Here is a 57,137-nt window from a genome sequence, read left to right on the forward strand (position 1 = left end):
GTCGGTTGTTGATGTCGCAATCCACACCGAAACCAGAGGCCCTCGCCTCGTTCAAGAACCACTCAAGGCGTGTCGCCCGTCACCAACGTCCCCGGACAGCACACCTAGGGGCTCTGTCCCGCCGGAGGATGCTCAAGGGCACAGCCGTCTCCGTCGGTATGGCCGCGACGGGGATCGGCGCCGCGCGGCCGGCCTACGCGGCGGAAGACCTGGCTGTCGCGGACGATTCGGTCAGCGCGACCGCCCGGATGGGCGGCAACGCCATCACCATGTCGGTGATGGACGGAGCGCTGCGGTGGTCCGCCCGGCACAACGGCACGACGGTGATCGACACATCCGTCCTCGGCCTGAGGCTGAGCGACGGGACCGTCCTCGGCAGCGACGTGACGGTGACCCGGAACCAGCACTGGACCACCCGCACCACCTGGACTCCGGTGTACGGGCGCAACGCCACCGTCACCGACCTCTACCAGGAGCAGCGCTGGAACCTGCGGGACGCCGCCTCGGGGATCCGCTTCAGCGTCCAGATGCGCGCCTACAAGACCGGTGTCGCGCTGCGCTACGTCCTGCTGGGCGAGGGCACCGCCACCGTGTCCGACGAGCTGACAACGTTTGCCTTCCCCGAGGCCACCACCGTCTACAGCGCCCGCGACGAGAACGCCTACCTCCCGGTGGCACCGGGCTCCATACCCGTCACCGGCACCTCCACCACGGACAACGGCCCCCTCACCGACCTGCCGCTGGCCGCCACCCTCGCCGACGGTCTCATCGCCTGCGTCTGCGAGTCCTCCCGGCTGAACTTCCCCCGCTTGATGCTCAGTTCGGTCGACGGGCAGCCCGACACCCTCTCCGCCTTCCTCATGGAGCACACCGCCCGCGGCACCGGCCCGGTCGCCACGGAAGCCACGGTCGCCACCCCCTTCGCCACACCGTGGCGCGCCGTGGTGATCGGCTCCACGCACGCCGAACTGGTCGACAACGCCGAACTCGTGCTCAACCTGGCCCCGCCCAGCGCCCTGTCCGACACCTCCTGGATCAGACCGGGCAAGGTCTTCCGCTGCGAGCTCACCACCGCCGCCGGCCTCGCGGGCGTCGACTTCTCCGTGGCCCGGGGTCTGCAGTACATCGAGTACGACGCCGGCTGGTACGGCCCCGAGTTCACCACTACCGACGCGACCAGGCCGATCGCCGCGATCGACCTGCCGTCGGTCATCTCGTACGCCGCGGACAACGACATCGGCGTCTTCCTCTACGTCAACCGGCTCGCCCTGACCGACGCCGACTCGCTCTTCGCCCTGTACAAGAGCTGGGGCGCCGCCGGCATCAAGCTCGGCTTCATCAACGACGGCACCCAGGCGATGACCGACCAGATCACCGACTGGGCGAAGGCGGCGGCCAAGTACGAGCTGCTGATCGACATGCACGACGACGTCCGGCCGTTCGGCTACGAGCGCACGTACCCGAACTACATCAGCCTGGAAGGCGTACGCGGCAACGAGCAGTTCCCGACCGCCACGCACAACGTGACGCTGCCCTTCGCCCGCAACATCGGCGGTCCGATGGACTACACGATCTGCTACGGCCAGTCGCGCAACAAGACCACCAACGCCCACCAGATGGCCATGGCCGCGGTGTACTACCAGCCCCTCAACTTCCTCTTCTGGTACGACAAGCCGTCCCAGTACGCCAACCCCGCCGGCTGGCCGGGACTGCCCTGGTTCAATGCCGTCCCCACGACCTGGGACGAGAGCCGCACCCTGGCCGGGTCGATCGGCGAGTACGTGGCGGTCGCCCGCCGCAGCGGCGACACCTGGTATCTCGGCGCGATGACCAACGAGGCATCCCGGACGCTGTCGGTCCCCCTGTCCTTCCTGGGCAGCGGAACCTACACGGCGACCGTCTACTCCGACGGCACCCCGGGCAGCGCACCGTTCCGCACCCCCGTCGTGGTCGACACCCGGACCGTCACCTCGGAGACCACGCTGGACGTGGCCATGGCCCCGGCAGGCGGCCAGGCCGTCATCCTGAAGCCGAGCTGACCCCGCAGCACCCCTGGGCGATGACATGGTCAGGGGTGCAAGGCCAACCGGCGGGGGTGGTGATCCTGTCGGCTTCAGCCCGCGCGACCCCTTTCCCGCTCAAGGCCGTCGTGCCATGCTCAGCGAAGAGACGTACACCTGAACTCCATTCACACATATGAACCTTTGAGACGTCCACTGTCCTGACATGGACATGACCTAGGGCGTTCTGCGTCTTCATCGGAAGGGAGTTGGCCATGAGCGCAAGGCCCCGCCTGGCTGCCCTGTTGGTGGCCATGGCCGCCTTCACCACGGGAGCCGTCCCCGTCGCCTCGGCGCGGACGGACGGTGAGCACGCACCTCGCGTCCCGCACACCGTCGTCCTGGACGGCGCCCGTCTGCAGCGGACGAAAGTCCGTCTGGATCGCGGCGATCCTCAACTCCGCCGAGCTGTCGCGGCGTTGAGGGCGCGTGCCGACCGATGGCTCGGGCAGGGGCCCTGGACCGTCGTGGACAAACCCAGGCCGGCCCCCGGCGGCGACGTCCACGACTACCTCAGCCAGGCCCCGTACTGGTGGCCTTCGCGAGCTCCGACCCCGGAGAACCCCTGGGGCTGCCCGTACGTGCAGCGGGACGGCGAGCGCAATCCCGAGGTCGACTCCGGCACCGACCGGCAGGACGTCGAGAAGACCTTCGACTCCTCCTACGACCTCTCCCTCGCCTGGTACTACACCGGCGACAAGCGGTACGCCGAGAAGGCCGGGCAGATACTGCGGACCTGGTTCCTCGATCCGGTCACAAGGATGAACCCGAACCTGAACCATGCGCAGTTCATCCCCTGCAAGTACGACGGCCGCGCCATCGGCATCATCGACTTCTCGCAGTCGTACACGAGCGTCCTCGACGCGCTCGCCCTCCTGGCCGCCGGCGCCCCGGGCTGGACCCCGAAGGACCGTGCCGGCATGGCGAAGTGGAACGCTGACTTCCTCGAGTGGTTGAGGAACAGCGACTTCGGCAAGCAGGAGGCCGCTGCCACCAACAACCACGGCACCTTCTACGACATGCAGCTGGCCGGTCTCGCCCTTGCGACCGGTGACGAGGGGCTGGCCCGCCGCACGGTCCTGGAGGCCCGGACCAAACGCATCGCGCCGCAGATCGCCGCCGACGGCAGCCAGCCCCAGGAGCTGACCAGGACCCGGAGCTGGCACTACTCGACGTTCGACCTGGTCGCCTACGCTCGCCTCGCCGCCATCGGCCGGCACGTCGGAGTGAATCTCTGGGCCTACCAAGGACCGGACGGGCAGAGCCTGTTCAAGGCGGTGCACTATCTCGTGCCCGCCGCGACGGGCGCCGCCCCCTGGCCGCATCCGGAGCTCGCGTTCCACCGGTACGCGGCGACCGACGTCGTCCACGCGGCAGCCGACGCCGGGGACAGGGAGGCGCAGCGCGCCGTTCCGTTGCTGGAGGAGCCGCCCGGCGGCGACCTGTGGGACCTGCGCCCGGCACCGGAACAGCTGGACTCCCTCACGGGCTGACCGGCCCTGTCCGCCGGGGCCCTCAGACCGCGGACAGGTCGATCGCCCGGTCGACGTCCTGCGGCTGCAGCACGCGCAGGATGCCTTCCAGCAGGTAGTAGTCGGCGTAGGGAAGCGAGATCTCGATGCCGTCCTCGGCCGGCCGGTTGCGGGTGCAGCGGGCCACGACCGCCTCCGCGCGGGCCGAGTTCCTCGTCAGGCAGGTTTCCGACAGCGCGGTGAGCAGCCGCAGTGCCACCTCGCGGTAGGCGTGCCTGCCGGTCGCCGCGGACAGGTCGAGCAGGCCGCACGCCATGATCGCGCCGGCCGAAGCGTCCTTGATGTCGTACGGCTGTTGCGGGGCACGGTAGTCCCATACGGGCACGTGGTCCGGGGTCAGGGCTCCCAGCGCGAAGTCGGCGAGCTTGCGCGCGGTGGCCAGGAACTCGGCGTTCTTGGTGCGTCGGTACATCGTGGTGAATCCGTACAGACCCCACGCCTGCCCGCGCGACCAGCACGACGTCGGGCTGTATCCCTGCACGGTGTCGGGGCCGATCGGCGTGCCGTCGGCCGGGTCGAAGTCGTACACGTGCGGAGTCGAGCCGTCCGGGCGCGGGAAGACCCGCTGAGCGGTCTTCGCGTGCTCCACAGCGATGTTCAGGTACGTGTCGTCGCCGGTCTGACCGCTCGCGAACGCCAGCAGGTCGAGGTTCATCATCGTGTCGATGATGACCCGGCCGGCGTTCCTCTCCTCGTTCAGCGCGCCCCAGGCTCTGATGAAGCGCCCGCGCGGGTTGTAGCGCCGGATCAGGGAGTCGGCCGCCCGTACGGCTCCGGTCCGCCATGCGTCGTCGCCCGTCAGCCGCCAGGCGGTGACCCATGACGGGTAGAAGAGGAAACCGAGGTCGTGCGTGGTGGTGTCGTGCTGACGAGGGGCCAGCTTCTCGGCCGATGCCAGGGCCCGCGTGCGGAACATGTCGTCCTTGCTGTAGAGCCATGCCATCCACAGCGTGCCCGGCCAGAACCCGCCGACCCAGTCGCCGTTCTGCGAGTAGACCCACTTCTCGAACTTCGTGCCGACGGGGAAGGCGGTCACGGTCGGTGCGACGGCGTGGAGCTTCTCGACGGCGTAGTCGGCCGCCGCACGGAGCTTGCGCAGGGTCGGTGCCGGTATGCGGTCTGCGGTCACATCCGCGGCCGCGGCCGGTGCCGACGACACATATGTCGCCGCGGCACCGGCCGCCGTGGCCAGCACAGTACGCCGGGAAACACTCATGCTGGTCCCTCCAACTGGTCCTCGGGAGAACGGAGTTGACCGAGCCTTGCACAGCACTGCACTGCTGTACACCCACGTGTGCAAGGTTCATGTACGTGAATGGCGGTGCTCAGCGGTGACAGGTAGTGATGTCCGGGCGCCAGGGGCAGGCGATCGCGGCGAAGCCGCCGTTGGCGACGACATCCACGCTGAGCTTGTCGCCGCCGCGCAGGGTCTGCCGGCTCTGGACGAGTCCGTCGGCGCCGTCCTGGATCGTCTCGACAAGCCACCGTCCGGGGCCGACGGTCAAGGGGATCTCGGCGGTGCGGGCGGCGCCGGCGTACACGCCGCCCAGGAACCAGCGGTCGCCGCTGCGGCGGGCGAGGACCGCTGCCCGGCCGGGCTGTCCGGCGAGCAGCCGGGTGTCGTCCCAGGCGGCGGGGACCTGGTCGAAGAAGGCGCGGGCGAGTGGGCGGGCGTCGTAGGACTCGGGCGTGCCCGCGAACATCTGCAGGCCCGACTCGTAGGCGACGGCGAGCCCGGCCTCGGCCGCGTCGGAGTTGGGGCGCAGGCCGACGCGCTGGAAGGCGCCGGGGGTGAAGTCCATCGAGCCGATGACGTTGCGGGTGAAGGGCAGGGTGGTGAGGTGGGCGGCGGTGTTGGTCCGCTTCTCCTCTCCTGCGACGCCCTCCAGCGTCATGACCTGCGGCCAGGTGCGCTGGATGCCCTTCGGGACCGTGGAGCCATGGAAGTCGATCATGAGGTGGTGGGCGGCGGTCTCCGCGAGGATGGTGTCGTACCACTGGAGCATGGGCTGCGCCTCGGAGTCCATGAAGTCGATCTTGACTCCCTTGACGCCCCACCGCTCGAGGGTGGGCAGCCACTGGGCGCGCTCCTCGGGTGTGTCGAGGTCGCGCTGGTGGATCCAGACGATGATGCCGACGCCCTTGGCACGTGCGTATTCGACGAGTTCGGGCATCCAGCTGTTCGTCTGCCAGTCCGGGTCGGTGGTGTCCCACTCGTCGGCCTTGAAGTACCAGCCCGCGTCGACGGCCTCGTACGGCCAGTTCCGCTCGGCGGCGTAGTCGACGTAGGCCTTCTGCGCCGCGAGGCTCCGGCCGGCCGGTCGGCCGCCGGCGAGCCAGGTCCACAGCACCGTGCCGGGCCGGATCCAGGACGTGTCCGCGACCTTGGAGGCGGGGGCGAGGTCGTCGGTGAAGGTGGAGCGGGTGACGGTGGCGAGGTCGCCGGTGATCATGGCCCGCCAAGGAGTGGCGAGGGGGCCGTCGCTCTTCACCCGGTCGTCGGCGAGCTTGATGCGGTAGGTGCCGGTGCCCCGGGTGTGGGCGAGGCGGGCGCCGGAGTACGCGCCGGTGAGGTCGGATTCGGCCAGGAGGGTGTAGCCGCCGTCGGTCGCGAAGAGCGCCTGGGCGGAGTACTCGCCGGTGGGTGCGGTCGCCGCCGTGTACTGGGCGAACCGGCCCTCGTTGTCGGCCCGGTAGGCGCCGAGCCACGCACTCGCGTCGGGCGGCAGGGTGAACGCGGAGGTCTCGCCGAGGACGTCGCCGTACGCGGCGGGCAGGACGTATCGGTAGGCGACGCCGTCGGCGGAGGCGCGGACGACGAGGTCGAGGCGGGCACCGGCCGCCGTGGCGAAGGACAGCCGGGTCTCGTTCATGCGGACCCGGCGGTCCAGCCGTTTGCCGGACTTCGTCCGGTACCGCTCGACGACGGTCCGCTCCTTGCGGTGCAGGAAGCGCAAGTCCTTGGACAGGTCGGCCCGTTCGGTGACGATGCCGACGGGCGACGGCTCGATGACCGTACGGCCGTTGCGGGACACCGCGAGGCTCAGGGTGCCCGTGGTGTCGTCCAGGGTCACCTGGGCGCGCGGTGCGTGTGCTCCCGCGGACACGGCCCAGTCCTGCTCGTGCTGCTCGGCCCGCGCGGGCGCGGTCGTGAGGAGTGCGGACACCAGCCCCGCGCAGAGCGCGGCGACCGTGGTTCTGATCGGAACAGCCATGACAACCCTCCGAAGTGTGTGGCCTTTACGGCAGGCCCCAGGCCGGCCCCGGTTCGCTGACGGCGACGGGCGCGATGGTCAGGTCCGGGCGGGAGCCGGAGTGGACGAGCACCTCGCGGCCCTTGGGCAGGTCGATGGCGAGGGTGCCCTCGCCCAGGTCGCGGGTGGGGGCCGGGGTGCCGTCGTCGAGAAGGGCGGTGAGTGTGCCGGTGAGGCCGTGGCGGAGTGTGAGCGGCTCGCCCGCCAGGCTCTTGATCCGGACGAAGCGGGTCTTGCCTGCCTTGCGGACGGCACTGACCAGGAAGGCGCCCTGGGTGCGGAAGTTGTGCAGGGTGACGTCCGCCCAGTCGGTGGGGACGGCCGGGAAGACGCGGATCACGCCGCCCCAGCTCTGGCAGAACATGTCGTGCAGGGACTGCGAGGCGGACAGCGGCGTCTCGATGACCGGGCCGGCCTCGGTGTAGTGGGTGTTGGCCCGGCAGGGGTAGCGGGTGGTGGGGTCGAAGAACTTGCGCAGGTAGGTGATCGCGGTGTCGCCGTCGCCGGTCATCGCGTACATCGAGGCGGCGCCTGTGTAGCTGTAGCCGCGGTGGGCGCCGGTCAGCGCGTGCCAGTGGGCCACGGACTTCGTGATCAGGTTGCGGTTGTCCGGCTGGTCCCAGTTGACCAGGTACAGCGGGTACACCATCAGCAGGTGCGAGTAGTGGCGGTGGGACTGTGCGTACGGGGTGCCGGCGCCGATCATGAAGCCGTTGTCGTCGACCGGGTACGGCGTGAGCCTGGCCAGGACCTCCTGCCAGCGCGGGATCGACTCGTCGTCGAGGCCGAGCCGTTCGGCGGAGTCGATGAGGGTCTGGCAGCCCCAGCGGATCAGGGCCAGGTCGTAGTTGGTGTCCTGCGGCGGCACGACGGGGTATTCGGGTGAGAGCGTGCTGGGCAGGTGAAGCTTGCCGTCGCTGCCCGGGGTGAGGAAGTGCAGGTAGTAGTTGATCGCGCGGCGCAGCACCGGGAAGAGCGTGTCGCGCAGCAGGGACTCGTCCATGGAGTGCCGGTAGGACAGCCACACGTTGTGCAGCGCCCAGGTGAGGTCACCGACCTCGGCGCCGGTGCCGGGCCGGCCCACGCTGCGGTTGGCGAACATGTCGGAGCTGCGGCCGACGCCGGAGCTGTCCGCACGGAAGGCGGCGGGCACGTTGGCGACGAGCTGTTCCTGGTTCTGGCGCAGGGTGGTGGCGAGCGCGTCGAGTTCCAGGTGGTTGGAGCCGTGGATGAGCCAGTACTCCAGCTGCACGTTGAGGTTCCACCAGACCGCCGGCCAGGGTGTGGGCTCCAGCCAGGGTCCGCACGTGGCCATGACGGGGCCGCCGGCGCGACCGGCGGAGGCGACCTTGTAGAGCTGGATCCAGTGGAAGCTCTGCAGCCGCTGGTCGGGGAACGAGACGAAGCTCTTGCGGTAGAAGTCGTGCCACCAGCGGGTGTGGCGTCGCCGGAGGGCGCTGTACGAGGTGGCGTGGCGCAGGTTGCGCAGGGAGTCCGCCTCGGCGGCGGTGTCGGAGGGGAAGCTGTGTCCGACACTGATCATCAGTTCGTCGCCGGTGCGGCGGTGGGCGGTGGCCGTCTGGCCGCCGCCGGCGAGAGGTTGGAGGACCTGTTCGGTGCCGTCCGGGGTGGTGCGGGTCGTCCACGGCGGGTTGGCGGTGTAGCCGGAGGGCGGGGCTTCGCTGATCTTCCGGGGGCTGATGGCCTCCTCGGGGTGAAAGGTCCAGGTGGCCTGTTCGCCGGCGGTGGCCGACACGCGTACGGCCAGCACCTCGTCGTGGATGAGGGCGGCGAGGGTGAGGGTGCCCGCGGTGGTGGTCACGGTGCCGGTGAGTTCGGCGTTCCAGAGGCTCAGCCGCCAGTCGACGGCTGTGATGGTGCCGACCGGTTCGAGCGTCAAGTGCCCTACCGGCAGGCGGCAGGTGCCCCAGCCGCTGCCGAACTGCGGGCGGTGGTCCTGGACGCGGCCGTGCTGGACGGTGAAGCGGATCCGGTTCACGCCCGGCTCCTGGTAGATCATGCTGCCGAGCAGCCCGTCGCCGAGGAACGGGCCCTCGTACCAGCGGGTGGGCAGCCTGGTCCAGAGCAGGTCCTGGCCGTGCAGGAAGGACGCCCAGGCACCGTCGGTGGCCATGGTGTCGCGGAGTCTCCACGGGCGTCTGCGGGCGCCGTCCACTGGATCATCGGCCGCGGACGGCACCGCCCGTAAGGACTCCTCGGCGTGGGCCGTCCCGGGCAGCGCCGCCGCTGCCACGCCGCCCAGCGCGGTGCCGAGTGCGGCTCTGCGGGGTATCGGCAGGCGTTTCTCCGGCTGTGAGGTCATCGTGGCCCTCCAGACCTGACGGGTCCTCAATACATCGGGTGTATTGCGGAACGTAGGCACCTTGCGTGCACCTGTCAACGCACCGAGACCTGATCCATCCGATGTATCGAGGGTCCCCACACCTACTGCTCGGCCCAGTCCCGCGCCCACAGGCCGAGCAACGCCTCCGTCTCCTGCGGATCCGGCAGGGGCCCGTGGTCTCCCGTGACGCGGAGGGCGGAGGCGGCGGTGATGTGGCCGAGCCGCAGGGCACGTGTCGTGGTCGCGCCTCGCAGCAGGCCCGCGAGGAAACCGGCCGCGAAGGCGTCACCGGCACCCACGGCCTCCACCACGGTCGTACGGGGCGCCGGCACCATGTGGCTGCCCTCGCCGGTGAACGCGGTCGCGGCATTCGGGCCGTCCTTGACGACGAGGATGCGGGGACGCGGGAGCAGCGCCCGGATGCCGCCGGGCGTCAACTGCTCGCCCCACAGCGCCTGCGCCTCGTCCAGGCCGACGAACACGAGGTCGGCACGGTCGGCCAGCTCGCGCAGCACAGCGGGGGCCGACCCGTCCGGCCACAGGGCGGCGCGGTGGTTGACGTCGAAGCTCACGGCGTACGGCCGTGTGCCGGGCTCGGCGGCGAGAGCCTGGGTCACGAGGTCACGACACGGCTCCGACAGGGCCGGGGTGATGCCGGTCAGGTGCAGCAGCGAGGCCGTACGCAGAGGCGGGTCGCGCAGGACGTCGGGGCCGAGGGCGGAGGCGGCCGAGCCGCGCCGGTAGTAGTGCACACGCGTCCCGGCGGGGCCCGGGTCCTTCACGAGCAGACCGGTCCGGCGGTGCGGGTCGGTGCGCACATGCGACACGTCGACGCCTGCTGCGGCCACGGTGGCGCGGACCCGGTGCCCCAGAGGGTCGTCGCCCAGCGCCGAGAGCCAGGCGACGGGGATGCCGTGGTCGGCCAGGTACATGGCGACGTTCGACTCGGCTCCCGCCACCGACAGGCGCAGCCGCGCCGCGTCCAGCAGAGGGCTCGGCGGGTCGGGGGCGAGGGCCGCCATCGTCTCGCCGATGCACACGACCGGACCGGGGGCAGGGCGCCACTCCGCGATCACCGCGTCGCCTCTGCCACGACGGTACGGAACAGGCGGGCGCGTTCCCTGAGGGCGGTGATGCCGCCGCCGTCGGCGGCGTCGCCGACGAGCGGGGAACCGACGCCGACAGCGACGGCACCGGCCGCCAGGCAGGCGCGGGCGGCGGCCTCGTCGACCCCGCCCACCGGGACGAACGGCACGTCGGGGAACGGGCCGCGCAGGGCTTTCAGACAGGCCGCTCCCCCGGCCTGGGCGATCGGGAAGATCTTCAGCGCCGCCGCTCCGAGGGCGCGGGCTGCGATGATCTCGGTCGGGGTCAGTACGCCGGCGAGGACCGGCATGCCCAGCTGCTGTGCCGTGCGGACGCCGTCGCCGAGCCCCGGGGTGACCGCGAAGTCGGCTCCCGCGCGGTGCGCGGCGCGGGCGTCCTCGGCGGTCAGCACGGTGCCGGCGCCGAGTGGACGGGCCGGGCCGAGGGCCTGGCGGGCGCGTTCGATGACGGAGAGGGCGTCCTTGCCGGTGAGTGAGACCTCGATGAGCTCGATGCCCTCCTCGGCCAGGGTCAGCACGGTGCGCAGGGCTGCATCGGGGTCGTCGCCCCGCACTATCGCGACCAGGCGGTGAGCGGCAAGGGCGGCTGGCAGGTCCACGAACGGAGCTCTTTCTGTGCGGGGTTGCGGGGCAGCGGCAAGCCGCGGTGAGCGTGAGCCGCCGGCGGACATCTTCGGATGCCGGTACGGGCTCGGCGTCGTCGGGGGCCGATCCACGGGGTACGTCCACCCGTCGGTGACCCAAGGTGTGCCTGAGGCCAAGGCCTCGCTCAGGAACGGAACGGCTTCGGGGAACAGACGGGTGGCCAGGCCAGGTCCGGCAACGTTCACCCCCGTTGTCCGCCGACGGTGTTCAGCTCGCGCTGAGTGGCGCGGTCGTCTCGGCGTCGAGCTGGTGGTCGGCCCACACGTAGCTTTCGGGCAGCAGGTCGGTGATGAGGACGGTCCGGAGGCGATCGCCCGCGCCGACGACGACCTTGAGGGTGGGGAAATAGTCGAGAAGGACCTGACGGCAGCGTCCGCACGGCGGAACGACCCCCCGGTCGCGGTCGCCCACGGCGACGACGGTGTCCAGCTCGTAGGCGCCCTGGGCGGCCGCCGCGCCGACGAGGACCAACTCGGCGCAGGGTCCTCCGGTGAAGTGGTAGGCGTTCACCGCGGTGACGATGCGGCCGTCCCGGGCGCGGGCGGCGGCCGCCATGGTGTGGTTGTCGCCCCGGCAGCGAGTGCGTGCGACGTGCGCTGCGGCTTCGATGAGTTCGTGGTCGACGGGGTGGGTCTGCGTGGTCATCTTCTCTGCCTTCCTCGGATCTCAGGGGACGTTGGCCTGCCTGGCGATGGCGTGCAAGCGAATATCGGCGGTGTGCGGCGGCTGGTTCCGCCGCCAGTTCAGGCGCGTATTGGTATGGACCTGACACACCGGCACGGCTAAGCTCTGCCCGACCCTGAATGAGAGCGCTCTCACATTGCGGTTGTTCCACCCCACCTTGCTGGAACGACGAAGGGCAACTCCCTTGAGACGCATCAGACTCAAGCACGCAGGCCTCGCCGTACTCCTCGTGCTCGGCGGCTGGACCGCGAGCGGAACCGGGCCCGCCGCGGCCAGCGACTCCGGCGCGACGACCGGCCCCGAACCGGCCTCCGCCGGGCTGCTCCAGGCGATGGAGCGGGACCTCGGCCTGTCGAAGCAGCAGGCCGAGGCGCGGCTGGCCGCGGAACGCACGGCCATGGGCATCACGGCGAAGGCGAGCAAGGCCGCCGGATCCGCCTACGGCGGCTCGTGGTTCGACGCGGAGAGCGAGCGGCTGACCGTGGCCGTCACGCCGGACGCCCCGCCCGCGACCGTACGGAAGGTCCGAGCCACCGGAGCGGCGGTGCGCACGGTCGCGTACAGCGCACGCGAGCTCGACGCGGCCAAGGCCCGCGTCGACCGTATCTCCGCGCCTTCGGGCGTGAGCAGTTGGCACGTCGATCCGGCGGCCAACGCGGTCGTCGTGAACGTCGTCCGCGACAAGCAGGCTGACAACGATGTCCGGCGCTTCGTCTCCCGCGCCCGGGCGGCCGGGCCCGTCACCGTCGCGACGGTCTCCGCCGCCCCGCGCACCTTCGCGGCGGGAACGGTCGGCGGCGACCCCTACTACACCGGCAACGTCCGCTGCTCCATAGGCTTCTCGGTGCACGGCGGATTCGTCACCGCAGGTCACTGCGGTCAGCCGGGGGCCGGTGTCCGGGGCTGGGACGGCAGCTATGTCGGCGCCTTCCAGGGCTCCTCGTTCCCGGGCAACGACTACGCCTGGGTGAGTGTCGGCAGCGGCTGGTGGACCGTTCCGGTGGTCCTCGGCTGGGGCACGGTCCCGGACCGGCTCGTGCGCGGCTCGGCGGAGGCGCCCGTCGGTACCTCCGTCTGCCGCTCCGGCTCCACGACGCACTGGCACTGCGGGACCGTGCTGGCCAAGAACGAGACGGTCAACTACAGCCAGGGCGCGGTGCACCAGATGACCAAGACCAGCGTGTGCGCCGAACCCGGGGACTCCGGAGGCTCCTTCATCAGCGGTGACCAGGCACAAGGAGTCACCTCGGGAGGCTGGGGCAACTGCTCGGGCGGCGGGGAGACCTGGTTCCAGCCCGTCAACGAGATCCTCAACCGCTACGGGCTGACCCTGCACACTGCCTGATCACGACCGCGCCCGGCGACGGCGCTCCCGGCGACGGGGGCGCCGGTCGCCGCGGACCCCGCCCGGTGACAGCCGAGTCGCTGTAGGGCGGCCGGTCGTCGTGCGGCAGGATGAGGGCCATGAGCGTAGTCAAGATCAACGTACTGACCGTCCCCGCCGAGCAGCGCGAGACGCTCGAGAAGCGGTTCGCCTCCCGTGCGCATGCCGTGGAGAACTCCGACGGGTTCGAGTGGTTCGAGCTTCTGCGGCCGGTCGAGGGCACCGACACCTACCTCGTCTACACGCGGTGGCGGGACGAGGAGTCCTTCCAGGCCTGGATGGAGGGCCCCATGAAGACGGCCCACCAGGGCGGCGGCGCGGAGAGCGGCGAACGCCCCAAGCCGGCGGCCAGCGGGTCCACGCTGTGGTCCTTCGAGGTCGTGCAGCAGGCGGGGCCCACGAGCAAGTGAGCAGGGGTGACCGGCCGGGGTCCTCCCCGGCCGGTCACAGCTCGTGTCCGGCACCGGCGCGGTCCCGTTGCCGCGGACGGGTCACCGCGACCAGGACGACCGTGACGCTGATCAACAGGGACCAGGCGCCGAACTTGTCCACGCCTACGGGCTCCCAGCCGTGCAGCTGGTAGGGATAGCGCCAGGCGCCCAGGTAGGTGGCGAGGTTCTCCGCGATCCAGAGGAAGAACCCGATCAGGACGAACGACAACGCCAGCGGCATCCGGCGGCGCACGCCGCGGACCGTGAAGTGGGCCCGACTGCCCGCGGTGACGGCCAGGAGGAGGCCGGCCAGGAGCCAGCGCACGTCGGGCAGCCAGTGGTGGCTGAAGAAGTTGATGTAGATGCCCGCGGCCACGACCGCGGTCGCACGGGGCCGGTAGCGGACCAGCTCCAGGTCGAACAGGTGCCAGGCACGGCAGACGTAGCTGCCGACCGCCGCGTAGAGGAACCCGCCGTACAGCGGGACGCCCGCGAACTTCAGCACGGCCGGCTCCGGGTAGCTCCACGAACCGAGGGACACCTTCACCACCTCGAAGGCCAGACCGATGACGTGGCACACGCCGATGACGGCGATGTCCCGGCCGTTCTCCCAGCCCCGCAGCCAGAACAGCAGGGTGAGCAGCACGCCGTAGGCGACGAGCAGGTCGTAGCGTGCCACGGGCAGGCCGGGCAGCAGCGTGGACGCGGCCACGCCGGACATGAGGGCGATGGCGAACGCACAGGACCGGGTCTGTGTCCAGGCGAAGTCGAGCAGCTGACGGAGCGATGAGGCCATGGGGCCGGTGTTGGTTGTGGTGAGCATGATGTTCTGAAGGACGTGCCCGTGGCCTGCTTGGTTCGTCAGCACCTGGCGGAATTGCATTGCCCCTGGGGCTCCCCCTGTACGCGCGGCACGGTATGGCCGTCCATTACGCCGTCGACGTGACCGCCGGGCTCAGCCGTCTGTACGCGTGCGCTGCCGCTCGTGGCGCAGAGCCGCACCCGTGGCCAGTGCGCCGAGTCCTTCCCACAGGCCCACGCCGAGGAAGCCGGACGGGGCACGGCCGCCGATCACCGCGAGGGTGAAGACCGTGCAGGTCAGCAGGCGGAAGGGGACGGTCCAGCGGAAGAACGCCTTCCAGTCGGAGAGGGCGGCCAGGACGTAGTACACGCCCATGTTGAGCGCCGCCGTGGAGGAAGCCGTCACAAAGGCCGGCGTGTGGTCTCCCTCCGCGCGCCGCGAGTCCCCCACCCGGGTGAACCCCATCAGGGTGAGGAGGGCGTCCGGGGCTATGAGCCCGACCACGCCCATGGCGGCGGCGAGAACGCCGAACACGGCCATGGTCCAGCCGGACGGGGAGCGGGGCAGGAGTGGCACGAAGTCCTCCGCGGGCCTGGGGAGTTGGGGCTGTGGTGTCCCTGCATACCGTGCGGGGCCGGTGCGGTGGAGGCAGGGGCGCGGGAACGGCGACCGGGACCGTGCCGACCCGCTCCCCGGGCCGTTTTCCCGGCCGGAAAACACTTGGACTGCGCGGTCGCCGTCGCGGGACACTTCCGCACTCGAACCCGAACTCACACGGCCGTCGCCGGCGATGCCCCCTGCCCGCGGTGACGCGTGGCAGGCTGCCGCAGAACAGACACAGGGTTGGGATGGAAACGCCTCAATCACGCAAGGTTCAACCGGGCAAACGCTCGGTTCTTCTCGCACTTCGTTACTACGGACGGGAGTTGGCCCGCCTCCGGTGGCTGACGGTACCCGCGATGCTGCTCCTGGCGGTGGGCAACATCGGAATCAACTACATCGCACCGCTGATCGTCGCCAAGCTGGTCGGTGACATCGCCGACGACAAGGACGTCACCGTCGGCTCGGCACTGCCGTACGTCATCGGCTTCGTCGGTGTCCTGCTGCTGGCGGAGACGCTGTGGCGGATCGCCCTGCACTGCCTGAACCGTCTCGACGCCCTCGGCATCGAGCACCTGTACGTGATCGGGATGGACGAGCTGTTCGCCAAGGACGCCGCGTTCTTCCACGACAACTTCGCCGGGTCGCTGACCAAGCGCGTCCTGAGCTTCGCCACCCGTTTCGAGCAGTTCGTCGACACGCTGGCCTTCCAGATCGTGGGCAGCTTCGTGCCGCTGGCGTTCGGGACGGTGGTGCTGTGGCGCTACGAACCGCTGTTCGTGGTGGGGCTGCTGGTGATGATCGCCGTGACGGCGGTGTGCGTGGTGCCCCTCATCCGGCGCCGCCAGGCCCTCGTCGACGAGCGTGAGGAGGCGATCGCCCGGGTGTCGGGGCATGTCGCCGACAGCCTGATGAACATGGACACGGTGCGGGCGTTCGCCGCCGAGGGGCGCGAGGCCGCCGAGCACCGCTCCCGGGTCGCGGCCTCACGACGGCTCATGCTGCGGTCGTGGGACTACGGCAATCTGCGCATCGACACCCTGGTCGCGCCGATGTCGGTGCTGACCAACGCGCTGGGGCTGATGCTCGCGGTCACGCTCGGCGGGGGCGCGCACGGCGTGGAGGCGATCGTGGTGGCCTTCACCTACTACACCAACGCGACGCGGATCATGTTCGAGTTCAACCAGATCTACCGCCGGCTGGAGAACTCGATGACGGAGGCCGCGCAGTTCACCGAACTGCTGTTGACGCCGCCGACCGTGGTCGATCCGCCGGCGCCGGAGCCGCTGGTGCCCGGGGCCGCCGACGTCCGCTTCGAACAGGTGGTCTTCGCCCACGCCGGTGGCCGGCCGCTGTTCGAGGGCCTCGACCTGCATGTGCCCGCCGGGTCCAGGATCGGCCTCGTGGGCCGGTCCGGCGGGGGCAAGACCACCCTCACCCGGCTGTTGCTGCGGATGACGGACGTCGACGCCGGCCGGATCCTGATCGGCGGTCAGGACATCAGCCGGCTGCGCCAGGCCGACCTGCGCAGTCTGCTCGCCTATGTGCCGCAGGACCCGGCGATGTTCCACCGCACGCTGCGGGACAACATCGCGTTCGCCCGGCCCGACGCCACCGACGCCGAGATCCGGCGCGCGGCCGAGGCGGCACACGTCACGGAGTTCGCCGACGCGCTGCCGTACGGCTTCGACACCATGGTGGGTGAGCGCGGCGTCAAGCTGTCCGGCGGTCAGCGCCAGCGAGTCGCCCTCGCCCGGGCGATCCTGCGGGACGCGCCGATCCTGCTGCTCGACGAGGCGACCAGCGCGCTGGACTCCGAGAGCGAGATCCTCGTCCAGGAGGCGCTGTGGCGGCTGATGGAGGGGCGGACGGCCCTCGTGGTGGCGCACCGGCTGAGCACGGTCGCCGGCATGGACCGGCTCGTCGTCCTGGACCGCGGGCGGATCGTCGAGCAGGGCACCCATGACGAACTGCTCGCGGCGGAGGGCGCCTACGCGAAGCTGTGGCAGCACCAGTCGGGCGGTTTCCTGGACGACAGCCCCGCGCAGGCCGAGTTGGCCTGAAGCGGGCTCCCCCGGGCAGGCGGGTGGCGGACGTGTTCCGCCGCCCGCCTGCCCGAAGGTCCGTCTGTCAGGGGGAGAGTCCCGCCCGGGCGCAGGCCGGCCGGAGCTTGCCGGGGCAGATCTGCTCGATGGTGTACACGCCGTCCTTGACGAGTGTCCCCTCGATGTCGCCGACCTTCACCGTTCTCGGAGTGAGCAGTACGGCCGGGATGTCCTCGGTGGTGGCGCTGTCGATCGTCGTCGTGGCCGTCGTGTCCCGGACGTCCTCGCCACGCCCCAGGGCGACGGCCATGTCGGCGGCAGCGGCGGCTTCCGCCGTGAACGGTTTGTACACCGTCATGTACTGCTCGCCCGTGACGATGCGCTGGACAGCGTCGAGGTCGGCGTCCTGACCGGTGACGGGGGGCAGCTTCCTGACACCGGCCTTCTTGAGAGCGGAAATGGCTCCGGCGGCGATGGAGTCGTTGGCCGCCAGGACGCCGTCGATCCGGTCCGCGCCCAGGGCCGCGATGGCGGCGGACATGTTGGCGTGGGCGTCGTCGGCGCTCCAGGCCACGGTGTCGTACGACCTGACGATCTTCAGTTTGCCCGCGATGACGGACAGCGCGCCCCGGCGGAACCATGCCGCGTTGGCGCTGGTCGGGTCGCCGTTCATCATGACGATGTCCCCGCGGCCCGCCATGGCCTCCAGGAGCGCCTCGCCCTGGAGCCTGCCGACCTGCGCGCCGTCGAAACTGACATAGCCCGAGATCGGTCCTTCGGCGAGCCGGTCATAGGCGACGACCGAAGCACCCGCTCTGCGTGCCTCCTGGACCGAGGAGCGCATCGCCTTGCTGTCGGCGGGGTCGAGGATCAGCACCCTGACCCCCTTGGTGATCATGGAGACCATCTGCTGCCGCTGCCTCGCCGCGTCGCCCTCCGCGTTGGCGTACTCCACGGTGCAGCCGGGACACAGCTCCTTCAGCCGCTGCTCGATCAGCGGCTTGTCCCACTTCTCCCAGCGAGGAGTCACCCGGTTCGGGAGCAGCAGGCCGATGGTGAAACTGTCCGTGCCCGCCTCGTCGTCTCCGCCGCAGGCAGTCAGGGACACCGTCATGAGTCCCGCGACGAGCCCCGCGACGACGTGCCTCAACCGGGTTCGGGCCCCCCTCATGACGGGCCCTCGCCGTCCGTCCGGGGCGCCGATTCCGCGGCGACCGGCTCGCGGCGCGGCACGCGGATCTCGCTCCACACCTGCTTGCCGCCGGCCACCGGCACGGAACCGAAGGTCTCCGACATGGCCTCGACCAGCAGCAGGCCCCGCCCGCCGGTCGACTCCCAGTCGACGATCACCGGCTTGGCGGGCGCCCGTGGAGAGGCGTCGCTCACGCTGACGCGCACGCGGTCCCCGCGCAGGATCAGGTCGAGGCGGACCGGGCCCTGCGTGTGGACCAGGGCGTTGGTGACCAGTTCGGACACGACGAGCAGTACCGCGTCGGCGGCCTCCCCGACCTTCCACCGGCGCAGCGTGCGCGAGGTGAACCGGCGGGCGTGCATGACGGCGTCGGGCAGCCGCCACACCACCCAGCCGGACCGGATCGGACGGGCCGTCATACCGTCGTAGCGCAGCAGCAGCAGCGCGACGTCGTCCTCGCGACGGCCGGCGTCGCCGAGCAGTTCGTCGGCCATCCGCCCGGGGTCGGACGGCTCGGCCGTGGCGAGCGCGGTGCGGGTCCGGTCCATGCCCTCGTCCAGGGGCAGGTCGGCGGCCTCGACCAGGCCGTCGGTGACCAGGGCGAGCACCGTGCCGGGGGTCAGCGCCACCGCGGTCATGGGGAACTCGGCCTCGGCGAGCACGCCCAGCGGGAGCCCTCCCTCGACCTGAATCTCCTCGGTGGTGCCGTCGGGGTGGCGGACCAGCGGGGCGAGGTGCCCCGCCCGGACGAACAGGGCGTTGCCCTCCTCCATGTCCAGTTCGACATAGCAGCAGGTGGCGAACAGATCGGTCTCCATGCCGACGAGCAGCCGGTTGGCGTGGGAGACGACCACGTCCGGCGGGTGGCCCTCCACCGCGTAGGCCCGGACCGCGGTGCGCATCTGGCCCATGATCGTCGCGGCTCCCGCGCTGTGCCCCTGCACGTCACCGATGACCAGGGCCACCCGGTCCTCGGAGATGACGATGACGTCGTACCAGTCGCCGCCGACCTGGAGCCCGCGCCGGGCGGGCAGATAGCGGGCGACGGCCGTCCCGCCGGGCAGTTCGGGCAGGCGCCGGGGCAGCAGGCTGCGCTGGAGCATCGTCGCGAGCTCCTGCTCGGCGTCGTACGCGTGCGCACGCTCCAGCGCCTGCCCGATCAGCGCCGCGGTCGCGGTCAGCACGGACCGCTCCTCGGTGGCGAACTCGTGCGGCTGGTCCCAGCCGACCAGGCACACGCCGACGACCCCGCCCTTGGCGGGCAGCGGCAGGATGGCCAGGCCGCCGGCGCCGATGCCCGCGAGTCCGGGTTCGAGGGCCGTGCCGGCGGGCCACAGATCCATACGGCCGTCCCGCAGCGCCAGTTGGAGGGTGGGCAGGGCGCGGACGGGGGCGTCGGGCCACTCCGACCGCCACTCGGAACGCCAGGTCTGCGGCCAGGCGGCGGGCTGCGGCGGGTCCAGCACGATGACCACCAGCCGGTCCTCGCGCAGTTCGGCGAGCGCCACGCGGTCGGCGTCCAGCGGTTCGCGCAGCGCGGTGACCACCACGCGGCCGACGTCGTCGACCGTCGCGGCGTCGTCGAGTGCGGCGGTCAGCCACTGGATGCGGGACACGTCGTCGGAGCTGCGGCGCTGCACCGAGGTCGCCGTCACCACGCCCAGCACCTGCTGCGGCCGGTCGTCGGAGCTCGCCGCCACCCGGCACGTCAGACTCAGCCAGCGCACCTCACCCGTGGGATGGCGGACCCGGAACTCCAGCTCCCGGCGTGCGAACGCGGGAGTGGACGGCTCCAGGACCGACATCAGCGCGTGCATGTCCTCCGGGAGGGCGTTCGCGAGCAGGGTGTCCGCCTTGCCGTCGAAGTCGTCCGGTGTGATGCCGACCAGCTCGAGCAGCATCTCGTCCGCGTCGATCACACCGGTGTCCGGCACCAGGACGAAGGAGCCGACGCGCAGCGCGCGCAGGGCGAGACCCAGCAGCGACGACGGTGCGGGGCGGTCGGTCCCGGCCCGCAGGAGGTCGGCGACCGCGTCGGCGTACCGCTCCAGGAAGCGCTGCTGGCCGGCCTCGAACCCGTCGGCGGAGACTCCCACCACGACGAGGCAGCCCAGCCGTCTGCCCTCCGCCCTGAGGGGCAGCGCACCGAGGGACGTCTGTGCCGCCGGCGGTGTCGGCCCGTCTTCGAAGGAGGCGAGGGCCGCGGGGTTCAGCCACAACGGCCGGTCGGTGCGGAAGGCCTGTGCGGCGGGTGAACTGCCGGACAGGGGCAGCTGCTCCGGCAGGCCGTGCCGGGAAACGGCGGGCCCAGCCGTCTCCACCAGCCGCAGCTCCTCATCCCCGGCGCCGGGCACATAGACAGCCGCCAACGCCGCTCCGGCGAACGCCAGGGCCCGCTCCCCCGGTGCGTCCTCTCGCGCCGGAGGCGGTGAACCGGTGCTCGCCGCCCCGGCCTCCGAGGCCGGGAGCTGCGAGACGCCGGCCCGGGCACGGCCGTCATGACGCATGTCCGCACCTTCCTCCTGCCCGGGCCACAGGTGCCGACAGACTGAGATCGGGGGGCTCAGCTACCAGCGTCTCATATGCGGGCAAAGCAGACAGATCAGCACTGTTTCGGCTTCAGCGGGACCCCCTGTCGGCCGAGTTCGCAGTCGACCGCGGCCGGTGTCACACTTACGACATAGTCGTCTTGCCGCATTTCTTGCAGTATGTCCCGGGTGGATGCCCGGCGCCGACATCGCGGCTGGAGGTCCCTCGCATGAAGGCCTGCGTACGGGGGGCGGTCGCCGCTGTGACCGCGGCCGCCACGGCCGCTGCGCTCGCTGCCTGCGGGGAGGACGGCGGGAGCGACTCCGGCGGGGGCAACGAGATCAAGATCGGTGTGCTGCTGCCCGACTCCACCACGGCCCGCTGGGAGACGAACGACAGGCCGCTGCTCGACCGGCAGATCAGGAAGCTGTGCCGGGACTGCGAGGTCGAGCACGCCAACGCCAAGAACGATGTGGCCATCCAGCAGGCCCAGATGGACTCCATGATCGCCGAGGGCGTCGACGCCGTTCTGCTCGTCGCCGTCAACGCCAGGTCAGTGCGCCCCACGGTCGCGAAGGCGGCGGAGGCGGGCATCCCCGTCATCGCCTACGACCGCCTCGCCGAGGGCCCCATCTCGGGTTACGCCTCCTTCGACGGCGAGGAGGTCGGCAGGCTCCAGGGCAGCGCGCTGCTGACGGCCATGGGCGCCGGGGCGGCCGGCGCCCGGATCGTGATGATGAACGGCGACCCCACGGACCCCAACGCGGTGGCGTTCAAGAAGGGCGCCCTGGCCGAGCTCGAGGGCAAGGTGGACATCGCCAAGGAGTACGACACCCGTCAGTGGAGAACGGAGATCGCCAACATGAACATGTCCGGCGCCATCTCCGCCCTCGGCGCCGACAGCATCGACGGGGTCTACGCCGCCAACGACGGACTCGCGGCCGGCAGCATCTCCGCCCTCAAGGCCAACAAGGTCGACCCGCTGCCCCCCGTCACCGGGCAGGACGCCGAGCTCGGGGCCGTCCAGCGCATCCTGGCCGGCGAGCAGTACATGACCGTCTACAAGCCGTTCGCGCCCGAAGCCTCCGCCGGAGCCGCGCTGGCCGTGGCCGCGGCCCGCGGCGAAAGCCTCGAGAAGGTCGCCACGGACCAGGTGAGGACCAGCTCGGGGAGCACCGTTCCGGCCGTCCTGCTCACGCCGGTGTCCGTGACCGTCGGCACCGTCGAGGACACCGTGGTGAAGGACGGTGTGTACACGGTCGAGCAGATCTGCACTCCGCAACTCGACGCCGCCTGTGCCAGGGCCGGACTCACCTGACCGACCGGTTCGGGGCGCCGGACCGGTCGTGGGAAGGAGATGGTCTTCGTGCCGAGTCCCCCCTTGCTGACGCTGCGCGGCGTGTGCAAGCGCTTCGGGGTCGTCGAGGTCCTCACCGACATCGAGCTGGAGGTCCGCGCGGGCCAGGTCGTGGCGCTGCTGGGCGACAACGGGGCCGGCAAGTCCACTCTGGTCAAGGTGATCTCCGGAGTCACCCCGGCGGACAAGGGCGTCATCGAGTGGGAGGGCCGCCCGGTCCAGATCCGGCGCCCGCACGACGCCCGGGACCTCGGCATCGCCACCGTCTACCAGGACCTGGCGCTGTGCGGAAACCTCGACGTCGTGGGCAATCTCTTCCTCGGCCGGGAGATCCGCAGGTTCGGGTTCCTCGACGAGGTCGAGATGGAACGCCGCACCAGTCACCTGCTGGAGCGTCTGACCAGGGGGGTCCCCGATCTGCGCGCCCCCGTCGTCTCCCTGTCCAGCGGCCAGCGGCAGACGGTCGCCATCGCCCGCTCGCTCCTCGGCGACCCGCGCGTCCTCCTGCTGGACGAACCGACCGCGGCGCTGGGATTCGAGCAGACCAGCGAGGTCCTGGACCTCGTGGACCAGCTGCGCGACCGAGGTCTGGGAGTGCTCCTCATCAGCCACAACATGGGCGATGTGAAGGCTCTCGCGGACCGCGCCGCCGTACTGCGCCTCGGCCGCAACAACGGCTTCTTCGACGTGAACACCGCGTCGCAGGAACAGATCATCGCCTCCATCACCGGCGCCACGGAGAACGTGCCCCGCCGGATGGCCCACCGGGAGGCAGGGTGGTGAAAGGCATGCACAGCGAGGCGGACAGCTCACGGGCCGCGCCCACCGCGCCCACCGCCGAGGCCCGCCGGCCGCCCCGCGCGGCGGCCCTCGCCCAGGTCGTGGAGAGCGGGGTCGCCGTCCTGCGGCGCAAACTGAGCGCCGGCGAACTGGGCTCGCTCCCGGTCGTCCTGGTCCTCGCCGCCGTCTGGATCACCTTCCAGTCCCTCAACGACAGCTTCCTGTCACCGAGGAACCTGTCCAACCTCAGCGTGGACATCGTGGGCACGGGCCTGATCGCGGTCGGCATCGTCTTCGTCCTGCTGATCGGTGAGCTGGACCTGTCGGTCGGCTCGATCAGCGGCCTCGCCGCCGCTGTCTTCGCGGTGCTGAACGTGAACAACGGCGTGCCGGAATGGCTCGCCCTGATCATCGCGGTGCTCGCCGGCACCGTGGCGGGAACCGTCCAGGGCTATTCCGTGGCCAAGACCCGCGTGCCCGCCTTCGTCGTCACCCTGGCGGGGCTGCTGACCTGGAACGGCCTGATGCTCTACATCCTCGGCACCAGTGGCACCGTCAACCTCGACGAGACCGGGCTGGTCGCCAAGCTGACGAGCCACTACTTCTCCCACGATGCCGCCGCCTACGCCCTGGCGGCGGTCGGCACGGGCGTGGTCTTCGTCGTGACCTACCAGGACAGGCTGCGGCGCAAGGCCGTGGGCATGCCGCACCGCACGCTCCGGGGCATCATCGTGCGAACGGCTGCCCTCGCGGCGGTCGCGTTCACCGCCGCATACCTGCTGAACCGGTTCCAGGGCCTGCCCCTCGCCCTGCTGATCTTCCTCGTGGTGGTGGCCGGCCTCGACATCGTGCTGCGCCGCACGCACTACGGGCGGCAGGTCTACGCGCTCGGCGGCAGCATCGAGGCGGCCCGGCGCGCCAGCCTCAGCGTGACGAAGGTGCAGACCGCGGTCCTCGCCGTCTCCGGCACCATGGCCGCGCTCGGCGGCCTCTTCCTCGCCTCGCGCATCACCTCGGTGAGTCAGGGGGCGGGCTCGGGCCTGCTGCTCCTGAACGCCATCGCGGCGGCCGTCATCGGTGGCACCAGCCTGTTCGGCGGACGCGGCACCACGTGGTCCGCGGTGCTGGGCATGCTGGTCATCCAGTCGATCGCCTCGGGCATGGTGATCACGGACACCCCCACCGCCGTCCAGTTCATGATCACGGGCGGGGTGCTCTTCGCCGCCGTGGTCATCGACGCACTGGCGCGACGCTCACAGGAGGCGCACGGGCGGGCGTGACGGGGGGCGCCGAGTCTGCGCGCGCGTCCACGTCCCGAGGACCACCCGGCCGCCCCCTCACTCGGCGCAGCAACCGTCCCCGTCGGCGGCCGCTCGGACGGTGTCGAGCCGGCAGAAGCAGGAGGCCTCGATCGGTACGTCCGCCAGCGCGGCGGCGAGCCTCAGCTGCTGGGCCACCAGCTGCGCCTCCCCGGTCCGGCCCAGGCGCATCAGGCACTCGTGGAGGCCGTGCAGTGACCAGACGTTGCCGGGATGCTGCAGGGGGCGCGGGAGCGAGCCGTCGAGGCCGAGGTCGGCGCGGTAGACCGCCTCGGCCTCCTCGACACGCCCCTGTTCGAGCAGCAGGGCGCCATAGGCGTGCCGCGTGGGCTGCATCCAGCCCCAGGGTTCGTCGTAGGGGAGGTTGTCGTCCAGCTCGATGGAGCGTTCCAGGGCGGCGAAGGCGGCGTCGTGGTCGCCCTTGCGGTACTCCAGTTCGCCGTCGAGCATCGCCGAGGCGATCGCGAGGATGTCGGCGCAGGTGTTGTTGAAGAGCATGCGGGTCTCGGGGACCCGGGCGACCGCCTCGCGGAAGAGCCGGCGTTCCGCCTCCGCCTCCCGGACGCGACGGGTCGCGGACAGTGCCACGCCGCGGGCGTAGTGCAGCATCGCGGTCGTCATGCAGTACAGCTCGGGGTCGGCGGGCAGGGGCAGCTGGAGGATGTCGTCCCAGCGGCCGAAGCGGATCAGGACGTGGACCCGCATGGCGAGAAAGGCCTCCAGCCAGTCGGCCATGGGCGGGCTCGGTACCCGCAGCAGGTCCTCCGGGATGGACGCCTCCAGCTGCGCCGCGGTCTCCAGGGCGACCTGGGACTGGCCGAGGAACATCGCGCCGTAGATCTTGAAGTGGTAGTTGTGCGAGCGGTACAGGGTGTAGAAGTTCATCGCCCCCGCCCGGGCGTGGTACTTCTCGTCCGCCTCGATCGCCCGGGTGTTGTCGGAGACCACCCGCCGGTAGTCGCCGCACAGCACCTCCAGGTGCGAGGGCATGTGGTGCAGGTGCCCGGCGTCCGGCACCAGGCCGCGCAGACGGTCCGCGACGGGCAGGGCCGCCTCGGGCGTCGGGGACATCTCCATCAGGTGGATGTACATGTGGACCACCCCGAGGTGGCCGCGTCCCGCGTCGGTGGCGAGGGCGCGGTCGAGGACGGCCTTGGCCTCCACCGTGCGCGCGCCCTCGGCCGGTTCGCCGCTCCTGAGGTCCCACAGCTGCCAGGGAGTGAGGTTCATCAGGGCGTCGGCGTACAGCGTGGCGATGTCCGGGTCGTCGGGGGCGAGCTCGTAGACCGCGCGCATGCTGTCGGCGTACGGGGCGTTCCAGACCGAGCAGTCCTCCACGGCCTTCGCCTGCGGGTAGCGGGCGCGTAGTGCGGCGATCAGCGCCTGTTCGACGGGGGTGGCGGTCTGCGCCTTCCGGTGCGCCAGCTCCACGGCCGCGTGGGTGCGGTCGACGGTGCGGGCCAGGTCCCGTTCGTCGAAGAACTCCCAGGGTTTGTTGTAGTTCGGGCCGAGGGCGTAGGCGATGCCCCAGTGGGCCATGGCGCAGTCGGGGTCCGCCGCGGCGGCGGCCTCGAAGCAGGCGACGGCCTCCTCGTGGTGGAAGGCGTACGTCCACGTCAGCCCGCGGTCGAACCAGAGCTGCGCCTGGGCGGAGGACGTGCTCACCGGGCGGGTGTGCGTGCCGAGGTCGTAGTACTCCATGTGTCCTCCTGGGCTCGGGCCTTGTACCGACAACGGGCAGGACCGCTGCACGGTTTCGGGTTCGGGCAGGTGCGAGGGCGCAGAAGCGGCAGGGCCCGCCCCCTGGTCGAGCCGCCCCAGGTGCGGGCAAGGTACGTCGTGGCGCATTCTTGCTGTGTCGCACGCGTGATGGCGTACGGACGAGGTAGGGCCGATGACTGGGAGCGCCGAAGGCGCAGAGCGGACGCCCGGCAGGCTGGCGGCGCTGCTGATCGATGCCTCGGCGGAGGCGATCAGCGCGGCGGGTGGCTACGCGGGAGGTGTCTACCTGCGCTCACGCACGCCCGGGCTGTTGCGGCTGGCCGTGCTGGAGGGGTTGCCGGGGCCGCTGTTCCGGCCGTGGTGGCGGATGCACGTGGACCGGCCGTTCCCCGTCGCGGACGCCTATCGGCTCGGCGTCGAGGTGGTGCTGCCCAACGCGACGGAGACGATGCGCCGCTATCCGCAGTTCGCGGCCGGCCTGCCCTTCCAGTTCGGGTCCGTGCACGTCCCCGTCGCGGCCGGCTCGACCGTGTTCGGCGTGCTGAGCGTGCTGCGGCCCTCGGCGGCGGACTCCACCGAGCTGTTGTCCGCGCGCGAACGCATGGCGCGGCTGGCCGAGGAGCTGGGCGCGGCGCTGGAGAAGCTCGCGGACGAGGACGCCTCGGCGGTGTCCTGGGAGGGTGGGCCGGAGTGTGTCCGGCCGCCCGCCGGCCGCCCTCCCTCGGGGCGCCTCGGACGGTTCTCCTGGGATCCGGCGACGGGTGCCGTGACGGCGGACGAGCGGCTGAACCTCGTCCTGGGCCGCGCCGCGGAGGAAGCCGACGGCACGGTGGAGGGCTTCGCGCAGGCCCTCGCCCCCGGTGACGCGGAGCCGATCCTGGCGGCGCTGCGCGAGGCGGCCAAGGGCCGGTCACCGGCGCTGCCGCTGTACGCGCACGGCGCGGACGGTGCGCTGCGACTGGTCGAGGTCTGGGGGCCGTACGACGACCCGGCGCGCTCCGGGGCGGCGACCGTACGCGGTGTCGTCCTCGATCCGGGGCCGAGCACAGTGGCTGACGCGGCGGCCGATCTGCTGCCGGACGGTGTGTTCTGCCTGGACCGGCTGGGTGCGGTCGTCTACGCGAATCCGCGGGCGGCTGCGCTGCTGCGCCGGCCCCGCACCGAGCTGCTGGGCCGACCGCTGTGGGAGGGCGTGCCGTGGCTGGACCAGCCCTCGGTCGAGGATCATCTGCGCGGGGCGCTGCTGTCCCCGGATCCGGTGCACTTCCATGTCCGCAGACCGTCCGCCCATGGGCGTGAGCCCGCCGACGCCCGCCCGTTCGGGGGCGACTGGCTGGCCCTGTCCGTGTATCCCGGTCCGGACTTTCTGACCTGCACCCTCCGCCCGGGACACCGGGTGACCGACAGCCCGTCCGGGCTCCCGGACGCGCAGGCCTCGCCGGAGCCGGTCGGCGCGCCGTCGCTGTCTCCCCTGTACCGCCCCATCGTCCTCGCCATCGCGCTGACGGAGGCGGTCACGGCACGTCAGGTGTCCGCCGTGGTGATGCGGGAGCTGCTGCCCGCGTTCGGCGGCCGCCGGCTGGCCATCTACCTGCTGCAGGAGCGGCATCTTTATCTGGCCTGGGAGACCGGTTTCCCCAAGGGGTTCCTCGCCCCGTTCGAGGGCGTGGGGCTGGATGCCCGGCTGCCCGGCGTCGAGACGCTGACGAGCGGGCGCCCGCTGTTCTTCGACTCGATGCAGCAGCTCGCCGACGCCTATCCGGGCATCGCGCTGGACGCGACGGAGGGCGCCCGGGCCTTCCTGCCGCTGATCGCCTCCGGGCGTCCCGTCGGCTCCTGCATCCTCGGCTTCGACCGGCCGCGCAGTTTCAGCACCGAGGAACGGACGGTGCTGACCGCCATGGCGGGGCTGATCGCGCACGCCATGGAGAAGGCGCGGCGCTACGAGAGCGAGGCCGCGCTGGCCCGGGGCCTGCAGCAGGCACTGCTCCCGCGGCGGCTGTCGCAGCATCCGCTGATGGAGACCGCCGGACGCTATCTGCCCGGCACCCAGGGCATGGAGGTGGGCGGCGACTGGTACGACGTCGTCACCGCCGGGGACGGGATCGCCCTGGTGATCGGCGACGTGCAGGGGCACGGGGTGCAGGCGGCGGCGACCATGGGCCAGCTGCGCACCGCCGTCCGCGCCTTCGCCGTCGGCGACCGGCCGCCCGACGAGGTCATGAGCGGCACCAATCGCCTGCTCATCGACCTCGACTCGGGCCTGTTCGCGAGCTGCTGCTACATCCGGCTGGATCCGGCGACCGGTGTCGCGCGGGCGGCCGTGGCCGGGCACCTGCCGCCGCTGCTGCGCCGCCCGGACGGCCGTACGCAGGTCGTCGACCTGCCCGGCGATGTGGTGCTCGGCGTGGACCCCGAGGCCCGTTATCCGGTGGCGGAGCTGCGGATGGAGCCCGGCGCCGTCCTGGCTCTGTACACGGACGGGCTGGTCGAGCGCCCCGGTGCCGACATCGACGACGGCATCAGCGCGTTGCGGGTGGCGCTGGCCCGGACCGGTGCCCCTGCCGCCCGCGCGGGCGGGCGGTCGCTGGCGGGCGTGGCCGACCGGCTCACCGCGAAGGCCCGGCACACCCCGGACCGCCCCGACGACATCGCCCTGCTGCTCGCCACGCGGCGTGCCGCGCCGCTGCGCCGGAAGTGAGGGTGCCCGGGTCGCGCGGGAGCCCTGCTCGGGCGGCGCAGCCCTCGCCGTAACCCCGCCGCGGGTACGGGAGTTGCCGGAAGTCGCCGTACCCGTTCTGTGATCGTCGTGTGGGAGAAGGAGCGGGTCCTGTCACGGTCTGTGACGTCTCTCGCCTCCTGAGGCGCGGCAGTGTAGACATGGGCACATGGTCCGACTCGTGGGTCGATCCGGGGCCCGGTCGGCCCGTCGTCCCAGCGGTCTGCGCGCACGGTCTGCGCCAGACCGCTTCCGTGGCGTGTCCGAAGGGAGGACACCGTCCGCCGCGCTGGCCGAGAGCCGGCGTAGGGGCCGGTTCTCCAGGCTGCGGTCGGCGGTGGGCGGGCGCAGCGTCGCCGGGCAGGTGTTCCTGCTGCAGGTGGTGATCGTGCTGCTGCTGGTCGTCGCCGCCGTAGTGGCGCTGGTGCTGCAGGTGCGGTACGACACCACGCAGGAGGCCCGCAACCGTTCGGTGGCCGTCGCCGAGGCGTTCGCCAACGCGCCGGGCACCCGGGAGGCGCTCGACAGCCCGGATCCCAGTGCGGTGCTGCAACCGCGGGCCGAGGCGGCGCGCGAGGCGACGGACGTGGACTTCATCGTCGTCATGAACACCGAGGGGATCCGCTACACCCATCCCAAGCCGGACCGCATCGGGAAGAAGTTCGTCGGGACGATCGCGCCCGCGCTGGCGGGGCGTGTCGTGACCGAGGAGATCACCGGCACCATCGGGCCGCTGGTGCAGGCCGTGGTGCCCGTCAAGGCACCCGACGGACGGGTCGTCGGGCTGGTGTCGGCCGGGGTGACGAAGGCGACCGTGGGCGGTACGGCGGATCGGCAGCTGCCGCTCCTGCTGACCGCCGCGGCGGTGGCGCTCGCCCTGTCCACGGGGGGCACGGCGCTGGTCAGCGGGCGGCTGCTGCGGCAGACGCACGGCCTGGGCCCGGACGAGATGACCCGCATGTACGAGCACCACGACGCCGTGCTGCACGCCGTACGGGAGGGCGTGATCATCGTCGGCGACGAGGGGCGACTGCTGCTCGCCAACGACGAGGCACACCGCCTGCTCGACCTGCCGGAGGACGCCGAGGGGCGCCGGGTGCGCGACCTCGGCCTCTCCCCCGACACCGCCGAACTGCTGGACTCCGGCCGGACGGCCACCGACGAGGTGCACCTGGTGGGGGACCGGCTGCTGGCGGTCAACCAGCGCCCCACCCACCTCAGGGGCAAGCCGTCCGGCAGCGTCGCCACGCTCCGCGACTCGACGGAGCTGCGGGCCCTGTCCGGCCGGGCCGAGGAGGCCCGCGAGCGGCTGAACATGCTGTACGACGCCGGGGTGGGGATCGGCACCAGCCTTGACGTCACCCGCACTTCCGAGGAACTGGCGGAGCTGGCGGTGCCGCGGTTCGCGGACTACGCCACGGTCGACCTGTTCGACGCGGTGCTGGCGGGCGGGCAGCCGGAGGCGGCGACCCGGCTGCGGCGCACGGCGTGCAGCGGGATACGCAAGGACGCGCCGCTGTATCCGGTGGGCGAGCAGATCCGGTTCGTCGACTCCTCGCCGCAGGGCCGCGCGCTCGACGACGGGCACGCCGTGATCGAGCCGCGGCTGGCGGCGGCCCCGGGCTGGCGTGCCCAGGATCTGGAACGGTCGGCGCAGGTCGTGGACTTCGGCATCCACTCACTGATCGCGGTGCCGCTCAGGGCGGGATCCCTGGTGCTGGGCGTGGTCAGCTTCTGGCGGTCGCAGAAGGCCGAACCGTTCGACGCCGACGAGGTCGCGCTCGCCGAGGAGCTGGTCGCCCGGGCCGCGGTCTCCATCGACAACGCCCGCCGGTACACCCGCGAGCACAGCATGGCGGTGACCCTGCAGCGCAGCCTGCTGCCTCGCAGCCTGCCGGAGCAGAACGCCCTGGACATCGCCTACCGGTATCTGCCGGCGCAGGCCGGCGTGGGCGGCGACTGGTTCGACGTGCTGCCGCTGTCCGGCGCCCGCGTCGCGCTGGTGGTGGGCGACGTCGTCGGCCACGGGCTGCACGCGGCGGCCACCATGGGCCGGTTGCGTACGGCCGTGCACAACTTCTCCGCCCTGGACCTGCCGCCGGACGAACTGCTCGCGCTCCTCGACGAGCTGGTCGCCCGTATCGACCAGGACGAGGCGCAGGAGGGCGACAGCGCTCCGGTGACCGGCGCGACCTGTCTGTACGCGATCTACGACCCGGTGGCCCGGCGGTGCACCATCGCCCGCGCCGGCCATCCGCCGCCGGCGCTCATCCGGCCGGACGGCAGCGTCGAGTTCCCCGACGTGCCCGCCGGTCCACCGCTGGGCCTGGGCGGGCTGCCGTTCGAGACGGCCGAGCTGGAGCTGGCCGAGGACAGCCGGCTCGTGCTCTACACGGACGGGCTCGTGGAGGACCGCGAGCACGACATCGACGAGGGTCTGGAGCTGCTGCGTGCCGCGCTGGCCCGGGCCGGCCGGACCCCGGAGGAGACCTGCCAGGCCGTCCTGGACGCCCGGCTGCCGGACCGGCCGAGCGACGACATCGCGCTGATCGTGGCCCGCACCCAGGCGCTCGGGCCCGACCGGATCGCCGAGTGGCAGGTGCCCTCCGACCCGGCGGCCGTCGCTCAGATACGCTCCGCCGTGACCAGGACGCTTCAGGAGTGGGGGCTGCAGGAGCTGGAGTTCACGACGGAGCTGATCCTCAGCGAGCTGGTCACCAACGCGATCCGGTACGGCGGTGACAACATCCGCGTCCGCATGCTGCGCGACCGCAGCCTGATCTGCGAGGTCTTCGACAGCAGCAGCACCTCGCCGCATCTGCGCTACGCGACCATGACGGACGAGGGCGGCCGCGGTCTGTTCCTGGTCGCGCAGCTCGCCGACCGCTGGGGCACCCGGTACCTGCCCGCGGGCAAGGTGATCTGGGCCGAACAGCCGGTGCCCTGAGGCCACTTGGGCTGCGATGCCCCCGCAGACTCTGCTCATAGATCACGTTTATGAGCTCATAGGCCGGACCCGCGTACCGACTTAGGCTTGCCTTAGTTTAGGCTTCCCGTCGAGTCGATCTATCGCCGCTCGAAGGGAACCTGATCATGCCCCGCCCCCTGCGGGTAGCCATCGTCGGAGCCGGCCCCGCCGGGATCTACGCCGCCGACGCCCTGCTCAAGTCCGAGGTGGCCGCCGAACCCGGTGTGTCCATCGACCTCTTCGAGCGCATGCCGGCGCCGTTCGGACTGATCCGTTACGGCGTCGCTCCCGACCACCCCCGCATCAAGGGCATCATCACGGCCCTCCACCAGGTGCTCGACAAGCCGCAGATCCGCCTCTTCGGCAACGTCGACTACCCGAACGACATCAGCCTGGACGACCTGCGCGCGTTCTACGACGCCGTGATCTTCTCGACCGGCGCGACGGCCGACCGCGAGCTGCGCATACCCGGCATCGACCTCGACGGGTCGTACGGTGCCGCCGACTTCGTCTCCTGGTACGACGGCCACCCGGACGTGCCGCGCACCTGGCCCCTCGAGGCGGAGAAGGTCGCCGTGCTGGGCGTCGGCAACGTCGCGCTCGACGTGGCCCGCATCCTGGCCAAGACGGCGGACGAGCTGCTGCCGACGGAGATCCCGCCGAACGTCTACGAGGGCCTGAAGGCCAACAAGGCGCTGGAGGTCCACGTCTTCGGCCGCCGCGGCCCGGCGCAGGCGAAGTTCTCCCCGATGGAGCTGCGCGAGCTCGACCACTCCCCCAACATCGAGGTCATCGTCGACCCCGAGGACATCGACTACGACGAGGGTTCGATCGAGACCCGGCGCGGCAACAAGCAGGCCGACATGGTCGCCAAGACCCTGGAGAACTGGGCGATCCGCGACATCGGCGACCGCCCGCACAAGCTGTTCCTGCACTTCTTCGAGTCGCCGTCGGAGATCCTCGGCGAGGACGGCAAGGTCGTCGGCCTGCGCACCGAGCGCACCGCCCTCGACGGAACCGGCAACGTCAAGGGCACCGGCGAGTTCAAGGACTGGGACGTCACCGCGGTCTACCGCGCGGTCGGCTACCTGTCCGACAAACTCCCCAAACTGCCCTGGGACATCGAGACGGGCACAGTCCCGGACGCGGGCGGCCGGGTCATCCAGGAATCCGGCGAGCACCTGCAGTCGACGTACGTCACCGGCTGGATCCGGCGCGGCCCGGTCGGCCTCATCGGCCACACCAAGGGCGACGCCAACGAGACGGTGGCGAACCTGCTGGACGACTTCGCGAACGGCCGTCTGCAGACTCCGGGTTCGCCGGAGCCGGAGGCCGTGGAGGCGTTCCTCGCCGAGCGCGAGATCCGCTTCACCACCTGGGAGGGCTGGTACAAGCTGGACGCCGCCGAGAAGGCGCTGGGCGAGCCCCAGGGCCGTGAGCGCGTGAAGATCGTCGAACACGAGGACATGCTCCGGGAGAGCGGCGCGTAAGCACACAGGCGAGCACAGGCAAGCACCGAGAGGGCCGGGGATTCATCCCCGGCCCTCTCATGTGTCGGCGCACACAGGCGGACGGACCGCGCATCGCCAGAACCCCGTCCGGCCCCGCCCTCGCCCGCCTGACGCCGGCCCGCCCGCTCGCCCTCACTTCCAGGCGCGGTCCAGGAAGTCGGCGATCAGCGGGGCGATCTCCGGCAGATGGGTCTCGAGCGCGAAGTGACCGGTGACGAGGAGGTGGAGTTCGGCGTCGGGCAGGTCACGCAGATAGGAGCGTGCCCCGGCCTCGGTGAAGAAGGGGTCGCCGGTCCCCCAGGTGATGAGGGTGGGCGGGGTGTGCCGGCGCAGCCACGCCTGCCAGCCGGCGTAGCGCTCGACGTTGGAGCGGTAGTCGAAGAGGAGCGCCTGCTGAGCCTCCTTGCGGCCCGGCAGGTCGAGGAAGTGCTGATCGAGAGTCCAGCCGTCCGGGGCGACGAGGTCGGGGCTGGTGACGCCGGTCTCGTACTGGCTGCGGGTGCCGTCGAGAGTGAGCAGGCCCTGGACGGCGTCCTGGGCGCCAGGGGTGTCGGGGGTCAGGCCGATGAGTCCGCGGGCGGCGTCCGAGAGGCCCTCCTCGTAGGCGTTGGCGTTCTGCACGACCAGCCCGGCGATCCACTCGGGGTGGCGCTCGGCGATGCGGAAGCCGACGGGTGCGCCGAAGTCGAAGACGTACATCACGAACTTCTCGAGTCCGATGTGCCGGACGAACCCTTCGGTGATGTCGGCGAGTTCGTCGAAGGAGTAGGTGAAGCCGTCCGGGACGTGGGTGTGCCCGAAGCCGGGGTAGTCCGGGGCGATCAGCCGGTAGTGCGAGCCGAGCACGTCGATGAGGCTGCGGAACTGGTGGGAACCGGACGGAAAGCCGTGCAGGAGCAGCAGTACGGGGGCGTCGGCCCGTTCGGGGAGGGACTCCCGGTAGAAGACGCGGACGCCGTCGACCTCGACGTGGCGGTGGAGGGCGCGGGTGGTCGGCACAAGCATGACTAATCCTTTGATTGCCGATTGATGCATTAGATATAGCCCCCGCCGATCTAACGCGTCAAGGAGCCGATGTAGCGTTAGTTCCATGAGTGATCTCGTACCGCTGACCGGAGAACCGCTGGCGCTGGACCTGGTCAACACCCGTTCTGCCGTCGGCGACGCGCTCGCGACGCCGCGCGACCTGCGGGCCTGGTGGGCCCTGCAGGCCGACCGCCTCCCGGACGAGGTGCCGCAGGAGGTCACCGCGGCGGACCTGACCGCCGTGCAGGCCGTACGGGAGCACACCGCCCGCGCTCTCGACCGCGTACGCCGGGGCGACGAGCCCTTGGCCACCGACCTGGAGGCGCTCAACCGGACGCAGCGTGCCGCGCCGGCGATCGACGAACTCGCGTGGGACGGGTCGGGGGTGACCGCGACGCGCCGACGCGACGGCTCACCGGGCCGACGACTGGCCGCCTGCCTCGCGGAGGCCGCCGCCGGACTGCTGGCCGACCCGGCCGTGACCAAGATCCGCAAGTGCGAGGCCGACGACTGCGTGATGCTCTTCCTGCCCACCCATCCGCGCCGCCGCTGGTGCTCGGCCGCCCGCTGCGGCAACCGAGTGCGCGTCGCCCGCCACTACCAGCGCCACAAGGCCGGATGACCTGCCGAGCCGTCACTGTGCCGACGGGCGAAAAATCGCATGCCGGGCCGCAGGACCGGCGGTTAACATCGGTTCCATGATCACGCCTTCGCCTCAGCACCGGATGATGCCCCGCTCACGGGGCTGCTGAGCATGGACGCGTGACCGATCCGAGGCCCCGGGGACGGGGCCTCGACGTGGCTGTACGAACCGGGCCCTGTCTCCCTGACAGGAGGTTCCCGATGACCGCACCCCGCCACTACGTCACCACGACGATCCCGTACGTCAACGCACGTCCGCATCTGGGCTTCGCCCTGGAACTCGTCCAGGCCGACACGCTGGCCCGCCACCACCGCCGACGCGGCGGCGACGTGCGGCTGTTGAGCGGCACCGACGACAATTCCCTCAAGAACGTCCTGGCTGCCGAGGCCGAGGGCATCGACGTACAGGCGCTGGTCGATCGCAACGCCGAGGCGTTCGCCGCCCTGCGCGGCCCCCTGGCGCTGTCGCTCGACGACTTCATCCGCACCAGCAGCGACCCGCGCCACCGCATCGGTGTGGAGCGCCTGTGGCGGCAGTGCGCCGCCGCGGGCGACCTCTACCGCGAGGAGTACGAGGGCCTGTACTGCGTCGGTTGCGAACAGTTCTATACCGGGGACGAGTTGACCGACGGCCGCTGCGCCGAGCACGGCACGGAACCTGAACTCGTCACGGAGGAGAACTGGTTCTTCCGGCTGTCCCGCTACGCCGACCGGCTCCACGACCTGATCGCCGGCGGCGCCCTGCGCATCGAGCCCGCCGCCCGCCGCAACGAAGTCCTCGCCCTGATCGGGAGCGGACTGCACGACTTCTCCGTCTCCCGTTCCCACACCCGCGCCCGCGGCTGGGGCATCCCCGTGCCCGACGACCCCTCCCAGGTCGTCTACGTGTGGTGGGACGCACTGGCCAACTACGTCACCAGCCTCGGCTACGGTACCGGCGACCCCCTGTACGAGCAGTGGTGGGTGAGCAGCGAACGCCGCATCCACCTGGCCGGCAAAGGCGTGGTGCGCTTCCATGCGGTGTACTGGCCCGCCATCCTGCTGTCGGCCGGACTGCCGCTGCCCACCGACATCCTGGTCCACGACTACCTCACCGTCGGCGGCCGCAAGATCAGCAAGTCCGGCGGGACCACGGTCGACCCGGCCGCCCTGGCCGACGCCTACGGCACCGACGCGGTGCGCTGGTGGCTGCTGCGCGACGTCCCCCGCGTCGGGGACGCCGACTTCACAGCCGACCGTCTCATCGCCCGCGCCGACGCGGACTTCGCCGGGGGGCTGGGCAATCTCGTCCACCGCATCGTGACGATGGTCCACCGCTACCGCAGCGGGACCGTGCCCGCTCCCGGCACCGATCTGTTCGCCGTGGCGCCGCTGCTGGACGTGTGCGGGAAGGCGCCCGCCGGGATCGATGCCGCGCTGGCCGGCTTCGACTTCCGCCGTGCCGCGGGCGCCGCGTGGAGCATCGTGGAAGAGGCCAACCGCTGCATCGACACCACCCGCCCCTGGGAACTGGCCCGAGCGGAACGGCAGGGCAACGCCAATGCAGCCGAACGCCTCGACGCCGTCCTCGCCACGCTGGTCACCGCATGCCGCGTCCTGGCCGACGAGCTGCAGCCCTTCATCCCCGACGCCGCCACGCGGATCGCCGGGCAAGTCACGCCCGTCGAGGGAACTCTGCCGCCCGCGCACCCGCTCTTCCCCCGCCTCCAGGAAGCCGGGCCGCGAGGGGACCATGCCTGACACTCACCCCCCGGATCGGCTCGCTGCCGGTCAGAGGTCGGTCACGAGCAGCCGGTAACCGACGTCCATGGTGTCGAGTGTGCACAGCTCGGCATAACGCCTGTGCCAGCGGCCGGTCTTCAGGTCGTCCGCGAGCCGGGTCAGCCCCGGCGTGAGCGCGTCGTCTCCGGTCTGGGCCAGCATGGAGATCCCGGCGCGCACGGACGGGTCGAGGTAGGCGTGCGGACGGCGCCAGTACGCGGCGCCGAAGCCGTCGACGCAGTCGTGGGGGACGTGGACCGGTTCCTGGCGTCCGCCGCCGAGCAGGTCAAGCAGCTGGTCCGTGGGAACGGCGCGGGTGTCGTCGTGCGCGGCTGCCTCGGGGAGGTAGTCGCGTACGAGCCAGAACCGCTCGCGGAAGATGTGCTGGTCCCACGTCAGGATGACGATGCGGCGGCGGGCGACCCTGCGCAGTTCTCCGATTCCGGCCCTCAGGTCGGCCCAGTGGTGGACGGTCAGCAGGGCCATCACGGCATCGGCGGCGTCGTCGCGCAGCGGGAGATGTTCTGCGACGGCCTCCACCGCTGGAGCGGCACCCGGCGGACGCTGGGTGATCATGACCCGGCTGGGTTCGACCGCGAGGACCGTCTGCGGTGGTTCGTACGAGCCACTGCCCGCTCCGACGTTGACCACGTGTTCGGCGTCCCCGAGTGCAGCGTGGATCTGCGCGGCGATCCGCGGATCGGGCTGTCGGGTCCGGGCATACGTCACACCGAGCGCGTCATAGGTGGCCACGACAGCAAGTATGCGAGGCGGGCGCGATCACCACCTCACTGTTCGGCGAAGTCCGCGACGCGAGCGGTGGGGAGCGGTGATCGCCACCTGTTAGCGTCCCCCGGTGTTCTCACTTCTGGAGCCCCCGTTCTTCACCCGGCTGCGCGCTGCGCGGCGGGTCCTCGTCGCCGGTGCGGGCGGCGGTTTCGACGTGTACGCCGGTGTCCCGCTGGGCCTCGCGCTGCGCGCGGCCGGCAAGGACGTCCAGCTGGCCAATCTGTCCTTCTCGGACCTGTACGGGCTCGGACTCGACGTGTGGGTGGACCCCGACGTCGCCGCGATACGCCCGGACACCGCGGCCGGCGGCGACTACTTCCCCGAGCGCACCCTCGCGCAGTGGCTCGGCCGACAGGGCCTGCCGGACACGGTGTACGCGTTCCCGCTCACCGGCGTCCGACCGCTCAGGGCCGCCTACCGTGCGCTTCTGGAGCATCTGGGCGGGGTGGACGCCGTCGTGCTGGTCGACGGCGGGACCGACATCCTGATGCGCGGTGACGAGAACGGCCTCGGCACACCGGAGGAGGACATGGCCAGTCTGGCCGCCGTGGCCGGGCTCGACGAGGTTCCCGTGCGGCTGGTGGCGTGTCTCGGCTTCGGAGTGGACGCCTATCACGGGGTCAACCACTCCCTGGCGCTGGAGAACCTTGCCGCGCTGGACCGCGAGGGCGGCTACCTCGGCGCCTTCTCGCTGCCGCGCGACAGCCGCGAGGGGCGCCTGTATCTCGACGCCGTGGAGCACGCCCAGCGAAGCACGCCGGACCACCCGAGCATCGTGCAGGGCTGCGTCGCCGCCGCCGTACGGGGCGAATTCGGCGACGTGCGGTTCACCGAGCGGACCAAGGACAGCGAGCTGTTCGTCAACCCCCTCATGGCGCAGTACTTCTGCGTCGACGCGCCCGCCCTCGCCCGGCGCAATCTCTATCTCGACCGGCTCGAGCACACCACGCTCATGCGCCAGATCAGCTCGGTCATCGCGGAGTTCCGCGACGAGCTGACCGATCAGCGACCACCGAGGGCTTACCCCCACTGACCCGCCCGCGTCTCACATTTCGGTGAAGTCGCCCCAGCACGCGCGTGCGATGCCTACACTCCTGATCTTCACAGAAGCTCCACACAGGGGGGATGTTTCTCCATGCGCATACGTCATTTCGCCACAACCGCCGTCGCGGCCGGCGCGTTCGCCGCGCTGTCCGCCGTGCCGGCCCAGGCCACCGAGTACTCGTCCGCGCTGAAGATCAAGGGCATCCAGTACGACGCCCCCGGCCGCGACTCCAACAACTGCTCCACCGGCAACACCGACGAGGAATACCTGACGATCAAGAACTACTCGTCGAGCACAACCGTGAACCTCAAGGGTTACGTCGTGCGGGACGCCAGCAGCACCAACAAGTTCGTCTTCACCGCGAACCACTATCTCCAGCCCGGTGACTACGTGAAGCTCCGGGGCGGCCACGGCACCGACTCCGACAGCGGGAACGTCGTGTACCGCGACAACTGCAACTTCCTGTGGAACAACGACAAGGACACCATCAAGCTCTACAAGCCCTCGGGCGCCGGCGCCGACCTGCACTCGTACACCAAGAGCGGCAGCGACCCGGACGGGAACGGCTACATCACCTACCACGGCTGACCGTTCGCAGCCGCGCGTGAGCAGGACCCGCCCCAATGCGGATGGTGGGCGGGTCCTGCTCACCGAGTCATTGTCATGACCTGAGGTGGTCCGGGCCACGAGTGAGCGGCAGTTGAGCTGTGCGGACCGCGCACACCCCGTGTGCGGACCCCGCCTGATCGACATCCACCGGCGGCGACGATACTGGTACGCGCACGTGCCCCCGCCCACAGATGGACCGATGCCCAGCTCCCCCAGCGCCCGCCCCACGACCCCGCCCTCGGTGTGGTTGGCCCGTGGCCGCCACCTCGGACCCGCCGCGGAGGACATACTCCGGCTCAGTCTGCGGCAGCTCAAGGACGACGGGGTCATCGACGACTTCCTGGACGACTCCGTGGAGGTGCCCGAGGCCGAGGGCGCCCGGCGGCAGCTCTTCGAGGCCCGGTGGCGGGTCGCCGGGTCGGTGACCGTGCGGGCCCGGCTGACCCTCGAGCCGGGGTCCGGCGACGGGCAGGAGTGGGTGCTGGCCGCGGAGGCGGAGACCCCGTGGGACCCGCGGTGGCCGTCGCCGGCCGCCATGTTCTGGCCGCAGGAGCCGGACGCGGCCTGGGACCACGAGGCGGTCACGGGCCTGCGCCTGCGGGACATCAACCCGCTCCCGTCGGACGACAAGGCCGTACGGCGCGTGTTGCGGGACGCCGCCCGCGACGGCTGGAGCATCCACGTCGTCGTCCACGAGGCCATGACCCCGGACCGGCGCGGTCGCGTGCCCCTGGCCGGGATGCTGCCGCCGAGCCTGCGGCACCGCGTGGTCGAGCACCGGGCCGCGCCGAGTCAGCTGCGTGTCGTGAACTGGGCCCTGCGGGACTTCGACGTGCAGGTGCCGCGCGGAGGCGCCGTGGTCTTGCCCGGGGCTCCCGTGCCGTCGGACTACGACGCGGACGACTTCGCCGTACGCACCGTCTTCCTCGACGGCTCGGAGCCGGTCGACCTCATCCATGCCGTGACGCGCTTCGCCGCGCTGCAGCGGCCCCTGCCGGACGGCGGCGAGGAGGCTGTCACCGCCCTTCGGGAGGACTGGCGGCTGCTGACGCCGGCGGAGGAGCTCGCCCGCGAGCGCAAGCTGGTGGCGATGTACGCCGAGGCGCTCGAGGCGATGACGAAGTCCCGCGACCTGTACCGGGAGGCGGCCGAGCAGGCGCACGCGGCGCTGGCCGCCTACCGGGAGTCCGCCGACACCGTGAGCGGGGCGTCGCCCCGACCACTGGCGGCCCCGCCGACCTCCCCCCTTCAGCAGCTGACCCGGACCTTCGAGCGCCTGAAGAGCACCGCCCGGCCGCGCAAGGCCGCCTCCGGCGGGGACGGTGCACAGGAAGGCAAGGCCGTCGAGAAGCCGGCGGAGACGCCGGACCGCTAGCGGCGGCGGGAGAAGCACGGGCACCCGTGTGCGGGCCCGTGCGCCGCGTGCGTACGGCGGCTGCGCAGGACTCCTACAGGGCGCGTACTGCGTCGAGTGTGTTCACTCCAGTGCCGGGGTGGACGGTTCACGCACCTGGCCAGGCAGGTGGCCGGGCCGATGCCGCGTCTTCCGTCCTGACGGGTGACGGGATGCGTCGGGTGACCGCTGTCATGCAATGCGTTCGCCGCAAGGGGGAATCCGACCAGCAGTGCGTGTGGTGCGCACCCCCGCAGAAGGAGGGTCCGTGAAGTCGACCACCACACTGATCGTCGCCGCCGTGGCCCTCGCGGCCGTCCTGCTCGCCGTGGCCGTCGGGGTGTTCGTGCGGCTCGTGCGCACACGGCGCATGATGCGGCGCGCGGGACTGCCGACCGGACCGCGCTGGGTGTTCTGGGGTGCCCTGCTGTATTTCGTGCTGCCGACCGATCTGGTGCCCGATCCGGTGTATCTGGACGACATCGGCGTGCTCCTGCTGGCACTGCGTACCCTGCGCCATTCCCCCCAGACCGGACCGCCCGACGCCGTTGATTACAGAAAGTAAGGAAACCAACCACGCGTTCGATTCGTTTAAGTAAGTGAAAGCCAAGGGGCGTCGACGGACCGAGGGGCGGCGCCGGGTGATCAGGCTCGTTCGGAGCAGCACCTGTGAGGGAGAGACGATGCAACCGTTCGCGCTCAACTACGCACGGCCGGCAGCGGAGTTGGAGGCCACCGCTCCGTACGTCTATGACTCCGGTCTGCAGTTGAACGTGCTGCGTGACGGGCGGATAGCCGCCTGTGATCATGCACTGTTGCGGGAGCTGGGGACCACGACGTCCACCGCGGGCTCGAAGACTCACTTCGACGACTGAACGCAGGCCGGCGTCGATGACCGTCTTGATTCTGACCAGCGAAGCGGATGTGACGGCGGACATGGTGGTCGTGCACCTGAACGCCGCGGGCGTCCCGGTGGTCCGGCTCGACCCCGCCGACCTGACCGGCGGGGTCGCCCTGTCGGGCGAGTATGTGCACGGTGCCTTCCGCGGTCACCTGTCGGCCGCGGGACGGCTGGTGAGCATCAGCGGGCTGCGGTCCGTCTGGATGCGCAGGCCCGGGACACCTGCCGCCCGGGCGGCCGCGCCGTCGGCCTGGCTGGCCGAGGAGGCCGGGCAGGCGCTCTACGGCATGCTGCGCGGCTGTGACGCCCGCTGGATGAACCACCCCGACGCCGCCCGCCGGGCCCGTTACAAGCCCTGGCAGTTGCGGCTGGCCCAGCGCTGCGGTCTGCCCGTGCCGGCCACCTTGATCACGACGTTCCCGCAGGCCGCCCGCGAGTTCGCCGAGCGGTACCCGGACCTGGTGGTCAAGCCGGTGTCCGGCGCGCATCCGCAGGATCCGCCCCGGGCGGTGCCGACCAGCAGGGTGGCCCCGGACGCGGACTTCTCAGCGGTCGCGTTCGGTCCCACCCTGCTGCAACGGCGCGTCGCCAAGCGGGCCGACATCCGTCTCACCGCGGTGGGTGAGCGGCTGCTGGCCGCCCGCAAGGTGACCGGCGCCGACGCCGAGGTGGACGTCCGCTTCGACGGGTCCGGGGCGCCGTGGTGTCCCGTCGAGGTCGCGCCCCGCGTCGCCGAGGCCGTCCGCGCCTATCTGCGGGAGGCCGAACTCGCCTACGGCGCCTTCGACTTCGTCGAGGACGCCGACGGGACGTGGTGGTTCCTGGAGTGCAACCAGTCGGGACAGTTCGGATTCATCGAGATCGACACCGGCCAGCCGATCGCCCGCACCATCGCCGAGTGGCTCGCCCGACCCGTCTCCGGGCAGGAGTCGCACGTCAACGGGGCGAGCGCGCAGGTCACCTGAGCGCGCTCAGCGCTGCGGAGGGCCGGGCGGCAGGGCGCTGCGCTGCCATGTCGGGGGCGGGGCCGCGGGAAGTCCGGTGGTGAGCCCCGGAGCAGGCGCGTTGCCGCCGGACATCAGCGGCTGCATGGCGAACTCCACTTCCCTGCTGACGCGTTCGGCCTCCCTGCGTACCTGGGTGGGGATGTCGCCGCGCTCCGCGATGAGCCGGTCGTAAATGGGGGAATCCTGGAACACCCGTCAACGCGCCTTTCCTGTCGTGGCCCTGTGTGCATATGGGCACGGCTGTCGAGTCTAGGCGCCGACGCACACTGAAGTACGAATTCTGCCAGAGCGCTTGACGGCACTTGACGGCAGACGACCACAGACTGCCGCCCCGCCGCGTCGCCTTGGGCCCCTCCCCCGGTTCAGGCACCCGTCGTCGAGCCCGGCCGGACGATCATCAGGACGGTGACGGTGGCCCACAGCAGGTTGAAGATGCCGGTGAACATGGCGAGTTGCACCGTGGCCGAGCGTTCGACGGTCTTCTCGGTGCTCAGCTGGTCGAGGAGTTCCTCCTGGCGGGGCAGGACGAAGGCGACCAGGATCCCGGCGGCCGCGGCGGTCAGCGCGATGGACGCGATGAGCCAGCCGCTGCCCAGGACGTCCATCGCCAGGGCGGTGGCCAGACCGAAGACGGGCACCGACACTCCGATGCCCGCGTAGACCCGGCAGATACGGTGCAGGAGCCGGACGGTGCCCACCGCCACCGCACCGTCCGCCGCGGGGACACGGCGCGCCGCCGGTGGGAACATGCTGGCCGCGACGGTGACGGGACCGACGGCGACGATGGCGGCCAGGACGTGAAGAGTGAGCAGGATCTTGGTCATCGGGTGGTGTCGGTCTCCGTGTCGGCGCGGCGGTCAAGGGCCCCGGCTCAACTTGCGCGGGGCGGCCCGGCCCACGTTAGTGATCTCCCAGCTGATCACACAGAGGCTGGAATGACAGCTTCCAACGGATTCTCGCCAACAGCGCGCACAGCGCTCTGCCGCACCTCACTCCTGTGACCTGGACTTCTGCGAGTGGCGGGAACCTGCCTAAGGTGGCGCTCATGCACACCGTCGCGATCCTGGTCCTCGACAACGTGGTGCCGTTCGACATGGCGACGCCCTTCCAGATGTTCGGCTGGACGCGGCTGCCGGACGGCCGCCGTCCCTACCGCGTCCGGCTGTGCGCCGAGTCGCCGGAGGTACCCACGGAAGGCTTCGCCCTGCGGATCGACCGGGGGCTCGACGCGCTGACGGACGCGGACACCGTCATCGTGCCGGGCTGCGACGAGAGCGGCCCGCCCTCTGCCCGCGTGGTGGCGGCCCTTCAGGAGGCGGCGCGGGCCGGCACCCGGATCGCGTCGGTGTGCGTGGGCGCCTTCGTCCTGGCCGAGGCCGGACTGCTGGACGGACTGCGCGCCACCACCCACTGGATGGCCACCGACGAGCTGGCCCGGCGCTTCCCGCGCATCGACGTGCAGCCGGACGTGCTGTACGTCGACAACGGGCAGATCCTCACCTCCGCCGGGGCCGCCGCGGGACTGGACATGTGCCTGCACATGATCCGGCGGGACCTGGGGTCGGCCGTAGCCGCGCACACCGCGCGCATGTCCGTCGTACCGCTGGAACGGGAGGGCGGGCAGGCGCAGTTCATCGTGCACGAGCACCCTCCGGTGCCGCGCGGGTCGGCGCTCGAACCCCTGCTGGAGTGGATCGAGGACAACCTGGCCCGGGAGATCACCCTGGCGGAGATGGCGGAGCACTCGGGTATGAGCGAGCGCACCCTCAGCCGCCGCTTCCGTGAGCAGACCGGGACGACTCCGCTGCAGTGGCTGCTGCGGACACGTGTGCGGCGGGCCCAGTACCTGCTGGAGAACAGCGACCACCCGATCGAACGGATCGCACGCCAGGCCGGGTTCGGCTCGCCGACGGCGTTCCGTGAACGCTTTCGCCGGGTGACCGGCACCACGCCGTACGCCTACCGCTCGGCGTTCCGCGGGAAGACCGCGGTCCTCGCCCAGGACAGGCCCTAGTCACTACCGGTGGAGGGCCGTCGTCAGTCACGGTGGAATAAATCACCCGAGTCCCCACGGGCAGTCAGCAGTTGGACAAGGTGTGTCGATCCTCCCGAAGGACGGTGTACACCCATGAATCACTACAGCCGCCTCCTGTGTGCCCTCTATGTCGCCACGAGCGCGGGGCTCGCCTGGACGACTGCCCTCGAAGTCCGGTACGGCCCCGCGTGGGCCGCGTGCCTGTTCGCCGCCGCCAGTCTCGTTCCGCTCATCGCCGTCGTACGGGAGACCGTGATCGGCGAACAGCGGCGGTGGCTCCTGGAGATGGTCGCGCAGGCAGGGCGCGGCGGCGACGCCGCCGAGGCGATCGTCCGGGCGGAACTCGACTCGGCCTGCTGCGAGCGCTGGTGGACGAGCCTCGGCAGCCAGCACGACGTGGCCTGCCGGCACGGGATGCCGCGCAGCAGCAGCGCCGCGTGAAGAACCCGGTTCCTCAAGGCCGGGTGACCACGCACCGCGGAAGGCGAGGCCCGAGGTACGGCCCACGCCTTCCGCCTGCGCAGCCCCGGCGGACGCTGCCGCGTCAGGCGACCTGCCCGCTGTGCAGGGCCGCATACGCCCCGTTCCGGCGCAGGAGTTCCTCGTGGGTGCCGATCTCCTGGATCCGGCCGTCTCCCAGCACCACGATCCGGTCCGCGCCCCGCACGGTGGACAGGCGGTGTGCCACCACGAAGGTGGTACGGCCGTGCAGCAGCCTGGCGAGCGCCTGCTGGACGAGCGCCTCCGACCGCGTGTCCAGGGCCGAGGTCGCCTCGTCGAGGACCAGCACCCTGGGGTCGCGGATCAGGGCCCGGGCGATGGCCAGGCGCTGGCGCTGCCCACCGGACAGGCGCGCTCCGCGCTCGCCGACCAGGGTGTCGAGGCCCTGCGGCAGCCGGTCGACGAACTCCAGGGCGTTCGCGTCGCGCAGCGCCGCCCGCACCGTCGCCTCGTCGGCGTCGTCCATGCCGTAGGCGACGTTCTCGCGGATCGTGCCGTCGAAGAGGATCGACTCCTGCGGCACGACCGAGAGGAAGCGGCGGTATGTGCGCAGGTCGAGGGTGTTCATGTCCGTCCCGTCGAGCAGCAGACGGCCGGAGGTCGGCCGGATGAAGCCGATGACGAGGTTCAGCACGGTGGACTTGCCCGCCCCGGACGCCCCGACGAGGGCGATGGTCTCTCCCGGCGCGACGGAGAGGCTGAAGTCGCGCACGGCGGGCCGGTCGCTGTCGTCGTACGTGTACCCGACACCCTCGAAGGTCACCGCGCCGCGCAGTGAGCTGAGTTCGGCCTTGCCCGCGTTGTCCTCCAGTTCGGGGGCCTGGAGGACCTCGCCGACGGAACGGACGGACTCCAGGCCCTTGGTGATGACCGGGGCCAGTCCTGCCAACGTTGTCGTGGAGTTGGTGAGGGTGGTCAGGAACGCGCTCAGCATGACGACGTCGCCGGCGGTCACGCCCCAGACGTCGTAGTACGAGATCAGGGCCGCGCCGGCGAGGACCAGCACACCGACGACGTTCAGCACCACCCAGGCGAGCGAGCCGAAGCGGCCGTTGACGAGGTCGAGGCGCATGCCGGAGGTCAGCAGCCGGTGCAGGGTGCCGTCCATGCGGCGCAGCGCCTTGCCCTCCAGTCCGTGGGCGCGGGTGACCGGGATCAGGCGGGTCATCTCCGTCACCCGGGAGGACAGGGTCTCGACCTCGTGGCGGAAGTGCTCGTTGTGGGTGCGCAGACGGGCCCGCAACCGGGCCACGACCAGTGCCGCGGCGGGCACGACGACCAGGAAGACGGGCACGAACTCCGGTGTGCGCACGGCGATGATGACGAGGCCGCCGATGAGCACGGTGCCCGCGCCGAGCCCCGTCTCCGCGGTCTGCTGCACCATCTGCTCGACGGTCTCCACGTCCCGCACGACCTTGGCCTGCAGCACACCGGCGCTGACCCGCGAGTGGTAGCCGATGGAGAGCTGCTGCATGCGGGTGCACAGCGCGGAGCGCAGGCTCGTGCCCATGCGGCGCACGCTGCCGTACAGCAGACGTACGTACAGCACGTGCAACGGGTAGTTGACCAGCAGGATGAGCATGATCACGCCGGTGCTCAGCCAGAGCCTGCTGACCGGCTGGTGCTGGACGACGGTGTCGATGATGGATGCGGTGATCAGCGGCAGCAGCCAGACCGGGCTGTGCTTGACGGTGAAGACACCGACCGCCGCCGCGAGGCGGTGACGGTCGGCGCGGAACAGGTAGGCGAGGGTGCGTACGGGGTGTTCGTCCCGGTAGCGGTGGTCGAGCGGTCTCTCGTGCGACGACGCCATCGGCGTTGTCCTTCCCAAGGTGCCGGATGTATAGCAAGCGCTATCCCATCCCAAACTCGGGCAGGAGTACATCCGTGCTCGGCAACCGATTCCCGAAAGAGTTTCAGACGGCGTCCAGCTCCGCGATCTCCCCGGCACCGAGCACGAGGTCGGTCGCGGCGAGCGAGTCCAGGATCGTCTCCGGCCGGCTCGCGCCCGGGATCGGCACGACGACCGGGGACTTGGCGAGCATCCACGCCAGGCACACCCGCTGCGGGCTCACCCCGTGGGCCTCGGCGACGCGGGCGAACGGGGCGTAGGCGGAGCCCAGTTCACCCGCCCGGGAGATGCCGCCGAGCGGGCTCCAGGGCAGGAACGCGATGCCGAGTTCGTCGCACAGGCGCAGCTCCGGCTCGCTGGAGCGGAACGCCGGGGAGAACTGGTTCTGCACGGAGACCAGCCTGCCGCCGAGGATCTCGTTCGCCTGCCTGATCTGGTCGGGGTTCGCGTTGGAGATCCCGGCCATGCGGATCTTGCCCTCGTCGAGCAGGTCGCGCACGGCGCCGACCGACTCGGCGTACGGCACGCGCGGGTCGGGGCGGTGGAACTGGTAGAGCCCGATGGCCTCCACGCCGAGCCGGCGCAGGGACGCCTCGCAGGCCTCCTTCAGGTGCCGGGGGCTGCCGTCCAGCGTCCAGCTGCCGTCGCCGGGGCGTAGGTGGCCGCCCTTGGTGGCGACCAGGACGTCCTTGCCCCGGTCGTGGGAGGCGAGGGCCTTGGCGATCAGGGTCTCGTTGTGACCGACCTCGTCCGCGTCCCGGTGGTAGGCGTCCGCGGTGTCGATCAGGGTCACGCCGGCATCGAGCGCGGCATGGAGCGTGGCGAGAGAGCGTGTCTCGTCCGGGCGCCCCTCGATCGACATGGGCATCGCGCCCAGACCGATCGCGCTGACCTCGACATCACCGATGCGGCGGGTGTGCATGGGCTCGTGACCTCTTTCCGGCTGTCGCTCGGGAAACGATGCGGGGAACGGCACTGGCGTGCCGGACGTACACCAGCGTGGCTGTACGGCCGCGGGAGGTCCAATAGAAGAAAGAGAACGCATTCAGCGAAGGCACCACTGAATCTCTGGTGCCGAGACGGGCCACCCGTCCCCTTGCGCAGCCGCCCAGTCGATGTGCAGGCTCAATCCCCGACCAGCACAGTGAGAGGCGGCGGCATGCGCATCGGACTGCTCGGCACCGGCCCGTGGGCCCAGATGGCCTACGCTCCCGCCCTGAGCCGGCACGGCGAGCTGGAGTTCGCGGGGGTGTGGGGCCGACGTGCCGCCGCCGCGAAGGAGTTGGCCGACAGCCACGGCGTGCGCGCCTACGACGACGTCGACACGCTCCTCGCCGACGTGGACGCCGTCGCCGTGGCCCTGCCGCCCGCCGTCCAGGCCGACTTGGCGGTGCGGGCCGCGCGGGCGGGGCGTCATCTGCTGCTGGACAAGCCGCTCGCGCTGACGGTGGAGGAGGGACGTGCGGTCGTCGGGGCCGTCGAGGAGGCCGGTGTGGCCTCTGTCGTCTTCTTCACCGCCCGTTTCCAGCCGGAGATCGAGACGTGGATCGCCGAACAGGCGGCCACCGAGGGCTGGTTCACGGGCCGGGCGGAGTGGCTCGGCGCGGTCTTCTGCGGTGACGGCAACCCGTTCGCGGACTCGCCGTGGCGGCGGGACAAGGGTGCGCTGTGGGACGTGGGTCCGCACGCGCTGTCCGTACTGCTGCCGGTCCTGGGTGACGCCCGGCGCGTGACGGCGGCCGCGCCGGGGCCCGGCGACACGGTCCATCTGGTCCTCGAGCACGTCGGCGGCGCATCCAGCACGCTCGCCCTGAGCCTCACGGCGCCGCCCGCGGCGGCGGGTGCCGCGGTGGAGCTGCGGGGCGCGGCCGGGGTGACGCAACTCCCGCAGAGCACCGCGAGCGCGGTGTCCGCCCTGATCCGCGCCGGGGACGCCCTGCTGACCGCCTCCCGCACCGGGCACACGCACGCGTGCGACGCGGCGTTCGGCCTACGGGTCACCGAGATCCTGGCCGCGGCCGAAGGGCTGTTGAACGGCGGAGCCTGACACCGCAGCAACCGGCAGGGTCCCGGAGCAGGTCCACGCGACGTCCGCACTCCCCTCGCCCGCACACGCCGCGCCCGCCACCTCCAGCACCTGCCAGGCACACACGTGCGACGCAGCGCCCGGTCTGCAGGCCACCCAGAATCGGACCGCAGCCGAAGGGTGTGGAACGGCGGCGCCTGACAGCGCAGCAACCGGCATGATCCTGGGGAGGGTCAGCGCGGTGTGCGGCCAGGTGCCGCTCGGGATGCCTGCGGGTCACGGAGTCGGCGGTGCAGGCCGGTCTCGTGTCGCATGTGTGCCAGCTTCTCGGGGTTGCGCACGGCGTAGAACCCGGTGATGCGGCCGTCGTCGATGCGTACCACCAGGACGGTGTCGATCTCGCCGTCGAGCCGGAGGACCAGCGCCGGGCAGCCGTTGACCTGTGCCGCTTGCAGCGGGGCCTCGGCGGCGAGGCCGGCCGGCCGGGAGGCGGGGAGCACGGCGGCCACGCTGTCGGCGCGCACCACGGGCGACAGCCTGGCCCGCACGACTCCGCCGCCGGCGCCCAGGAAGACGACATCCGGCGCAAGGATGTCGAGCAGGCTTTGCAAGTCGCCCGTTTCGACCGCACATTGGAAAGCGCCGAGGCCTCTCGGGTCTCGGCCGGCGAGACGACTCCACGCGGACGGCGTGCGGCGACGTGCGACCGGGCCCGGTGGGCGATCTGGCGGACCGCGGCCTGGGTCTAGTCGACGGCTTCAGATTGATCCTCAACAACCAGGGCGGTTCCTACGGACCCGGCATGTTCGCCGCCACGACGAACTGACCGGCGGGCCGGACGCACCGTCAGTCCTCGAACGGCTCCTCGCTCCACCGGAACCAGGCCCTGTCGCCCTCGATGTGCAGCAAGAACTCGGCGACGGGGCCGTCCGGTGAGGACAGGGAGACCCGTCTTCGGATCTCGTCGTAGGCCGCCTCCCATGCCTCCATGGCCTCGGCGTCGCCCCGCTCCAGCAAGGCCAGTTCATGGGCGAAGAGGTCATGTACCGCGTCGTACGCCGGCCCGGGCGTGAAGCGGCCCGACAGCCAGGGGAAGTCGGCCTCGTCGATCAGGATCTCCCCCACCGGCTCGTCTGCGCCGCGCACCTGCCAGACCCCGCCCTCGAACCCCATGCCGCTCCCGTCAGCCGCTGTCGATCACGTCATCGGCCAGCATGCCACCCGGCACTGACAGGCGGCCCGATCCGCGCTCGGACCGGGCCGCCCACCAGGTGACGTTCAGGTTCTACGCCCCGCTACTCCTGGCCCGCCGCATGGAAGTTGATGCGTTCCTTGACGACGGGGAAGCCCGCCTTGGCGAAGTTCGCGGCCATGGGGAAGTTGCCCTGGTCCGTCGCTCCGGTGACGAACTCCGCGCCCTGCCGGACGAGGAAGTGCGTGCACTCCGCGAGGAGGTCGTAGGCGTAGCCGTGGCCGCGATGTTCCGGCACGACTCCGATGAAGCCGACGGTCGGGCCCGAGGGGTTGTGTGCCGGGATGTGGACGCCGACGAGGTCACCGTCCGGGGTGTGCGCGAGCTGCCACCACTCCCGTGGGGACGGACACCAGTGGAAGAAGTCGAGTTCCTCCTGGGCGGCCCGGTCGAGGCCGCCCTCCTCGATGGCCCGCAGCGCATGGGCGTCGAGGGTGACGGAATGGATGCGGCGCAGTGCGTCGAAGAAGACCGCGTCATCGGGTTCGGCGCGGAAGCGCAGACGTCCGGGACGCTCGGGCAGGCCGCGCTCCGGGGTCCAGCGGTACAGGAAGCGTTCCACCAGGAGTTCGTATCCGGCGGCACGTGCGGCGGCGAAGCGGGCCTCGGCGGCGGCTTTCAGGCCGGGCTCGTCGCGCCAGCCGCCGGGCAGGTTGATCTCGAGTTCGACCTGCCAGGGGGCGGAGCGCAGGAGTTGGGCACCGGCCTCCTCCTCGCCCTCGGCCACGTCGAACCAGTTGATGTTGACGGGCTCCGAGTCGTCGGGGCCGCCCCACCAGGCGCCGCGGGCGACGACCGTGCCGTCGCGCAGGGCCACCCGCTGCCACTCGGGGCGGAACCGGGTACTCCGGTGCCCCTCACGGGCGCCGAGCGGGTCGGGGTGGGCGTCGAACAGATGGGCGTCACTCGCGGAGAGCGCGCGGATGACCAGATCGGTCACGGATTCCTCCGGGATACAGGCTGCTTGGAGCGCTCCCGGTCAGATGGTGAGAAGCACGCCGGGGCAACGGAAAAGGGAGCGCTGGAAAGGTGTGAACCGCACGGCACTCGCCTCCTTCCGTCCGTCTCAGGGCGTGGAGCCACACAGTACGTGATCTCTCGCGGGGGCGTCCACGGAATTCCACGGCTTGGGAGGCGGGGGCCTCGCCCTGTCGGGCGCGCCGTCGGGAGCGCTCTCAGGCGCTCGTGCGCCTTAAGTGAGCCTTAGGTCAGGGTTAAGCGGTCGTAGCCATTCCGTGGTCGCTCAAGTTCCCGCAGTTCACGGGGATTTGTGGTTCCCACAGACCCGTTGGCTCACGCGAGGGCCGTGCGTAGCATCGGGGCCCATCGGTAGCGGTGACGCCCGAAACGAGAGCGCTCTCAGACTGTCCGCTCGACCGTCCGTCCCCGCCACCGCGCAGCCCCAGCACCCGCACAAGTACTCCGGGAGACCCCCCACATGACATCCCGCCATCAGCGCCATCTCGGTCGCCGCAGGCTCCTCTTCGCCCTCGGCGGCGCGGCCGTGGCCGCACCCGCTGTCGCCGCCGTTGCCCCGTACGCCCTCGCGGGCACCCCCACCGACGGCGGCACGCGAGCCGCGGCGGACTCGCTGCCGCTGACGATCGTCAACGACAGCGGCTCCTTCGACAACGCGAATGTCCACCTCTACATCGTCGGCAACCAGGACGGCAGGCAGGTACGTGTCACGCCCGACGGCACCCTCGCGCCGATCGCCCTGGCGGACAACGGCCCCGACGGCTTCACCGACTACGCCATCGGCCTGTCCGGCAGCGGCGAGACCCGGCTGTCCCTCCCGCGGATGTCCGGCCGGATCTATGTGGCGCTCGGCCGAAGCTCAAGTTCAAGGCCGTCACGGACGGGAACGGCAACGCGGCGCTGCAGTACCCGGCGGGCTGGGTCACGTCGGACCCCAACTACCCGGTGCTGCACGACTGTGCGGAGTTCACCTTCAACGACGCCGACATGTTCTGCAACACCACCATGGTCGACATGTTCAGCGTGCCGCTGAGCATCCGGCTGACCGGTGCCAAGGACCAGACGACGGGCACGCTGCTCGCCGGCGGACGTGCGGCCGTGTTCGACGCGGTCCGCCGGGTCGAGGAGTTCGCACGGCTCGTCGTCGACGACACGCGAGTGATCGCTCCGGGCCACGGCCTGGACGCCGGCCTGTTCGCCAAGGACTACTTCGCCCCGTACATCGACGAGGTGTGGAGCACGTACACCGGGCGGGATCTCACCGTCACCACCAATGCGGGCACGTTCACCGGGCGGGTGCGCGGGGAGCGGTTCACCTTCGACGGGCCCGCTCAGGTGTCCTTCGCCAAGCCGTCGACCCGGGACGTGCTGTTCTGCGACGGAAGCCTCGCGGCGCCCAACGACGGCACGACCGGGCCGGTCGCCGCCGTGCTCGGCGCCGGATTCAACCGCTCGACACTGGTCAGCCATGCGGCTCAGCCGACGACCGACGCCGCCGCCTTCTACCGGACCGACCTGACCAACCACTACGCCAAGGCGATGCACACGGCCGCGCAGGACGGCAAGGCGTACGGCTTCGCCTTCGACGACGTGGCCGACTTCGCGTCGTACATCCAGGACACTGCGCCGACGGGGATACGGCTGACGCTCACGCCGTTCGAGGGCTGACGCTCACGCCGTTCGAGGGCTGACGCGAGCCGCCCGCGGCCCGGGCGGGTGCCGGTCCCTGCCGGGGCGGGTGCCCGTCCCCGGCGGGCGGTAGTCGTCCCCGCCGGGGCGGGTGCCGGTCCGGGCCGTGGGCGGTTTCCCTCCCGTGCAGCGAGGTACCCCGGGGGTCCAAGGGCCGACCGGTGCACAGCGGGGTTGTGACGCCTCCGGATGCAGGGTCCGCTCCGGCGTTGAATGGTGATAACAGACCCGATGACCGCACCGGGCCCGAAGAAGTGATCCGGATCCGAGGAGCAGAGATGATGCCGACGTCCCAGCCCGAAGCCTCCGGGCCGTCCGGGGAGCGCGCCACCCCGGACGACCTGCTCCACGCCCGCACCGGCACCGAGGTGTCCCCCGAGGACATCGTGCTTGCCTCAGGCAAGGACATCACGCCACGCAACCTGGAATGGGCCAAGCGCAAGCTGGAGGCAGAGGGTCCCTCCGCCCTCGACAAGCTGCTGCCCTAGCCGCGCCGGCCACGATCCGCACAGGTCGCCCTCGGGTGCGGGCCGGCACCCGAGGCGACCGGGTGGCCTGCTCCGCCGTGCCCGCGGACCCACCTGACCAGGGCATGTCCTCATGTCAGGCTGTGTCCTCGCATCACGCTGTGTCCTCCTCCAAACACAGCACCGGCACCCGCTGCACGAGGTTGTTGGCGAAGCCTCCGCGGTTCCAGGGCTGGACCAGCGGCTGCGTGTGCCCTTCGGCGTCGGTGGCCCGTGCGCTGAGCACATGCTCACCCGGGGTCGCCGTCCAACTGCGCCGCCAGCGGCGCCACGCCCACCGGTGACCGGAGTCCGGCTCCAGCTCGGCCTCCTGCCAGGAACGCCCCGCGTCCGTACTGACCTCGACACGCGTCACCGCTGCCTGACCCGACCAGGCACGCCCCTCCAGGACCACCGCGCCGGGCCGGACGACACGGGCCCGGGACATGAAGTCCGGGAAGCCGGGCGGGACCAGCAGGGCTCGGGGCACCATACGGGTCACCGGCTCGCCCTCGTCCTCGGGGCGCCGGCGCAGCCGGTAGGCGACCGTTTGCTGGAAACCCGTGAACGGTACGTCCGTGACAGTGACCTCGCGCAGCCACTTCACATGTGCCATGCCGTACCAGCCAGGCACGACCAGTCGCAGGGGGCGGCCGTGCTGCGGGGGCAGCGGGGTGCCGTTCATCGCGTACGCCACCAGCACCTCGGGATCGGTGCCCATGGCCACGTCCAGGGGGAGCGCGCGCCGGTAGTCCTGCTCGACGCCGCGCTCGACCCCGTGATCGGCGCCGGTGAAGACCACCTCGACCGCGTCCGGCTCGACTCCGGCCTCGGCGAGCAGCAGGCGCAGGGGTACGCCCGTCCACTCGGCGGTGCCGACCGCCTCGACGAGCCAGGGCTGGCTGACCGGCCGGGGTGTCAGCAGGGCCCGGCCGTTGCCCGCGCACTCCAGCGTGACCCGGGTAGTGATCTGCGGGAAGGTCCGCAGGCCGGCCAGGTCCAGGCGCAGCGGGCGGCGGACGCGGCCGCCGAGGGTCAGGTGCCAGGGGGTGTCGTCGGGGACGTACGGGATGTCGTAGTGGGTCAGGACGTAGTGCAAGCCCGGCGGGGTGAGGTCGTAACGCAGGGCTTCGAGCGGGAGGCCGTGGTTGCGGGTCGCGAGCGCCAGTTCGTCCCGGCCGATGCCCTCCTCCGGGGCGGCCAGCCGGGCCGGTGCGCTCGCGTCCGCGAGTCGATGACCCATAGCCGCATTATCGCCCGATATCCATGGATTGGAGCGGCTTGGTCCTCAATCGCCCGGGGCGGCCATGGGCACCTCGGCGTCGGCAGGGAGGAAGGACAACTTCCATACCGCCTCCGGCACTTCACACCGGCGATGGTTCTCCGCTCACCCTTTCGTCGGGGGTCCTCCGGCTGTCAGACTCCGGAAGGTGCCCGACTTCGACATGCTCGTCATCGGATCCGGCCCTGGTGGCCAGAAGGCTGCCATCGCCGCGGCCAAGCTGGGCCGCCGGGTCGCCGTCGTCGACCGCCCCGACATGGTCGGCGGCGTCTCCATCCACACCGGGACCATCCCCTCCAAGACCATGCGCGAGGCGGTGCTGTACCTGACCGGCCTCACCCAGCGCGATCTGTACGGCCAGAGCTACCGGCTGAAGGAGGACATCACCGTCGCCGACCTGACCGCCCGCACCCAGCACGTGGTCGGCCGCGAGGTGGACGTCATCCGCAGTCAGCTGGCCCGCAACCACGTCGCCCTGTACGCCGGGACCGGCCGCTTCGTCGACCCCCACACCGTCGCCCTGCGCGAGGTCACCGGCCATGAACGGCTGCTGACCGCCGAGCACGTCGTCATCGCCACCGGCACCCGGCCCGCACGGCCCGACAGTGTGGAGTTCGACGGACGGACGATCATGGACTCGGACAACGTCCTCACGCTGGAGCGGGTGCCGCGCTCCATGGTCATCGTCGGTGCCGGTGTGATCGGCATGGAGTACGCGTCCATGTTCGCCGCGCTCGGCAGCAAAGTCACTGTGGTGGAGAAGCGCGCCGGGATGCTCGACATGTGCGACGTCGAGGTGATCGAGTCGCTCAAGTACCACCTGCGGGACCTCGCCGTGACGTTCCGCTTCGGGGAGACCGTCGCCGCGGTCGAGCGGCATCCCCGGGGGACGCTGACCGTCCTGGAGAGCGGCAAGAAGATCCCCGCCGACGCAGTGATGTACTCGGCCGGCCGTCAGGGGCTCACCGACGACCTCGACCTGGACAAGGCAGGGCTCACCGCGGACCCGCGCGGCCGGATCACGGTCGACGAGCACTACCGCACCGAGGTGCCGCACATCTACGCCGTCGGTGACGTCATCGGCTTCCCGGCACTGGCCGCGACCTCGATGGAACAAGGGCGGGCGGCGGCGTACCACGCCTGTGGTGAGCCCGTCGGCCGGATGCACAACCTCCAGCCGATCGGCATCTACACCATCCCCGAGATCAGTTTCGTCGGGCGGACCGAGGACCAGCTCACCGAGGACCGGGTGCCGTTCGAGGTCGGTATCTCCCGCTACCGCGAGCTGGCCCGCGGGCAGATCATCGGCGACTCGCACGGGATGCTGAAACTGCTGGTCTCCCCCGAGGACCGCACGCTGCTCGGCGTGCACTGCTTCGGTACGGGAGCCACGGAGCTCATCCACATCGGGCAGTCGGTGATGGGCTGCGGCGGGACCGTCGACTACCTGGTCGACGCCGTGTTCAACTACCCGACGCTCGCGGAGTCGTACAAGGTCGCCGCGCTGGACGCCACGAACAGGCTGCGGCAGATCGACCACATCGGGGACTGAGAGGGCGCAGCCCCCTCAGGGGCGCGGGGAACCGCGCGACCCGCCACATCCGGCCGGCACCCGCCAAGCCTGAGCAACCCCTACGGCGCTCGGCGCTCCGGCTCTTCCACGATGTGCATCGCGGCTTCCTCCGCGCCGGCCGCTCCGGCGTCGACGCCCTTGTCGGAGGCGATCTCCTCCTTCGTGGTGTCGGGGTGGGCCCCTTCGTCCGGGGCGACCAGGCGGCCCGCGCGTTCGGCGCCCGCCTCGGGGTCGACGGGCTCACCTTCGCCGCCCGGCAGGTCACCCACGCCGTCACCGGCGGGCACGGCCACGTCGGGGACCTCCTGGGCGAGCCGCTGGTCGAGGGTCTCGCCGTCGTGCTGTTCGGCGGCCGTGACGCCGTGCTTGGTCACGCCGAGCGGCTTCTCCGGCGGGGAGTAGCCCTCGTCGAGGGTGTCGTCGTAGGTCCGCTCGTCGACGGCGTCCTGCAGGTCGAGCGGCGCCGCGTCCTGCTGCTCCTCGCTGCTTCCGGTGGGCTGGTACGCGTCGTCCGCCATCGGCTCGGAGGGCGTGCGTTCGGTAGCCATGGCTGCCTCCCTCACTGGCGCGTGTCGGCTGGTTCGGCTCATGCATGTCCTGAACCGCGTTTCCCGTTGCGCGCGCTCCAACCCCGGAAGATTGCAACGCTCTTGAAGGCTCAATGAGTGGGGCTATCATCACTCGCACACACGGCGTGACCGTACGGCGACGCAACGGCGTACCGTATCCGCCACCCCTTTGTGCCGCCCCTGACCCGAGGTCATCCCCTCTCCGGTTCGTGGCGTTGTTCCACCCCCCACCCCCCTTACGCCGTCGGGGCCGGTCGGCCCTCGCGTCGTGCAAGACGGAAAGCAGCACATCCATGAGCGACAGCAGGGGCAGAGGGCTGCAGGCCAATGTCCTCGGTATGTTCGACACGGTGGTGATGGCGGTCGCGGGCAGCGCTCCGGCGTACTCGATCGCCGCGACCACGGCGGTCCTCGTCGGGGCAGTGGGCCTGGCCAGTCCGGCCGCGCTGCTGTACTGCGCGATACCGATGCTGGGCATCGCGCTCGCCTTCAGCTACCTGAGCCGGATCGACGTGAACGCGGGCGCCAGTTACTCGTGGGTCGGGCGTACGCTGCACCCCTTTCTGGGGTTCATCAGCGGCTGGGCGCTGGTGATCTCGGCGACGATCTTCATGGTGGCCGGTTCCCTGCCCGCCGGGTCGATGACGCTCGCTCTCTTCGACGAGGAACTCGCCGACAACACCGCGCTGTCCACGCTGGTCGGCGCCGGCTGGTTCC

General features: G+C 71.2%; 46 protein-coding genes and 2 pseudogenes (1 of these 48 running past the window's edge). 26 read left to right on the plus strand and 22 right to left on the minus strand.

Translation table 11 applies throughout. The features are described from left to right. Window positions 1-128 precede the first annotated feature (128 nt). Both ACZ7L6_RS41005 and ACZ7L6_RS41010 read left to right on the plus strand, forming a co-directional pair. Complete coding sequence (locus ACZ7L6_RS41005; RefSeq protein WP_471933203.1) at window positions 129-2,039, plus strand: glycoside hydrolase family 97 protein; 1,911 nt, start codon at window positions 129-131, stop codon at window positions 2,037-2,039. A gap of 236 nt (window positions 2,040-2,275) precedes the next feature. After that, window positions 2,276-3,553: an alginate lyase family protein gene (locus ACZ7L6_RS41010; RefSeq protein ID WP_471933205.1), complete on the plus strand. Its 1,278-nt coding sequence runs from the start codon at window positions 2,276-2,278 to the stop codon at window positions 3,551-3,553. 22 nt (window positions 3,554-3,575) lie between these two features. Here ACZ7L6_RS41010 and ACZ7L6_RS41015 read toward each other — a convergent pair whose 3' ends face one another. The 6 genes from ACZ7L6_RS41015 to ACZ7L6_RS41040 all read right to left on the minus strand — a co-directional run bounded on the left by ACZ7L6_RS41015 (window position 3,576) and on the right by ACZ7L6_RS41040 (window position 11,586). Then, window positions 3,576-4,808, minus strand: coding sequence for a glycoside hydrolase family 88 protein (locus tag ACZ7L6_RS41015; RefSeq protein ID WP_471933207.1), 1,233 nt, complete (start codon window positions 4,806-4,808; stop codon window positions 3,576-3,578). A 109-nt stretch (window positions 4,809-4,917) separates the two neighbouring features. Beyond that, entirely contained in the window at window positions 4,918-6,807 is a 1,890-nt protein-coding gene (locus ACZ7L6_RS41020) for a glycoside hydrolase family 97 protein (RefSeq protein ID WP_471933209.1), read from the minus strand. Between the two features lie 25 nt (window positions 6,808-6,832). After that, window positions 6,833-9,169 (minus strand): glycosyl hydrolase family 95 catalytic domain-containing protein, encoded by a 2,337-nt coding sequence (locus ACZ7L6_RS41025; protein WP_471933211.1) that lies wholly within the window; start codon window positions 9,167-9,169, stop codon window positions 6,833-6,835. Window positions 9,170-9,291: 122 nt separating this feature from the next. After that, on the minus strand, window positions 9,292-10,266 hold the full coding sequence (locus ACZ7L6_RS41030; protein WP_471933213.1) for a sugar kinase: 975 nt from the start codon (window positions 10,264-10,266) through the stop codon (window positions 9,292-9,294). After that, entirely contained in the window at window positions 10,263-10,895 is a 633-nt protein-coding gene (locus ACZ7L6_RS41035) for a bifunctional 4-hydroxy-2-oxoglutarate aldolase/2-dehydro-3-deoxy-phosphogluconate aldolase (protein ID WP_471933215.1), read from the minus strand. The genes ACZ7L6_RS41030 and ACZ7L6_RS41035 overlap by 4 nt, the downstream gene beginning before the upstream one ends. A 253-nt stretch (window positions 10,896-11,148) precedes the next feature. After that, on the minus strand, window positions 11,149-11,586 hold the full coding sequence (locus tag ACZ7L6_RS41040; protein WP_471933217.1) for a cytidine/deoxycytidylate deaminase family protein: 438 nt from the start codon (window positions 11,584-11,586) through the stop codon (window positions 11,149-11,151). 223 nt (window positions 11,587-11,809) lie between these two features. Here ACZ7L6_RS41040 and ACZ7L6_RS41045 point away from each other — a divergent pair, with 223 nt between their 5' ends. Both ACZ7L6_RS41045 and ACZ7L6_RS41050 read left to right on the plus strand, forming a co-directional pair. Then, a complete protein-coding gene (locus ACZ7L6_RS41045) occupies window positions 11,810-12,970 on the plus strand; it encodes a S1 family peptidase (protein ID WP_471933219.1) in 1,161 nt (386 codons plus the stop codon). A gap of 119 nt (window positions 12,971-13,089) precedes the next feature. Next, window positions 13,090-13,419 (plus strand): antibiotic biosynthesis monooxygenase family protein, encoded by a 330-nt coding sequence (locus tag ACZ7L6_RS41050; protein WP_433053493.1) that lies wholly within the window; start codon window positions 13,090-13,092, stop codon window positions 13,417-13,419. Window positions 13,420-13,453: 34 nt separating this feature from the next. Here ACZ7L6_RS41050 and ACZ7L6_RS41055 read toward each other — a convergent pair whose 3' ends face one another. After that, entirely contained in the window at window positions 13,454-14,236 is a 783-nt protein-coding gene (locus ACZ7L6_RS41055) for a DUF817 domain-containing protein (protein ID WP_471933221.1), read from the minus strand. 159 nt (window positions 14,237-14,395) lie between these two features. Continuing rightward, complete coding sequence (locus tag ACZ7L6_RS41060) at window positions 14,396-14,782, minus strand: hypothetical protein (RefSeq protein ID WP_471933320.1); 387 nt, start codon at window positions 14,780-14,782, stop codon at window positions 14,396-14,398. 419 nt (window positions 14,783-15,201) lie between these two features. On the opposite strand from ACZ7L6_RS41060, the gene ACZ7L6_RS41065 reads away from it, so the two are divergent. Continuing rightward, the gene (locus ACZ7L6_RS41065) at window positions 15,202-16,905 is read left to right on the plus strand and encodes an ABC transporter ATP-binding protein (protein WP_471933223.1); all 1,704 of its coding nucleotides are present in this window, start codon (window positions 15,202-15,204) and stop codon (window positions 16,903-16,905) included. 67 nt (window positions 16,906-16,972) lie between these two features. On the opposite strand, the gene ACZ7L6_RS41070 is transcribed toward ACZ7L6_RS41065, so the two are convergent. Both ACZ7L6_RS41070 and ACZ7L6_RS41075 read right to left on the minus strand, forming a co-directional pair. Beyond that, window positions 16,973-18,058: a substrate-binding domain-containing protein gene (locus ACZ7L6_RS41070; protein WP_471933225.1), complete on the minus strand. Its 1,086-nt coding sequence runs from the start codon at window positions 18,056-18,058 to the stop codon at window positions 16,973-16,975. Further along, window positions 18,055-20,586, minus strand: a complete 2,532-nt coding sequence (locus tag ACZ7L6_RS41075) for a SpoIIE family protein phosphatase (RefSeq protein WP_471933227.1) — start codon at window positions 20,584-20,586, stop codon at window positions 18,055-18,057. The genes ACZ7L6_RS41070 and ACZ7L6_RS41075 overlap by 4 nt, the downstream gene beginning before the upstream one ends. Before the next feature lie 251 nt (window positions 20,587-20,837). Between ACZ7L6_RS41075 and ACZ7L6_RS41080 the strand changes: the two genes are divergently transcribed. Genes ACZ7L6_RS41080 through ACZ7L6_RS41090 form a run of 3 tightly spaced genes read left to right on the plus strand, consistent with a single transcriptional unit; the run spans window position 20,838 to window position 24,025 of the window. Continuing rightward, a complete protein-coding gene (locus tag ACZ7L6_RS41080; RefSeq protein WP_471933229.1) occupies window positions 20,838-21,926 on the plus strand; it encodes a substrate-binding domain-containing protein in 1,089 nt (362 codons plus the stop codon). Window positions 21,927-21,965: 39 nt separating this feature from the next. Then, a complete protein-coding gene (locus ACZ7L6_RS41085; RefSeq protein WP_471933231.1) occupies window positions 21,966-22,748 on the plus strand; it encodes an ATP-binding cassette domain-containing protein in 783 nt (260 codons plus the stop codon). A 5-nt stretch (window positions 22,749-22,753) separates the two neighbouring features. Then, on the plus strand, window positions 22,754-24,025 hold the full coding sequence (locus tag ACZ7L6_RS41090; RefSeq protein WP_471933233.1) for a sugar ABC transporter permease: 1,272 nt from the start codon (window positions 22,754-22,756) through the stop codon (window positions 24,023-24,025). A 57-nt stretch (window positions 24,026-24,082) separates the two neighbouring features. Here ACZ7L6_RS41090 and ACZ7L6_RS41095 read toward each other — a convergent pair whose 3' ends face one another. Next, window positions 24,083-25,765: a tetratricopeptide repeat protein gene (locus ACZ7L6_RS41095; protein WP_471933235.1), complete on the minus strand. Its 1,683-nt coding sequence runs from the start codon at window positions 25,763-25,765 to the stop codon at window positions 24,083-24,085. A gap of 193 nt (window positions 25,766-25,958) precedes the next feature. On the opposite strand from ACZ7L6_RS41095, the gene ACZ7L6_RS41100 reads away from it, so the two are divergent. The 3 genes from ACZ7L6_RS41100 (at window position 25,959) to ACZ7L6_RS41110 (ending at window position 32,963) form a co-directional block, all read left to right on the plus strand. Next, window positions 25,959-28,487, plus strand: coding sequence for a SpoIIE family protein phosphatase (locus ACZ7L6_RS41100; protein ID WP_471933237.1), 2,529 nt, complete (start codon window positions 25,959-25,961; stop codon window positions 28,485-28,487). A gap of 187 nt (window positions 28,488-28,674) precedes the next feature. Beyond that, on the plus strand, window positions 28,675-31,452 hold the full coding sequence (locus ACZ7L6_RS41105; protein WP_471933239.1) for a SpoIIE family protein phosphatase: 2,778 nt from the start codon (window positions 28,675-28,677) through the stop codon (window positions 31,450-31,452). 146 nt (window positions 31,453-31,598) lie between these two features. Beyond that, window positions 31,599-32,963 carry an FAD-dependent oxidoreductase gene (locus ACZ7L6_RS41110; RefSeq protein ID WP_471933241.1) on the plus strand — a complete coding sequence of 455 codons (1,365 nt, stop codon included), beginning with the start codon at window positions 31,599-31,601 and terminating at the stop codon, window positions 32,961-32,963. A gap of 153 nt (window positions 32,964-33,116) precedes the next feature. Here the strand turns inward: ACZ7L6_RS41110 and ACZ7L6_RS41115 are convergent, their stop codons facing one another. Beyond that, entirely contained in the window at window positions 33,117-33,989 is an 873-nt protein-coding gene (locus ACZ7L6_RS41115) for an alpha/beta fold hydrolase (RefSeq protein WP_471933243.1), read from the minus strand. Window positions 33,990-34,074: 85 nt separating this feature from the next. On the opposite strand from ACZ7L6_RS41115, the gene ACZ7L6_RS41120 reads away from it, so the two are divergent. Next, window positions 34,075-34,632, plus strand: a complete 558-nt coding sequence (locus tag ACZ7L6_RS41120; protein ID WP_471933245.1) for a CGNR zinc finger domain-containing protein — start codon at window positions 34,075-34,077, stop codon at window positions 34,630-34,632. Between the two features lie 221 nt (window positions 34,633-34,853). Next, window positions 34,854-36,392, plus strand: coding sequence for a methionine--tRNA ligase (gene metG, locus ACZ7L6_RS41125; protein ID WP_471933247.1), 1,539 nt, complete (start codon window positions 34,854-34,856; stop codon window positions 36,390-36,392). A 30-nt stretch (window positions 36,393-36,422) separates the two neighbouring features. Here the strand turns inward: metG and ACZ7L6_RS41130 are convergent, their stop codons facing one another. Then, window positions 36,423-37,166: a methyltransferase domain-containing protein gene (locus tag ACZ7L6_RS41130; protein WP_471933249.1), complete on the minus strand. Its 744-nt coding sequence runs from the start codon at window positions 37,164-37,166 to the stop codon at window positions 36,423-36,425. A gap of 103 nt (window positions 37,167-37,269) precedes the next feature. Between ACZ7L6_RS41130 and ACZ7L6_RS41135 the strand changes: the two genes are divergently transcribed. The 6 genes from ACZ7L6_RS41135 to tgmB all read left to right on the plus strand — a co-directional run bounded on the left by ACZ7L6_RS41135 (window position 37,270) and on the right by tgmB (window position 42,115). Then, the gene (locus ACZ7L6_RS41135; protein WP_471933251.1) at window positions 37,270-38,235 is read left to right on the plus strand and encodes a DUF1152 domain-containing protein; all 966 of its coding nucleotides are present in this window, start codon (window positions 37,270-37,272) and stop codon (window positions 38,233-38,235) included. Window positions 38,236-38,337: 102 nt separating this feature from the next. Beyond that, window positions 38,338-38,835 carry a lamin tail domain-containing protein gene (locus tag ACZ7L6_RS41140; protein WP_471933253.1) on the plus strand — a complete coding sequence of 166 codons (498 nt, stop codon included), beginning with the start codon at window positions 38,338-38,340 and terminating at the stop codon, window positions 38,833-38,835. Between the two features lie 220 nt (window positions 38,836-39,055). Then, window positions 39,056-40,231, plus strand: coding sequence for a hypothetical protein (locus ACZ7L6_RS41145; protein WP_471933255.1), 1,176 nt, complete (start codon window positions 39,056-39,058; stop codon window positions 40,229-40,231). A 286-nt stretch (window positions 40,232-40,517) separates the two neighbouring features. Continuing rightward, a complete protein-coding gene (locus ACZ7L6_RS41150; protein ID WP_471933257.1) occupies window positions 40,518-40,814 on the plus strand; it encodes a YkvA family protein in 297 nt (98 codons plus the stop codon). A gap of 118 nt (window positions 40,815-40,932) precedes the next feature. Next, window positions 40,933-41,124, plus strand: a complete 192-nt coding sequence (tgmA, locus tag ACZ7L6_RS41155; RefSeq protein WP_398826463.1) for a putative ATP-grasp-modified RiPP — start codon at window positions 40,933-40,935, stop codon at window positions 41,122-41,124. A gap of 16 nt (window positions 41,125-41,140) precedes the next feature. Beyond that, a complete protein-coding gene (gene tgmB / locus ACZ7L6_RS41160) occupies window positions 41,141-42,115 on the plus strand; it encodes an ATP-grasp ribosomal peptide maturase (RefSeq protein ID WP_471933259.1) in 975 nt (324 codons plus the stop codon). 6 nt (window positions 42,116-42,121) lie between these two features. On the opposite strand, the gene ACZ7L6_RS41165 is transcribed toward tgmB, so the two are convergent. Together ACZ7L6_RS41165 and ACZ7L6_RS41170 are read right to left on the minus strand one after the other, a co-directional pair. Continuing rightward, entirely contained in the window at window positions 42,122-42,349 is a 228-nt protein-coding gene (locus ACZ7L6_RS41165) for a hypothetical protein (protein ID WP_471933261.1), read from the minus strand. Between the two features lie 170 nt (window positions 42,350-42,519). Then, entirely contained in the window at window positions 42,520-42,981 is a 462-nt protein-coding gene (locus tag ACZ7L6_RS41170) for a DUF2269 family protein (RefSeq protein ID WP_471933263.1), read from the minus strand. A 221-nt stretch (window positions 42,982-43,202) separates the two neighbouring features. On the opposite strand from ACZ7L6_RS41170, the gene ACZ7L6_RS41175 reads away from it, so the two are divergent. Next, entirely contained in the window at window positions 43,203-44,171 is a 969-nt protein-coding gene (locus ACZ7L6_RS41175) for a GlxA family transcriptional regulator (RefSeq protein WP_471933265.1), read from the plus strand. A 114-nt stretch (window positions 44,172-44,285) separates the two neighbouring features. After that, window positions 44,286-44,633, plus strand: coding sequence for a hypothetical protein (locus tag ACZ7L6_RS41180; RefSeq protein ID WP_471933267.1), 348 nt, complete (start codon window positions 44,286-44,288; stop codon window positions 44,631-44,633). Window positions 44,634-44,736: 103 nt separating this feature from the next. Here ACZ7L6_RS41180 and ACZ7L6_RS41185 read toward each other — a convergent pair whose 3' ends face one another. Then, complete coding sequence (locus ACZ7L6_RS41185) at window positions 44,737-46,506, minus strand: ABC transporter ATP-binding protein (RefSeq protein WP_471933269.1); 1,770 nt, start codon at window positions 46,504-46,506, stop codon at window positions 44,737-44,739. Window positions 46,507-46,609: 103 nt separating this feature from the next. Beyond that, window positions 46,610-47,467 (minus strand): aldo/keto reductase, encoded by an 858-nt coding sequence (locus ACZ7L6_RS41190; protein WP_471933271.1) that lies wholly within the window; start codon window positions 47,465-47,467, stop codon window positions 46,610-46,612. A 237-nt stretch (window positions 47,468-47,704) separates the two neighbouring features. Between ACZ7L6_RS41190 and ACZ7L6_RS41195 the strand changes: the two genes are divergently transcribed. Beyond that, on the plus strand, window positions 47,705-48,592 hold the full coding sequence (locus ACZ7L6_RS41195; protein WP_471933273.1) for a Gfo/Idh/MocA family protein: 888 nt from the start codon (window positions 47,705-47,707) through the stop codon (window positions 48,590-48,592). Between the two features lie 212 nt (window positions 48,593-48,804). Here the strand turns inward: ACZ7L6_RS41195 and ACZ7L6_RS41200 are convergent. The 3 genes and pseudogenes from ACZ7L6_RS41200 to ACZ7L6_RS41210 form a co-directional block, all read right to left on the minus strand. After that, a pseudogene (locus ACZ7L6_RS41200) lies at window positions 48,805-49,310 on the minus strand (sigma-70 family RNA polymerase sigma factor family protein); the annotation flags it as partial. Between the two features lie 107 nt (window positions 49,311-49,417). Next, on the minus strand, window positions 49,418-49,744 hold the full coding sequence (locus ACZ7L6_RS41205) for a hypothetical protein (protein ID WP_471933275.1): 327 nt from the start codon (window positions 49,742-49,744) through the stop codon (window positions 49,418-49,420). A gap of 122 nt (window positions 49,745-49,866) precedes the next feature. Further along, a complete protein-coding gene (locus ACZ7L6_RS41210) occupies window positions 49,867-50,763 on the minus strand; it encodes a GNAT family N-acetyltransferase (RefSeq protein WP_471933277.1) in 897 nt (298 codons plus the stop codon). Between the two features lie 498 nt (window positions 50,764-51,261). Between ACZ7L6_RS41210 and ACZ7L6_RS41215 the strand changes: the two are divergent. Next, window positions 51,262-52,469: pseudogene (locus ACZ7L6_RS41215) on the plus strand (glycoside hydrolase family 64 protein). Window positions 52,470-52,771: 302 nt separating this feature from the next. After that, window positions 52,772-52,978 (plus strand): hypothetical protein, encoded by a 207-nt coding sequence (locus ACZ7L6_RS41220; protein WP_398826664.1) that lies wholly within the window; start codon window positions 52,772-52,774, stop codon window positions 52,976-52,978. A 133-nt stretch (window positions 52,979-53,111) separates the two neighbouring features. Here the strand turns inward: ACZ7L6_RS41220 and ACZ7L6_RS41225 are convergent, their stop codons facing one another. Beyond that, a complete protein-coding gene (locus ACZ7L6_RS41225) occupies window positions 53,112-54,239 on the minus strand; it encodes a sulfite oxidase (RefSeq protein ID WP_471933279.1) in 1,128 nt (375 codons plus the stop codon). A gap of 187 nt (window positions 54,240-54,426) precedes the next feature. On the opposite strand from ACZ7L6_RS41225, the gene sthA reads away from it, so the two are divergent. After that, entirely contained in the window at window positions 54,427-55,830 is a 1,404-nt protein-coding gene (gene sthA / locus ACZ7L6_RS41230; protein ID WP_471933281.1) for a Si-specific NAD(P)(+) transhydrogenase, read from the plus strand. An 80-nt stretch (window positions 55,831-55,910) separates the two neighbouring features. Here the strand turns inward: sthA and ACZ7L6_RS41235 are convergent, their stop codons facing one another. Further along, complete coding sequence (locus ACZ7L6_RS41235) at window positions 55,911-56,399, minus strand: DUF5709 domain-containing protein (protein WP_471933283.1); 489 nt, start codon at window positions 56,397-56,399, stop codon at window positions 55,911-55,913. A gap of 314 nt (window positions 56,400-56,713) precedes the next feature. Here ACZ7L6_RS41235 and ACZ7L6_RS41240 point away from each other — a divergent pair, with 314 nt between their 5' ends. Then, window positions 56,714-57,137, plus strand: the start of a protein-coding gene (locus ACZ7L6_RS41240; RefSeq protein ID WP_471933285.1) for an APC family permease. Its footprint extends 1,049 nt past the window's final position; the window shows 424 of its 1,473 coding nt (coding positions 1-424); it begins with the start codon at window positions 56,714-56,716; its stop codon lies off the right edge, out of view.

Source organism: Streptomyces sp. NPDC107522 (assembly GCF_055657525.1).

Excerpts from the sequence above, each read along its gene's own strand:
- ACZ7L6_RS41005 (WP_471933203.1), top strand. The coding sequence starts at position 129 with ATGCTCAAGGGCACAGCCGTCTCCGTCGGTATGGCCGCGACGGGGATC.
- ACZ7L6_RS41090 (WP_471933233.1), top strand. The coding sequence starts at position 22,754 with ATGCACAGCGAGGCGGACAGCTCACGGGCCGCGCCCACCGCGCCCACC.
- ACZ7L6_RS41140 (WP_471933253.1), top strand. The coding sequence starts at position 38,338 with ATGCGCATACGTCATTTCGCCACAACCGCCGTCGCGGCCGGCGCGTTC.
- ACZ7L6_RS41075 (WP_471933227.1), bottom strand. The coding sequence starts at position 20,586 with ATGCGTCATGACGGCCGTGCCCGGGCCGGCGTCTCGCAGCTCCCGGCC.
- ACZ7L6_RS41070 (WP_471933225.1), bottom strand. The coding sequence starts at position 18,058 with ATGAGGGGGGCCCGAACCCGGTTGAGGCACGTCGTCGCGGGGCTCGTC.
- ACZ7L6_RS41220 (WP_398826664.1), top strand. The coding sequence starts at position 52,772 with ATGCCGACGTCCCAGCCCGAAGCCTCCGGGCCGTCCGGGGAGCGCGCC.
- ACZ7L6_RS41055 (WP_471933221.1), bottom strand. The coding sequence starts at position 14,236 with ATGGCCTCATCGCTCCGTCAGCTGCTCGACTTCGCCTGGACACAGACC.
- ACZ7L6_RS41180 (WP_471933267.1), top strand. The coding sequence starts at position 44,286 with ATGAATCACTACAGCCGCCTCCTGTGTGCCCTCTATGTCGCCACGAGC.
- ACZ7L6_RS41060 (WP_471933320.1), bottom strand. The coding sequence starts at position 14,782 with ATGGCCGTGTTCGGCGTTCTCGCCGCCGCCATGGGCGTGGTCGGGCTC.
- ACZ7L6_RS41080 (WP_471933229.1), top strand. The coding sequence starts at position 20,838 with ATGAAGGCCTGCGTACGGGGGGCGGTCGCCGCTGTGACCGCGGCCGCC.
- ACZ7L6_RS41225 (WP_471933279.1), bottom strand. The coding sequence starts at position 54,239 with ATGGGTCATCGACTCGCGGACGCGAGCGCACCGGCCCGGCTGGCCGCC.
- ACZ7L6_RS41105 (WP_471933239.1), top strand. The coding sequence starts at position 28,675 with ATGGTCCGACTCGTGGGTCGATCCGGGGCCCGGTCGGCCCGTCGTCCC.
- ACZ7L6_RS41235 (WP_471933283.1), bottom strand. The coding sequence starts at position 56,399 with ATGGCTACCGAACGCACGCCCTCCGAGCCGATGGCGGACGACGCGTAC.
- ACZ7L6_RS41145 (WP_471933255.1), top strand. The coding sequence starts at position 39,056 with ATGCCCAGCTCCCCCAGCGCCCGCCCCACGACCCCGCCCTCGGTGTGG.
- ACZ7L6_RS41085 (WP_471933231.1), top strand. The coding sequence starts at position 21,966 with ATGGTCTTCGTGCCGAGTCCCCCCTTGCTGACGCTGCGCGGCGTGTGC.
- ACZ7L6_RS41015 (WP_471933207.1), bottom strand. The coding sequence starts at position 4,808 with ATGAGTGTTTCCCGGCGTACTGTGCTGGCCACGGCGGCCGGTGCCGCG.
- ACZ7L6_RS41170 (WP_471933263.1), bottom strand. The coding sequence starts at position 42,981 with ATGACCAAGATCCTGCTCACTCTTCACGTCCTGGCCGCCATCGTCGCC.
- ACZ7L6_RS41050 (WP_433053493.1), top strand. The coding sequence starts at position 13,090 with ATGAGCGTAGTCAAGATCAACGTACTGACCGTCCCCGCCGAGCAGCGC.
- ACZ7L6_RS41185 (WP_471933269.1), bottom strand. The coding sequence starts at position 46,506 with ATGGCGTCGTCGCACGAGAGACCGCTCGACCACCGCTACCGGGACGAA.
- tgmB (WP_471933259.1), top strand. The coding sequence starts at position 41,141 with ATGACCGTCTTGATTCTGACCAGCGAAGCGGATGTGACGGCGGACATG.
- ACZ7L6_RS41205 (WP_471933275.1), bottom strand. The coding sequence starts at position 49,744 with ATGGGGTTCGAGGGCGGGGTCTGGCAGGTGCGCGGCGCAGACGAGCCG.
- ACZ7L6_RS41190 (WP_471933271.1), bottom strand. The coding sequence starts at position 47,467 with ATGCACACCCGCCGCATCGGTGATGTCGAGGTCAGCGCGATCGGTCTG.
- ACZ7L6_RS41065 (WP_471933223.1), top strand. The coding sequence starts at position 15,202 with ATGCTGCTCCTGGCGGTGGGCAACATCGGAATCAACTACATCGCACCG.
- ACZ7L6_RS41195 (WP_471933273.1), top strand. The coding sequence starts at position 47,705 with ATGCGCATCGGACTGCTCGGCACCGGCCCGTGGGCCCAGATGGCCTAC.
- metG (WP_471933247.1), top strand. The coding sequence starts at position 34,854 with ATGACCGCACCCCGCCACTACGTCACCACGACGATCCCGTACGTCAAC.
- ACZ7L6_RS41095 (WP_471933235.1), bottom strand. The coding sequence starts at position 25,765 with ATGGAGTACTACGACCTCGGCACGCACACCCGCCCGGTGAGCACGTCC.
- ACZ7L6_RS41020 (WP_471933209.1), bottom strand. The coding sequence starts at position 6,807 with ATGGCTGTTCCGATCAGAACCACGGTCGCCGCGCTCTGCGCGGGGCTG.
- ACZ7L6_RS41025 (WP_471933211.1), bottom strand. The coding sequence starts at position 9,169 with ATGACCTCACAGCCGGAGAAACGCCTGCCGATACCCCGCAGAGCCGCA.
- tgmA (WP_398826463.1), top strand. The coding sequence starts at position 40,933 with ATGCAACCGTTCGCGCTCAACTACGCACGGCCGGCAGCGGAGTTGGAG.
- ACZ7L6_RS41100 (WP_471933237.1), top strand. The coding sequence starts at position 25,959 with ATGACTGGGAGCGCCGAAGGCGCAGAGCGGACGCCCGGCAGGCTGGCG.
- ACZ7L6_RS41175 (WP_471933265.1), top strand. The coding sequence starts at position 43,203 with ATGCACACCGTCGCGATCCTGGTCCTCGACAACGTGGTGCCGTTCGAC.
- ACZ7L6_RS41115 (WP_471933243.1), bottom strand. The coding sequence starts at position 33,989 with ATGCTTGTGCCGACCACCCGCGCCCTCCACCGCCACGTCGAGGTCGAC.
- ACZ7L6_RS41010 (WP_471933205.1), top strand. The coding sequence starts at position 2,276 with ATGAGCGCAAGGCCCCGCCTGGCTGCCCTGTTGGTGGCCATGGCCGCC.
- ACZ7L6_RS41110 (WP_471933241.1), top strand. The coding sequence starts at position 31,599 with ATGCCCCGCCCCCTGCGGGTAGCCATCGTCGGAGCCGGCCCCGCCGGG.
- ACZ7L6_RS41040 (WP_471933217.1), bottom strand. The coding sequence starts at position 11,586 with ATGACCACGCAGACCCACCCCGTCGACCACGAACTCATCGAAGCCGCA.
- ACZ7L6_RS41120 (WP_471933245.1), top strand. The coding sequence starts at position 34,075 with ATGAGTGATCTCGTACCGCTGACCGGAGAACCGCTGGCGCTGGACCTG.